General features: G+C 61.0%; 54 protein-coding genes, 5 tRNA genes and 1 pseudogene (2 of these 60 running past the window's edge). 37 read left to right on the forward strand and 23 right to left on the reverse strand.

The features are described 5' to 3' along the window. The 4 genes from ileS to ispH form a co-directional block, all read left to right on the forward strand. Positions 1–1,322: the 3' portion of an isoleucine--tRNA ligase gene (gene ileS / locus M2397_RS00555; protein ID WP_131698499.1), read on the forward strand. It extends 1,510 nt beyond the left edge of the window; 1,322 of the gene's 2,832 nt are visible here — the last part of the coding sequence; its start codon lies off the left edge, out of view; its stop codon occupies positions 1,320–1,322. Further along, positions 1,315–1,827 (forward strand): signal peptidase II, encoded by a 513-nt coding sequence (gene lspA / locus M2397_RS00560; RefSeq protein ID WP_131698498.1) that lies wholly within the window; start codon positions 1,315–1,317, stop codon positions 1,825–1,827. Before ileS ends, lspA begins: the two co-directional genes overlap by 8 nt. Before the next feature lie 7 nt (positions 1,828–1,834). Next, entirely contained in the window at positions 1,835–2,272 is a 438-nt protein-coding gene (gene fkpB, locus M2397_RS00565; protein ID WP_174244855.1) for an FKBP-type peptidyl-prolyl cis-trans isomerase, read from the forward strand. Between the two features lie 126 nt (positions 2,273–2,398). Then, positions 2,399–3,346 (forward strand): 4-hydroxy-3-methylbut-2-enyl diphosphate reductase, encoded by a 948-nt coding sequence (gene ispH / locus M2397_RS00570; protein WP_027606852.1) that lies wholly within the window; start codon positions 2,399–2,401, stop codon positions 3,344–3,346. Here ispH and M2397_RS00575 read toward each other — a convergent pair. Then, positions 3,300–3,881, reverse strand: a complete 582-nt coding sequence (locus M2397_RS00575) for a GspH/FimT family pseudopilin (RefSeq protein ID WP_145335411.1) — start codon at positions 3,879–3,881, stop codon at positions 3,300–3,302. The two genes, ispH and M2397_RS00575, sit on opposite strands and share 47 nt — an antisense overlap. 204 nt (positions 3,882–4,085) lie before the next feature. Here M2397_RS00575 and pilV point away from each other — a divergent pair, with 204 nt between their 5' ends. The 5 genes from pilV to thiO all read left to right on the forward strand — a co-directional run bounded on the left by pilV (position 4,086) and on the right by thiO (position 7,398). Continuing rightward, positions 4,086–4,571, forward strand: a complete 486-nt coding sequence (gene pilV / locus M2397_RS00580; RefSeq protein WP_259242133.1) for a type IV pilus modification protein PilV — start codon at positions 4,086–4,088, stop codon at positions 4,569–4,571. Next, positions 4,568–5,275 (forward strand): prepilin-type N-terminal cleavage/methylation domain-containing protein, encoded by a 708-nt coding sequence (locus M2397_RS00585; RefSeq protein WP_259242134.1) that lies wholly within the window; start codon positions 4,568–4,570, stop codon positions 5,273–5,275. Before pilV ends, M2397_RS00585 begins: the two co-directional genes overlap by 4 nt. A gap of 10 nt (positions 5,276–5,285) precedes the next feature. Continuing rightward, a complete protein-coding gene (locus M2397_RS00590) occupies positions 5,286–5,813 on the forward strand; it encodes a pilus assembly protein (RefSeq protein ID WP_259242450.1) in 528 nt (175 codons plus the stop codon). Between the two features lie 11 nt (positions 5,814–5,824). Next, a complete protein-coding gene (locus tag M2397_RS00595; protein ID WP_259242135.1) occupies positions 5,825–6,226 on the forward strand; it encodes a type IV pilin protein in 402 nt (133 codons plus the stop codon). Positions 6,227–6,288: 62 nt separating this feature from the next. Further along, a complete protein-coding gene (gene thiO, locus M2397_RS00600; RefSeq protein ID WP_131698491.1) occupies positions 6,289–7,398 on the forward strand; it encodes a glycine oxidase ThiO in 1,110 nt (369 codons plus the stop codon). On the opposite strand, the gene M2397_RS00605 is transcribed toward thiO, so the two are convergent. Both M2397_RS00605 and M2397_RS00610 read right to left on the reverse strand, forming a co-directional pair. After that, positions 7,385–7,618, reverse strand: coding sequence for a PP0621 family protein (locus M2397_RS00605; RefSeq protein WP_131698490.1), 234 nt, complete (start codon positions 7,616–7,618; stop codon positions 7,385–7,387). The genes thiO and M2397_RS00605 overlap by 14 nt on opposite strands. A gap of 126 nt (positions 7,619–7,744) precedes the next feature. Then, positions 7,745–8,770 carry an outer membrane protein assembly factor BamD gene (locus M2397_RS00610; protein ID WP_131698489.1) on the reverse strand — a complete coding sequence of 342 codons (1,026 nt, stop codon included), beginning with the start codon at positions 8,768–8,770 and terminating at the stop codon, positions 7,745–7,747. 149 nt (positions 8,771–8,919) lie between these two features. Here M2397_RS00610 and rluD point away from each other — a divergent pair, with 149 nt between their 5' ends. The 7 genes from rluD (at position 8,920) to M2397_RS00645 (ending at position 14,031) form a co-directional block, all read left to right on the forward strand. Next, on the forward strand, positions 8,920–9,882 hold the full coding sequence (gene rluD, locus M2397_RS00615; RefSeq protein ID WP_090409564.1) for a 23S rRNA pseudouridine(1911/1915/1917) synthase RluD: 963 nt from the start codon (positions 8,920–8,922) through the stop codon (positions 9,880–9,882). Beyond that, positions 9,879–10,604: a peptidoglycan editing factor PgeF gene (pgeF, locus tag M2397_RS00620; RefSeq protein ID WP_131698488.1), complete on the forward strand. Its 726-nt coding sequence runs from the start codon at positions 9,879–9,881 to the stop codon at positions 10,602–10,604. The genes rluD and pgeF overlap by 4 nt, the downstream gene beginning before the upstream one ends. Positions 10,605–10,750: 146 nt before the next feature. Further along, the gene (clpB, locus tag M2397_RS00625; RefSeq protein WP_131698487.1) at positions 10,751–13,315 is read left to right on the forward strand and encodes an ATP-dependent chaperone ClpB; all 2,565 of its coding nucleotides are present in this window, start codon (positions 10,751–10,753) and stop codon (positions 13,313–13,315) included. A gap of 303 nt (positions 13,316–13,618) precedes the next feature. Then, positions 13,619–13,694, forward strand: a tRNA-Asn gene (locus M2397_RS00630). 9 nt (positions 13,695–13,703) lie between these two features. Continuing rightward, positions 13,704–13,780 (forward strand) — tRNA-Pro (locus M2397_RS00635). A 5-nt stretch (positions 13,781–13,785) separates the two neighbouring features. Further along, positions 13,786–13,861 (forward strand) — tRNA-Lys (locus M2397_RS00640). A gap of 93 nt (positions 13,862–13,954) precedes the next feature. After that, positions 13,955–14,031: transfer RNA gene (locus M2397_RS00645), tRNA-Pro, on the forward strand. A 131-nt stretch (positions 14,032–14,162) separates the two neighbouring features. Here M2397_RS00645 and M2397_RS00650 read toward each other — a convergent pair. From M2397_RS00650 to M2397_RS00660, 3 genes are read right to left on the reverse strand one after another with little or no spacing between them, the layout of a single operon-like run. Further along, positions 14,163–15,461 carry an NAD(P)/FAD-dependent oxidoreductase gene (locus tag M2397_RS00650; protein WP_145335397.1) on the reverse strand — a complete coding sequence of 433 codons (1,299 nt, stop codon included), beginning with the start codon at positions 15,459–15,461 and terminating at the stop codon, positions 14,163–14,165. A 60-nt stretch (positions 15,462–15,521) separates the two neighbouring features. Then, on the reverse strand, positions 15,522–15,695 hold the full coding sequence (locus M2397_RS00655) for a DUF3094 family protein (protein ID WP_016976295.1): 174 nt from the start codon (positions 15,693–15,695) through the stop codon (positions 15,522–15,524). Positions 15,696–15,749: 54 nt separating this feature from the next. After that, positions 15,750–16,379: a DUF1780 domain-containing protein gene (locus tag M2397_RS00660; RefSeq protein WP_027604891.1), complete on the reverse strand. Its 630-nt coding sequence runs from the start codon at positions 16,377–16,379 to the stop codon at positions 15,750–15,752. A 104-nt stretch (positions 16,380–16,483) separates the two neighbouring features. Here M2397_RS00660 and M2397_RS00665 point away from each other — a divergent pair, with 104 nt between their 5' ends. The 3 genes from M2397_RS00665 to M2397_RS00675 all read left to right on the forward strand — a co-directional run bounded on the left by M2397_RS00665 (position 16,484) and on the right by M2397_RS00675 (position 17,928). After that, entirely contained in the window at positions 16,484–16,951 is a 468-nt protein-coding gene (locus tag M2397_RS00665; RefSeq protein WP_131698485.1) for an FAD/FMN-containing dehydrogenase, read from the forward strand. Beyond that, a complete protein-coding gene (locus tag M2397_RS00670; RefSeq protein WP_131698484.1) occupies positions 16,948–17,637 on the forward strand; it encodes an energy-coupling factor ABC transporter permease in 690 nt (229 codons plus the stop codon). Before M2397_RS00665 ends, M2397_RS00670 begins: the two co-directional genes overlap by 4 nt. Positions 17,638–17,712: 75 nt before the next feature. Next, positions 17,713–17,928: a hypothetical protein gene (locus M2397_RS00675; protein ID WP_003171680.1), complete on the forward strand. Its 216-nt coding sequence runs from the start codon at positions 17,713–17,715 to the stop codon at positions 17,926–17,928. Here the strand turns inward: M2397_RS00675 and yacG are convergent. The 4 genes from yacG to M2397_RS00695 are packed head-to-tail and all read right to left on the reverse strand — an operon-like array spanning position 17,925 to position 20,813. Then, positions 17,925–18,125 (reverse strand): DNA gyrase inhibitor YacG, encoded by a 201-nt coding sequence (yacG, locus tag M2397_RS00680; protein ID WP_003188437.1) that lies wholly within the window; start codon positions 18,123–18,125, stop codon positions 17,925–17,927. The two genes, M2397_RS00675 and yacG, sit on opposite strands and share 4 nt — an antisense overlap. Next, on the reverse strand, positions 18,122–18,745 hold the full coding sequence (gene coaE / locus M2397_RS00685) for a dephospho-CoA kinase (RefSeq protein ID WP_027604887.1): 624 nt from the start codon (positions 18,743–18,745) through the stop codon (positions 18,122–18,124). Before coaE ends, yacG begins: the two co-directional genes overlap by 4 nt. Further along, complete coding sequence (locus tag M2397_RS00690; RefSeq protein WP_131698483.1) at positions 18,742–19,608, reverse strand: A24 family peptidase; 867 nt, start codon at positions 19,606–19,608, stop codon at positions 18,742–18,744. Before M2397_RS00690 ends, coaE begins: the two co-directional genes overlap by 4 nt. Then, the gene (locus M2397_RS00695) at positions 19,605–20,813 is read right to left on the reverse strand and encodes a type II secretion system F family protein (RefSeq protein ID WP_259242136.1); all 1,209 of its coding nucleotides are present in this window, start codon (positions 20,811–20,813) and stop codon (positions 19,605–19,607) included. Before M2397_RS00695 ends, M2397_RS00690 begins: the two co-directional genes overlap by 4 nt. 202 nt (positions 20,814–21,015) lie before the next feature. Here M2397_RS00695 and M2397_RS00700 point away from each other — a divergent pair, with 202 nt between their 5' ends. From M2397_RS00700 to M2397_RS30255, 5 genes and pseudogenes are all read left to right on the forward strand, one after another. Beyond that, entirely contained in the window at positions 21,016–21,426 is a 411-nt protein-coding gene (locus M2397_RS00700; protein ID WP_131698538.1) for a pilin, read from the forward strand. Between the two features lie 35 nt (positions 21,427–21,461). Continuing rightward, the gene (locus tag M2397_RS00705; RefSeq protein ID WP_259242137.1) at positions 21,462–22,862 is read left to right on the forward strand and encodes an O-antigen ligase; all 1,401 of its coding nucleotides are present in this window, start codon (positions 21,462–21,464) and stop codon (positions 22,860–22,862) included. A gap of 48 nt (positions 22,863–22,910) precedes the next feature. Next, positions 22,911–22,983: transfer RNA gene (locus M2397_RS00710), tRNA-Thr, on the forward strand. Positions 22,984–23,161: 178 nt separating this feature from the next. Next, a complete protein-coding gene (locus tag M2397_RS00715; protein ID WP_027604882.1) occupies positions 23,162–23,467 on the forward strand; it encodes a DUF6388 family protein in 306 nt (101 codons plus the stop codon). Between the two features lie 21 nt (positions 23,468–23,488). Continuing rightward, positions 23,489–23,578: pseudogene (locus M2397_RS30255) on the forward strand (outer membrane lipoprotein carrier protein LolA); the annotation flags it as partial. A 7-nt stretch (positions 23,579–23,585) separates the two neighbouring features. On the opposite strand, the gene nadC reads toward M2397_RS30255, so the two are convergent. Then, a complete protein-coding gene (nadC, locus tag M2397_RS00720) occupies positions 23,586–24,434 on the reverse strand; it encodes a carboxylating nicotinate-nucleotide diphosphorylase (RefSeq protein WP_131698480.1) in 849 nt (282 codons plus the stop codon). 245 nt (positions 24,435–24,679) lie between these two features. Here nadC and M2397_RS00725 point away from each other — a divergent pair, with 245 nt between their 5' ends. The 5 genes from M2397_RS00725 (at position 24,680) to M2397_RS00745 (ending at position 31,058) form a co-directional block, all read left to right on the forward strand. Further along, positions 24,680–26,830: a DUF1631 domain-containing protein gene (locus M2397_RS00725; RefSeq protein ID WP_259242138.1), complete on the forward strand. Its 2,151-nt coding sequence runs from the start codon at positions 24,680–24,682 to the stop codon at positions 26,828–26,830. A gap of 61 nt (positions 26,831–26,891) precedes the next feature. Beyond that, on the forward strand, positions 26,892–27,455 hold the full coding sequence (ampD, locus tag M2397_RS00730) for a 1,6-anhydro-N-acetylmuramyl-L-alanine amidase AmpD (protein WP_145335383.1): 564 nt from the start codon (positions 26,892–26,894) through the stop codon (positions 27,453–27,455). Beyond that, positions 27,452–28,288, forward strand: a complete 837-nt coding sequence (gene ampE / locus M2397_RS00735; RefSeq protein ID WP_145335381.1) for a regulatory signaling modulator protein AmpE — start codon at positions 27,452–27,454, stop codon at positions 28,286–28,288. The genes ampD and ampE overlap by 4 nt, the downstream gene beginning before the upstream one ends. 181 nt (positions 28,289–28,469) lie before the next feature. After that, on the forward strand, positions 28,470–30,500 hold the full coding sequence (locus M2397_RS00740) for a methyl-accepting chemotaxis protein (RefSeq protein WP_259242139.1): 2,031 nt from the start codon (positions 28,470–28,472) through the stop codon (positions 30,498–30,500). 126 nt (positions 30,501–30,626) lie between these two features. Continuing rightward, positions 30,627–31,058 carry a hypothetical protein gene (locus M2397_RS00745; protein WP_145335377.1) on the forward strand — a complete coding sequence of 144 codons (432 nt, stop codon included), beginning with the start codon at positions 30,627–30,629 and terminating at the stop codon, positions 31,056–31,058. Here M2397_RS00745 and M2397_RS00750 read toward each other — a convergent pair. Together M2397_RS00750 and cra are read right to left on the reverse strand one after the other, a co-directional pair. Then, positions 31,005–31,781 (reverse strand): TatD family hydrolase, encoded by a 777-nt coding sequence (locus M2397_RS00750; RefSeq protein ID WP_259242140.1) that lies wholly within the window; start codon positions 31,779–31,781, stop codon positions 31,005–31,007. The two genes, M2397_RS00745 and M2397_RS00750, sit on opposite strands and share 54 nt — an antisense overlap. Before the next feature lie 2 nt (positions 31,782–31,783). After that, positions 31,784–32,779, reverse strand: coding sequence for a catabolite repressor/activator (cra, locus tag M2397_RS00755; protein WP_131698474.1), 996 nt, complete (start codon positions 32,777–32,779; stop codon positions 31,784–31,786). Positions 32,780–33,073: 294 nt separating this feature from the next. Between cra and ptsP the strand changes: the two genes are divergently transcribed. Genes ptsP through M2397_RS00775 form a run of 4 tightly spaced genes read left to right on the forward strand, consistent with a single transcriptional unit; the run spans position 33,074 to position 40,166 of the window. After that, positions 33,074–35,932, forward strand: coding sequence for a phosphoenolpyruvate--protein phosphotransferase (ptsP, locus tag M2397_RS00760; protein ID WP_259242141.1), 2,859 nt, complete (start codon positions 33,074–33,076; stop codon positions 35,930–35,932). Continuing rightward, positions 35,933–36,853, forward strand: a complete 921-nt coding sequence (gene pfkB / locus M2397_RS00765) for a 1-phosphofructokinase (RefSeq protein WP_131698472.1) — start codon at positions 35,933–35,935, stop codon at positions 36,851–36,853. A gap of 11 nt (positions 36,854–36,864) precedes the next feature. Further along, positions 36,865–38,580 (forward strand): PTS fructose-like transporter subunit IIB, encoded by a 1,716-nt coding sequence (locus tag M2397_RS00770; RefSeq protein WP_131698471.1) that lies wholly within the window; start codon positions 36,865–36,867, stop codon positions 38,578–38,580. 44 nt (positions 38,581–38,624) lie between these two features. Further along, positions 38,625–40,166, forward strand: coding sequence for an alkaline phosphatase (locus tag M2397_RS00775; RefSeq protein ID WP_131698470.1), 1,542 nt, complete (start codon positions 38,625–38,627; stop codon positions 40,164–40,166). Positions 40,167–40,222: 56 nt separating this feature from the next. On the opposite strand, the gene M2397_RS00780 is transcribed toward M2397_RS00775, so the two are convergent. Both M2397_RS00780 and M2397_RS00785 read right to left on the reverse strand, forming a co-directional pair. Then, a complete protein-coding gene (locus M2397_RS00780) occupies positions 40,223–42,748 on the reverse strand; it encodes a sulfite reductase flavoprotein subunit alpha (protein ID WP_259242142.1) in 2,526 nt (841 codons plus the stop codon). A gap of 132 nt (positions 42,749–42,880) precedes the next feature. Then, entirely contained in the window at positions 42,881–45,184 is a 2,304-nt protein-coding gene (locus M2397_RS00785) for a TonB-dependent siderophore receptor (protein ID WP_259242143.1), read from the reverse strand. A gap of 206 nt (positions 45,185–45,390) precedes the next feature. On the opposite strand from M2397_RS00785, the gene M2397_RS00790 reads away from it, so the two are divergent. Both M2397_RS00790 and M2397_RS00795 read left to right on the forward strand, forming a co-directional pair. Beyond that, complete coding sequence (locus M2397_RS00790) at positions 45,391–46,071, forward strand: Fe2+-dependent dioxygenase (protein ID WP_259242144.1); 681 nt, start codon at positions 45,391–45,393, stop codon at positions 46,069–46,071. Between the two features lies 1 nt (position 46,072). Then, positions 46,073–46,822 (forward strand): tetratricopeptide repeat protein, encoded by a 750-nt coding sequence (locus M2397_RS00795; protein ID WP_131698466.1) that lies wholly within the window; start codon positions 46,073–46,075, stop codon positions 46,820–46,822. A 49-nt stretch (positions 46,823–46,871) separates the two neighbouring features. On the opposite strand, the gene M2397_RS00800 is transcribed toward M2397_RS00795, so the two are convergent. From M2397_RS00800 to M2397_RS00820, 5 genes are all read right to left on the reverse strand, one after another. Further along, positions 46,872–48,035 (reverse strand): type III PLP-dependent enzyme, encoded by a 1,164-nt coding sequence (locus tag M2397_RS00800; RefSeq protein WP_014716890.1) that lies wholly within the window; start codon positions 48,033–48,035, stop codon positions 46,872–46,874. Between the two features lie 459 nt (positions 48,036–48,494). Beyond that, on the reverse strand, positions 48,495–49,652 hold the full coding sequence (locus tag M2397_RS00805; protein WP_053131666.1) for a betaine/proline/choline family ABC transporter ATP-binding protein: 1,158 nt from the start codon (positions 49,650–49,652) through the stop codon (positions 48,495–48,497). Next, entirely contained in the window at positions 49,649–50,302 is a 654-nt protein-coding gene (locus M2397_RS00810; protein ID WP_131698465.1) for an ABC transporter permease, read from the reverse strand. The genes M2397_RS00805 and M2397_RS00810 overlap by 4 nt, the downstream gene beginning before the upstream one ends. Positions 50,303–50,314: 12 nt before the next feature. Continuing rightward, positions 50,315–51,208 (reverse strand): glycine betaine ABC transporter substrate-binding protein, encoded by an 894-nt coding sequence (locus M2397_RS00815; RefSeq protein ID WP_131698464.1) that lies wholly within the window; start codon positions 51,206–51,208, stop codon positions 50,315–50,317. 20 nt (positions 51,209–51,228) lie between these two features. Beyond that, positions 51,229–51,945 (reverse strand): ABC transporter permease, encoded by a 717-nt coding sequence (locus tag M2397_RS00820; protein ID WP_032886220.1) that lies wholly within the window; start codon positions 51,943–51,945, stop codon positions 51,229–51,231. Positions 51,946–52,276: 331 nt separating this feature from the next. Between M2397_RS00820 and M2397_RS00825 the strand changes: the two genes are divergently transcribed. Together M2397_RS00825 and M2397_RS00830 are read left to right on the forward strand one after the other, a co-directional pair. Then, positions 52,277–53,860, forward strand: coding sequence for a peptide chain release factor 3 (locus M2397_RS00825; RefSeq protein WP_131698463.1), 1,584 nt, complete (start codon positions 52,277–52,279; stop codon positions 53,858–53,860). Between the two features lie 134 nt (positions 53,861–53,994). Continuing rightward, a complete protein-coding gene (locus tag M2397_RS00830; RefSeq protein WP_131698462.1) occupies positions 53,995–54,240 on the forward strand; it encodes a hypothetical protein in 246 nt (81 codons plus the stop codon). A 129-nt stretch (positions 54,241–54,369) separates the two neighbouring features. Here the strand turns inward: M2397_RS00830 and M2397_RS00835 are convergent, their stop codons facing one another. The 3 genes in view from M2397_RS00835 to M2397_RS00845 are tightly spaced (at most 10 nt apart) and all read right to left on the reverse strand, a layout consistent with a single transcriptional unit that may run on beyond the window. Then, positions 54,370–55,341: a peptide ABC transporter ATP-binding protein gene (locus tag M2397_RS00835; protein WP_017138288.1), complete on the reverse strand. Its 972-nt coding sequence runs from the start codon at positions 55,339–55,341 to the stop codon at positions 54,370–54,372. Beyond that, on the reverse strand, positions 55,341–56,309 hold the full coding sequence (locus M2397_RS00840) for an ABC transporter ATP-binding protein (protein WP_131698461.1): 969 nt from the start codon (positions 56,307–56,309) through the stop codon (positions 55,341–55,343). Before M2397_RS00840 ends, M2397_RS00835 begins: the two co-directional genes overlap by 1 nt. A gap of 10 nt (positions 56,310–56,319) precedes the next feature. Beyond that, positions 56,320–56,464, reverse strand: partial view of an ABC transporter permease subunit gene (locus M2397_RS00845; RefSeq protein WP_131698460.1) — the final stretch only. The gene runs 767 nt beyond the window's last position; the window shows 145 of its 912 coding nt (coding positions 768–912); the start codon falls outside the window, past its right edge; its stop codon occupies positions 56,320–56,322.

Below are 56,464 nucleotides of genomic sequence, written 5' to 3' on the forward strand. Positions count from 1 at the left end.
AACAGGAAGGCATCGAAGCCTGGTTCAAGCTGGATGCTACCGAGCTGCTGGGCGACGAGGCACCGCTGTACGACAAGATCAGCGACACCCTGGACGTATGGTTCGACTCGGGCACCACCCACTGGCACGTGCTGCGCGGCTCGCACCCGATGGGCCACGAGACCGGCCCGCGTGCCGACCTGTACCTGGAAGGCTCCGACCAACACCGTGGCTGGTTCCATTCCTCGTTGCTGACCGGTTGCGCTATCGACAACCACGCGCCGTACCGCGAGCTGCTGACCCACGGCTTCACCGTCGACGAGACGGGCCGCAAGATGTCCAAGTCGCTGAAGAACGTGATCGAACCGAAAAAGATCAATGACACGCTGGGTGCCGACATCATGCGCCTGTGGGTGGCGTCGACCGATTATTCGGGCGAGATCGCCGTATCGGACCAGATCCTGGCTCGTAGCGCCGACGCCTACCGCCGTATCCGTAATACCGCACGCTTCCTGCTGTCGAACCTGACCGGTTTCAATCCGGCCACCGACATCCTGCCGGCCGAGGACATGCTTGCCCTGGACCGTTGGGCTGTGGACCGTACCCTGTTGCTGCAACGCGAGTTGCAAGAGCACTACGGCGAATACCGCTTCTGGAACGTGTACTCGAAGATCCACAACTTCTGCGTGCAGGAGCTGGGTGGTTTCTACCTCGACATCATCAAGGATCGCCAGTACACCACTGGTGCCAACAGCAAGGCCCGCCGTTCGGCGCAGACCGCGCTGTACCACATCTCCGAAGCGCTGGTGCGCTGGATCGCACCGATCCTGGCCTTCACCGCCGACGAACTGTGGGAATACCTGCCGGGCGAGCGTAACGAGTCCGTCATGCTCAACACCTGGTACCAAGGCTTGACCGAACTGCCGGCCGACTTCGAACTGGGCCGCGAGTACTGGGAAGGCGTAATGGCCGTCAAGGTTGCGGTGAACAAGGAGCTGGAGGTTCAGCGTGCGGCCAAGGCCGTCGGTGGCAACCTCCAGGCCGAAGTCACCCTCTTTGCCGAGGAAGGCCTGACTGCCGACCTGACCAAGTTGAGCAACGAGCTGCGCTTCGTGTTGATCACTTCCACTGCGAGCCTGGCACCGTTTGCCCAGGCACCGGCGGACGCCGTGGCCACTGAAGTACCGGGCCTCAAGCTCAAAGTGGTCAAGTCGGCCTTCCCTAAGTGCGCCCGTTGCTGGCACTGCCGGGAAGATGTCGGGGTGAACCCTGAGCATCCGGAAATCTGCGGTCGTTGCGTCGACAACATCTCCGGTGAAGGCGAGGTTCGCCACTATGCCTAATGCAGCCAGTCGTTTCGGACGTCTGGGCTGGCTCGTACTGAGCGTGCTGGTCCTGGTCATTGACCAGGTCAGCAAGGCTCACTTCGAGGGCTCCCTGGAAATGTTCCAGCAAATCGTGGTGATCCCGGATTACTTCAGCTGGACCCTGGCCTACAACACCGGTGCCGCTTTCAGCTTCCTGGCTGACGGTGGCGGCTGGCAACGCTGGCTGTTCGCGCTGATCGCCGTGGTGGTCAGCGCGGTGCTCGTGGTCTGGCTCAAACGCCTGGGCCGCGATGAAACCTGGCTGGCCATCGCCTTGGCCCTGGTGTTGGGCGGCGCCCTGGGCAACCTGTACGACCGTATTGCCTTGGGCCATGTGATCGACTTCATCCTGGTGCATTGGCAGAACCGCCATTACTTCCCGGCGTTCAATTTTGCCGACAGCGCCATCACCGTCGGCGCAATCATGCTGGCGCTGGACATGTTCAAAAGTAAGAAAACCGGAGAGACCGTCAATGACTGATCAGGTATTGGCTGAGCAACGCATCGGCCAGAACACGGAAGTCACCTTGCATTTCGCACTGCGCCTGGAGAATGGCGACACGGTCGACAGCACGTTCGACAAAGCCCCGGCGACTTTCAAGGTCGGCGACGGCAACCTGTTGCCGGGTTTTGAAGCGGCACTGTTCGGTTTCAAGGCCGGCGACAAGCGCACCCTGCAGATTCTGCCGGAAAACGCCTTTGGCCAGCCCAACCCGCAAAACGTGCAGATCATCCCGCGTTCGCAGTTCCAGGACATGGACCTATCGGAAGGCCTGCTGGTGATTTTCAACGATGCGGCGAATACCGAGCTGCCTGGTGTGGTCAAAACCTTCGATGACGCGCAAGTAACCATCGACTTCAACCACCCGTTGGCCGGTAAAACCTTGACGTTCGACGTTGAAATCTTCGACGTTAAAGCACTTTGATCAACGCCCCGATCTAAAATGTGGGATCGGGCCGGGGAGGGAGGGGGCAAGCCCCCTCCCTCCTTTGATCTCCATTGTCAGTTCACTAGCATCAACTCTGACCAAGCGCCAGACACGAGGCACAGCATGCAAATCAAACTCGCCAACCCCCGTGGCTTCTGCGCCGGCGTGGACCGGGCGATCGAAATCGTCAACCGCGCCCTGGAAGTCTTCGGGCCGCCGATTTATGTGCGCCATGAGGTCGTCCATAACAAGTTCGTGGTCGAAGACCTGCGTGCACGTGGCGCCATCTTTGTCGAAGAACTGGAGCAGGTGCCGGACGACGTTATCGTTATCTTCAGCGCCCACGGTGTTTCCCAGGCCGTACGTACCGAAGCGGCTGGCCGTGGCCTGAAAGTATTCGACGCCACCTGTCCGCTGGTCACCAAGGTACATATCGAGGTCGCGCGCTACAGCCGTGATGGTCGCGAATGCATCCTGATCGGCCATGCCGGCCACCCGGAGGTCGAAGGCACTATGGGCCAATACGACGGCAGCAATGGTGGCGCCATCTACCTTGTGGAAGACGAAAAAGACGTCGCCAGCTTGCAGGTTCACAACCCTGAGCGTTTGGCATTCGTGACCCAGACCACTTTGTCCATGGATGACACCAGCCGCGTGATCGACGCGCTGCGCAGCCGCTTCCCGGCCATTGGTGGGCCACGCAAGGACGACATCTGCTATGCCACCCAAAACCGCCAGGATGCAGTCAAGCAGTTGGCCGATGAATGCGATGTAGTGCTGGTGGTAGGCAGCCCTAACAGCTCCAACTCCAACCGCCTGCGCGAATTGGCCGAACGCATGGCGACACCGGCATACCTGATCGACGGTGCTGAAGATATGCAGCGCAGTTGGTTCGATGGTGTCGAGCGTATTGGTATCACGGCGGGCGCTTCGGCCCCGGAAGTCCTGGTGCGCGGTGTCATCCAGCAGTTGCATGCCTGGGGGGCTACGGGCGCCGATGAGTTGGCCGGTCGTGAAGAGAACATCACTTTCTCCATGCCCAAGGAGCTGCGGGTTCGCTCGCTGCTCTGAATGCCAGGGTGCCGAAGTAACTTCGGCACAACGCCTGTTCGGCTCTATCGCTGCGCAGGCTGATGCGCCCACTGGGCGCCAGCACCACCTGGTGCAGGCTCTGCAGCGAGTCCGTGGCGCAGATGTGTACAGTGCCAGCACGAAAACCTCCCCCAGCAAATACCGGTTCGCCCAGCCCGCTGAAGCGTACTTGGCTTTTAACCGGTCCATTCCCGACTATCGGCACCCGACCGCTGCCCTGGCGTTCCAGTAGCACCGGGTTGTCGTCGTCCAGATGACCGCGCCCACTTACATCCAAAATGACCCGCCAACCCTGGCTCCAGTCATCGTCCAGTGCATGGATGACCACTGCCCGATTGCGCGCGATGGCTTCAGTGCGCGCGAAGCGAAGTCCGTTCGTCAGTGATTGCGCGGCGCTTTGTCGCTGCTGTGATGCCAGCAGGCCCATGAAATTGGGGGTGGCCAGATGCGCCAGGATGCCGCTCACGAGCAGTCCGAGCAGCAGTTCGATCAGGGTGAAACCTCGTTGTTCCATACGCCGTCCCTCCGTGGACGTGTGTGCATAGCGGGTTGAAATCTAGGTATAGCGTCCAGTTCGGGTTACCGAATGGTGGCCTTTGTGTCCAAAGTATTTCCCTTTGTTCCGTGGGCAGCGCTGGTCAAAAACCGACGCTAGTCTGGTGTCGCACGGCAGGGTTTTCCTGTTTTTCTTCGGCCCTCGACATGGATGACGACGGTAATGCTTACTTGCCTGAAAACCTGTTCGCCCCTGGCTTTTCCTCGTTATGAAATCGGCACGACGTTGATCGAAGTGCTGGTGGCGGTGCTGATTCTCGCCGTCGGCCTGCTAGGTGCGGTGGTGCTCCAGCTCAACGCCCTCAAGTACACCGACAATTCGAGGATGACCAGCCAGGCCAGTTTCATCGCTTACGATATGCTCGACCGAATCCGTGCCAATTCCGGCGCCGACTATTCATTGCGCCGGGACGAACGGGCGCCGACGAGTACTGCGACCACCAGCGTGCGTGATGTGGACCTACATGATTTCCAGGCCAATATCCGCGGTTTTGCCGGGGACAGTGCCAAAGGCTCCGTGGCGGTCAGTGCAGACGAAGTGACTGTCAGTATCAGTTGGGATGACAGCCGGGGTGCAAATAGGCCTGGCGCGCGGGAAACCTTCACCCTGACCAGTCGCATCGACAATGAGCCTGGTGTGATGCGATGAGACATGGAGTTAGAGTTAGAGGTTTCAGCCTGGTGGAATTGTTGCTGGCCCTGGTCGTCGGTTTAGTGCTGGTGCTGGGGGGGAGCCAAGTGCTGATCAGTTCCCGAGTGACCTACGCCAGCCATCAGGCGGCCATGTTGCTGCAGGATGATGCGCGGTTTGTACTGGGCAAGATGATCCAGGACATTCGCCAGGCGGGAATGTTTGGCTGTTTGGCCCCGGTCTTTATCGAGAACGCCCCGCCAGCCTTTGAAAGGCCTGTCAGCTGGAGTGCCGGGGACAGTTCAAAGTCGCTGACGCTGGTCACCGCCGATGTCGGCGATGGCAGGCCTGACTGGACGGTGCTCTCCGACTGCACTGCTACCGCTCAAGCCTATTCAGGCAGCTCACCTGCGCCTGCTCCCGGGCAGATTCGTTTTGCGATTCGGCAACTGACCTACACCTTCGAGGCGGGCCAGTTGAAGGTCAGCACGCCTGCCGCGCCGGCCAAGGCTGTGTTGGTGGATAACGTACGGGCTTTCGATGTCAGTTTCGGCGTGGCTGCCAGCCCGGCATCCGTTCGGGTTGTGCGTTATGACGCTATCCCAACCGAAGAATCCTTGATCCGCAGCGTACGCATCCGCATGACGCTGCAAGACCCGACGGGGCGGGTAAAAGATCAAACCTACAGCGTCGTGGCGGCGCTGCGAAACCGTGTGGGGTAGGGAGGCCATGATGCAGGCGGAAGGTGTTTTGTCGCGGCAGCGGGGAATGGTCCTGCTGATAAGCCTGGTGTTTTTGCTGCTGTTGTCGGTGATCGGCCTGTCTTCCATAGAGGGGGCGATAACCCAGCAAAAGATCGCAGGCAGCCTGTGGCACCGCAACCAGTCGCTGCAAACTGCAGAAAGTGGTTTGAGGCTTGGAGAGCAAGGTGTGAGGCGAAAGGGGGCGGCTTTGCCGCAGTGCCCGTCGATCGCTGCCTGCGGGCCACCGGATGAAGCGTTTTCGGTGGTGGGTGCCGGACCCCATCCTGTGTCATCGGTTAACTGGGTTGCCATCAAGGGTGGACTCTACGGTATTCAATCCCTGGGGCCGGCTGTAGGGCTGCCGCATGTGCCGCCGCAAACCCTGGCGACGTTGTACCGGATAACAGCGGTCGGGCTCAGTGGCCAATCGCGCACGGTATTGGAGAGCGTGTATGCGCGGGTGGAGGAGGAAAGTGGCTCGCGGTTTCGGCGGGTTTCGTGGCGGCAACTTCAATAAGGAGCATTGGAATGGGCAAGGACAGCCAGGGCTTTACCCTGATCGAGTTATTGATCGCCGTGGCGATCATCGCATTTCTGGCCGGAATCGCTTATCCCGGGTACATCGCCCATGTGAAAAAGGTATACCGCGCGGAAATTGTCGCGCTGCTGACTGAGCAAGCTCAGCATCTGGAGCGCTTTTATGTGAGGAACGGCACTTTTATTGACGCAAGCGGCGTCAGTACGGGCAATCATCGCTATAGAATCACCGCAGCGTTGAACCCTCAGGATTTCTACCTGGTCGCTACGCCGGGTGCTGACTCGGTGATGGCTGGCGACCCTTGCGGTGACTTCAGCTTGGGCAGCACTGGTGCGCGTGGCAATCCGGGTGCTGCACCTGAAATGTCGCGCCAGATATGCTGGGGGCAATGATGGGGGTGCTGGATGATTGGGCGCCGGGTGCGCGTTTTCCTATTTATCGGCTGGATCAAATGATGGCTAAGCAACAGCAAGTGGTGATTGTCGGTGGCGGAGTCATCGGCTTGTTGACGGCGTTTAATCTGGCGACCCAGGGGCAGGCTGTAACCCTGCTGGAGCGCGCCGGTGTCGGGCAGGAGTCGTCATGGGCGGGCGGGGGCATTGTGTCGCCACTCTATCCGTGGCGCTACAGCCCGGCGGTCACAGCGTTGGCCCATTGGTCCCAGGACTTTTATCCGCAACTGGCTGATCGGCTGTTTGCCGCTACCGGTGTCGACCCGGAGGTTCATACCACGGGCTTGTACTGGCTGGACCTGGACGACGAAACCGAGGCACTGGACTGGGCGGCCCGTGAAGGCCGGCCCCTGAGCAAAGTGAATGTATCTGCCGCCCATGATGCTGTCCCTGTTCTGGGCGGTGGGTATTCCCAGGCAATCTACATGGCCAACGTGGCCAACGTGCGCAATCCGCGCCTGGTCAAATCCCTGAAGGCCGCGCTATTGGCGTTGCCTGCCGTGACCGTTCACGAACAGTGTGAAGTGACCGGTTTTATTCTGGACGGCGGCAATGTCGTTGGCGTGGATACGGCAGAGGGGCCGATTCTGGGGGATCAAGTGGTGCTTGCAGCGGGGGCGTGGAGCGGTGAGTTGCTCGCCACGTTGGGACTGGCGCTGCCGGTGGAGCCGGTCAAGGGGCAGATGATTTTGTACAAGTGCGCCTCGGACTTCCTGTCGAGCATGGTCCTGGCCAAAGGGCGTTATGCGATCCCTCGGCGTGACGGACACATTCTCATCGGCAGCACGCTGGAACATGAGGGGTTCGACAAGACGCCTACCGACACCGCACTGGAAAGCCTCAAGGCCTCGGCTGTGGAACTGATTCCAGCCCTGGCCGACGCCGAAGTGGTGGGGCATTGGGCCGGCTTGCGGCCCGGCTCGCCGGAGGGCATCCCCTATATCGGCCGGGTCCCCGGTTTTAAAGGGCTGTGGCTCAACTGCGGTCATTACCGCAACGGGTTGGTCCTGGCGCCGGCATCGTGCCAGTTATTTGTCGATTTGCTACTGGAACGTGCTCCGATTATCGACCCGGCACCCTATGCCCCCGAAGGTCGGATCAACGCTGGATAGATTTCGGTCCTTGCTCCAGATGCGCCTGGGTGCAATACCACTCCTGGCGCGAACTCAGAGCGCGATCCTGTGGCAAGTGCACGCCGCAGTGTGCACAACGCACCATCAATGCTGCACCGGGCTCGCTGGTGCGTTGCTGCCTGGCGCTCGGGCTTTTGAATTTGCGCCAGAACCATACCGCGGCAGCAATAACGGCAATCCAGAACAGAAGACGAAGCATGATGGGCGGATTCTCGATAAGTAATGCGCCAGTTTAGCCAAGGACGTGGCAGGCGCACAGCGCAATAATGCTAACCCATAAAAAAGGAGCCCCTCGGGGCTCCTTTTTTGCGTTGCGTCGACAGACTCAGTCGAACACACCGAAGGTCATGTAGCTGAACCACGAGCGGTCCTGGTTGTTGCCCAGGGCCTGCGGCTCTTCTTCCTCGATCACGTCGCCGTTCTCGTCATGCGGCTTGAGGTCCGAAGGAATGGCTTCCTTGGCATCCTGGAACTGCTTGATCACGTCCTGGTTGGCGCGGGTTTCACCCGGCGGCAACGGTGGACGCGATTCGATCAGGCCCAGGGTGTACTTGCTCAGCCACGAACGGTTGTCCGCTTCGGCAACCTGAGGCACGAACTGGCCGTCTTTCAGGCTCGGGTGATCAGGGTAGTTGAGCTTCAGGGTTTCCAGGCTGGTGTTGGCCAGCTCGTCCAGGTGCAGACGCTGGTAAGCCTCGGTCATCACCGCCAGGCCGTCACCCACGGACGGCGTTTCCTGGAAGTTTTCTACGACATAACGACCACGGTTGGCGGCGGCTACATAAGCCTGACGGGTCAGGTAGTAGTGGGCCACGTGGATTTCGTAGGACGCCAGCAGGTTGCGCAGGTAGATCATGCGCTGCTTGGCATCCGGTGCGTAGCGGCTGTTTGGATAGCGGCTGGTCAGCTGGGCGAACTCGTTGTAGGAGTCGCGGGCGGCGCCCGGGTCGCGCTTGGTCATGTCCAGCGGCAGGAAGCGCGCCAGCAGGCCAACATCCTGGTCGAACGAGGTCAGGCCCTTCAAATAGTAGGCGTAGTCCACGTTCGGGTGCTGCGGGTGCAGGCGGATGAAACGCTCGGCGGCGGACTTGGCCGCTTCCGGCTCGGCGTTCTTGTAGTTGGCGTAGATCAGCTCAAGCTGGGCCTGGTCGGCGTAGCGCCCGAACGGATAACGCGACTCCAGTGCCTTCAGCTTCGCTGTGGCGCTGGTGTAGCTATTATTGTCCAAGTCTTTCTGTGCCAGTTGGTACAGCTCGACTTCGCTCAGGTTTTCGTCGACGACTTCCTTTGTTGACGAGCAAGCAGCAGTCATGGCGAGGATGGCGATCAGCAGCAGGTGTTTCACTTGCATGGCGGCTTGCGTCCCTATGACGGCCGCTGTCTTGGGCGGGGCCGTCCTGTTATGATGAGCGCCCCGTTGAAAGCCTCGGGGCAAAAGACGCCGTATTTAACCACAAGCGCGCAGCCGAAACCAAAGGCTGTGCCACGCCTAGTCTGAGCATGTCCGATAAAATTGAACTTCGCGCAGAGGTGCCGTCCGAATTGGGCGGCCAACGCCTCGATCAAGTCGCCGCACAATTATTCGCTGAGCACTCGCGCTCGCGCCTTTCCGCCTGGATCAAAGACGGCCGCCTGACTGTGGATGGAGCGGTTATCCGCCCGCGAGACACAGTCCATGGTGGTGCGATTCTTGAGCTGACTGCCGAGCAGGAAGCCCAGGGAGAATGGGTCGCCCAGGACATCGAGCTGGATATCGTCTATGAAGACGACGACATCCTGGTCATCAACAAACCCGCAGGCCTGGTGGTTCACCCGGCGGCCGGGCACGCTGATGGCACTTTGCTCAATGCCCTCCTGCACCACATCCCGGACATTATCAACGTGCCGCGTTGCGGCATCGTGCACCGTCTGGACAAAGACACCACCGGCTTGATGGTGGTGGCCAAGACCATTCAGGCGCAAACGCAACTGGTGACGCAATTGCAGAGCCGCAGCGTCAGCCGTATCTACGAGTGCATCGTGATCGGCGTGGTCGTGGCGGGTGGCAAGATCAACGCCCCGATCGGTCGCCACGGCCAGCAGCGCCAGCGTATGGCGGTGATGGAAGGCGGCAAGCAGGCGGTGAGCCACTACCGCGTGCTGGAGCGTTTTCGGTCCCACACCCATGTGCGGGTCAAGCTGGAAACCGGTCGTACCCACCAGATTCGCGTGCATATGGCCCATATCAACTTCCCGTTGGTAGGCGATCCTGCCTACGGTGGCCGCTTCCGCATTCCGCCTGCGGCGAGCCAGACCATGGTCGAATCGCTCAAGACGTTCCCGCGCCAGGCCTTGCATGCACGTTTCCTGGAGCTGGACCATCCGACGAGCGGTAAGCGCATGAGCTGGGAATCGCCACTTCCAGACGATTTTGTCTGGTTGCTGTCGCTGCTCAAGCAGGATCGCGAGGCGTTTGTCGGGTGAACAACTGGCTGATTCCTGACTGGCCCGCGCCTGTCGGGGTGAAAGCCTGTGTGACTACCCGTACGGGCGGCGTCAGCCTGGCGCCGTTCGACAGCCTTAACCTGGGCGATCACGTTGAGGACAGCCTTGAGGCCGTCCTTGAGAATCGTCGTCGCCTTACAGAAGCCTTCGATATTCAGCCGGCCTGGCTGCGCCAAGTTCATGGCGTGGATGTGGTCGAGGCCGACCCTGGCCGCACCGCCAAAGCCGATGGCAGCTGGAGCAGCACCCCTGGCATCGCCTGCACCGCGATGACCGCCGATTGCCTGCCTGCGTTGTTCTGCAATCGTGCTGGCACCCGTGTCGCGGCAGCCCATGCCGGCTGGCGTGGGCTGGCGGCTGGTGTGTTGGAAGCCGCTTTTGAACGCCTGGATGCGGAGCCTGCCGACGTACTGGTCTGGCTGGGCCCGGCGATTGGCCCGCAAGCCTTTGAAGTCGGCCCCGAAGTGCGTGAAGCCTTCATTCAGCAACTGCCGACAACGGTCGAAGCCTTTGTACCAAGCCGCAATCCCGGCAAATTCATGGCCGATATCTATCAGTTGGCCCGCCTGCGCCTTGCTGCGCGTGGCGTCACTGCTGTTTATGGTGGTGGCTTCTGCACCGTGACCGATCCACGCTTCTTTTCGTACCGGCGCAGCCCCCGCACCGGACGTTTTGCCTCCCTTATCTGGCTTGAACGCTAGACTCTGCTGATCTGGGTCAATGCTGATCCATATCAACCGCCGCTTGCTTGAATCTTCCAGAATCCACCCCATCTATAAGGGTATCTGGCAGGTTTCTTCATTCAGGATGTTTTATAGCTCCGGCCTGCTCAAAAGGAAGGTGACTAATGCGTATTGATCGTTTAACCAGCAAATTGCAGTTGGCCTTATCGGACTCCCAATCCTTGGCGGTGGGTCTCGACCACCCGGCCATCGAGCCTGCGCACTTGATGCAGGCGCTCCTGGAACAGCAAGGTGGTTCTATCAAGCCCTTGTTGATGCAGGTGGGCTTTGATGTCAGCAGCCTGCGCAAGGAATTGAGCAAAGAGCTCGACCAACTGCCGAAAATCCAAAATCCGACCGGGGACGTGAATATGTCCCAGGATTTGGCGCGCCTGCTCAACCAGGCCGATCGCCTGGCCCAGCAGAAGGGTGACCAGTTCATCTCCAGCGAACTGGTGCTGCTCGCCGCCATGGACGAGAACAGCAAGCTTGGCAAGTTGCTACTCGGCCAGGGTGTAAGCAAGAAAGCCCTGGAAAACGCCATCAACAACCTGCGTGGCGGTGATGCGGTTAACGACCCTAACCACGAGGAATCGCGCCAGGCCCTGGACAAGTACACCGTGGACCTGACCAAGCGTGCCGAAGAGGGCAAGCTTGACCCAGTGATCGGCCGTGACGATGAAATTCGTCGCACCATCCAGGTTCTGCAGCGTCGCACCAAGAACAACCCGGTGCTGATCGGTGAACCTGGCGTGGGTAAAACCGCGATTGCCGAAGGGTTGGCCCAGCGCATCATCAATGGTGAAGTGCCGGACGGTCTTAAAGGCAAGCGCCTGCTGTCCCTGGATATGGGGTCGTTGATCGCCGGTGCAAAGTTTCGCGGTGAGTTCGAAGAGCGCCTGAAATCCCTGCTTAATGAACTGTCGAAGCAGGAAGGGCAGATCATTCTGTTTATCGACGAACTGCACACCATGGTCGGCGCCGGTAAAGGCGAGGGCTCCATGGATGCTGGCAACATGCTCAAGCCCGCCTTGGCGCGAGGCGAGTTGCATTGTGTCGGTGCTACTACGCTCAACGAGTATCGCCAGTACATTGAAAAGGACGCGGCCCTTGAGCGTCGTTTCCAGAAAGTCCTGGTGGAAGAGCCGAGCGAAGAGGACACCATCGCGATCCTGCGGGGCCTGAAAGAGCGCTACGAGGTCCACCATAAAGTGGCGATCACCGACGGCGCGATCATTGCGGCGGCCAAATTGAGCCATCGCTACATCACCGACCGTCAATTGCCGGACAAGGCCATCGACTTGATCGACGAAGCGGCCAGCCGCATTCGCATGGAGATCGACTCCAAGCCGGAAGTGCTCGACCGCCTGGATCGTCGCCTGATTCAACTGAAAGTCGAATCCCAGGCACTTAAGAAAGAAGAGGACGAGGCAGCCAAGAAACGCTTGGAAAAACTCCAGGAGGAGATCCTCCGCCTGGAACGCGAGTATTCGGACCTTGAAGAAATCTGGACCTCGGAAAAAGCCGAAGTACAGGGCTCTGCGCAGATCCAGCAAAAGATCGAGCAGTCGCGCCAGGAGCTGGAAGCCGCACGCCGTAAAGGCGACCTGAACCGCATGGCCGAGTTGCAGTACGGGGTGATCCCGGACCTGGAACGCAGCCTGCAGATGGTCGACCAGCACGGTAAGGCTGAAAATCAGCTGTTGCGCAGCAAGGTGACCGAGGAAGAAATCGCTGAGGTCGTCTCCAAATGGACCGGTATCCCCGTGTCGAAAATGCTCGAAGGCGAGCGTGACAAGCTGCTGAAGATGGAGCACCTGTTGCACCAGCGCGTGATCGGCCAGGAAGAGGCCGTCGTGGCGGTGTCCAACGCGGTTCGCCGCTCCCGTGCCGGCTTGTCCGACCCGAATCGCCCGAGCGGCTCGTTCATGTTCCTCGGCCCGACCGGCGTGGGTAAGACCGAGCTGTGCAAGGCATTGGCCGAGTTCCTCTTTGATACTGAAGAGGCCATGGTGCGGATCGATATGTCCGAGTTCATGGAGAAACACTCGGTGGCTCGCCTGATCGGTGCTCCACCAGGCTACGTAGGCTATGAGGAAGGCGGTTACCTGACCGAAGCCGTGCGGCGTAAGCCTTACTCGGTGATCCTGCTGGATGAGGTCGAGAAGGCTCACCCGGACGTATTCAACATCTTGCTGCAAGTGCTGGAAGATGGTCGGCTTACGGACAGCCACGGGCGTACGGTGGACTTCCGCAACACGGTGATCGTGATGACCTCTAACCTGGGCTCGGCGCAGATCCAGGAGCTGGTAGGTGATCGTGAGGCCCAGCGCGCGGCTGTAATGGATGCGTTGACTACGCACTTTCGTCCGGAATTCATCAACCGGGTCGACGAAGTGGTGATCTTCGAGCCATTGGCGCGGGATCAGATCGCGGGCATCACCGAGATCCAGTTGGGGCGTCTGCGCGGTCGCCTGGCGGAACGCGAGTTGTCGCTGGAACTGAGCCGCGAGGCGTTGGACAAGCTGATCGCGGTCGGTTACGACCCGGTGTATGGCGCACGACCTTTGAAACGTGCGATCCAGCGCTGGATCGAGAACCCGCTGGCGCAGTTGATCCTGTCGGGCAGCTTTATGCCGGGCACCAGCGTCGAGGCGACTGTGGAGAACGACGAAATCGTCTTCCACTGAGCCCGAATTGCACTGCAATAAGAGAAGGCCCTGCATCCCAGGGCCTTTTTTTTCGATAGGGCGTTGAACTGTAAGGCAAAGGCTTGTAAAGTGCGCCCCGCAGCAACGTCAGCCCACGGGTTTCTTCTCCCCAAGAAGAAATCAGAAAGAAGCGCAAATCATTGTCTTAAAAGCAATTTAAAGGGTTGACAGGGGTTTTTAAGATTGTAGAATAGCGCGCCTCAGAGACGCTAACGTAGCGATACGGACAGGGTCGAAGAGAAGGTTACACAGCAGTAAAAGTTGTACTTTGAAATATGTAGTTCCGTGATAGCTCAGTCGGTAGAGCAAATGACTGTTAATCATTGGGTCCCAGGTTCGAGTCCTGGTCACGGAGCCAATTTCAAACCGGGGTATAGCGCAGTCCGGTAGCGCGCCTGCTTTGGGAGCAGGATGTCGGGAGTTCGAATCCCCCTACCCCGACCATATTTGGGTCGTTAGCTCAGTTGGTAGAGCAGTTGGCTTTTAACCAATTGGTCGTAGGTTCGAATCCCACACGACCCACCATTTTTGAGACCAGTTAACGCTGGAATCGAATCTTAAGATCAGAGGCCAAAAGCGCTGATCGAAGAAGGCGACTGAAAGGTCGCCTTTTTTTTCCGGGGTATAGCGCAGTCCGGTAGCGCGCCTGCTTTGGGAGCAGGATGTCAGGAGTTCGAATCCCCTTACCCCGACCATATTAAAAATCCTCGTATCGAAAGATACGGGGATTTTTTTTGCCTGAAATTATCTCAACTCCAACATAAAACTAATGTGGGAGAGGCGGTTCCCCTCCCACATTGAACGAGTCCCACCAGGGACTCTGCCGTCAGTGAAGTTTCAGGCGCGGTTCAGTCCCGCGGCCAATCTTGCTGCCCAGCATCAACATCGCCGTGCGGAAGAAGCCATACAGCGCCATCTGGTGCATGCGGTACAGAGACACATAGAACATCCGCGCCAGCCAGCCCTCCAGCATCACGCTGCCGGTCAGGTTGCCCATCAGGTTACCTACCGCCGAGAAACGCGACAGCGAGATCAGCGACCCATAGTCGGTGTACTTGTACGACGGCAGGTCCTTGCCTTCGATACGCAGTTTCAACGACTTGGCCAGCAACGAGGCTTGTTGGTGCGCGGCCTGGGCCCGTGGCGGCACATTACGATCGGTGTCCGGTTGCGGGCAGGCGGCGCAGTCGCCAAAGGCGAAGATGTTTTCATCGCGGGTGGTTTGCAGAGTGGGCAGCACTTGCAGTTGATTGATGCGGTTGGTTTCCAGGCCATCGATGTCTTTGAGGAAGCCCGGTGCACGAATCCCGGCGGCCCACACTTTGAGGCTGGCAGGAATCACCTGGCCACTGCTGGTGATCAATGCGTCTGCGGTCACTTCGCTGACCGCAGAGTTGGTCAGTACCGTCACCCCGAGCTTCTCCAGGGTTTTATGCACCGGCCCGCCGATCCGCTCCGGCAGGGCCGGCAGTACACGTGGGCCTGCTTCGATCAGGGTGATGTGCATGTTTTCCGGCTTGATGCGGTCCAGGCCATACGCCGCCAACTCATGGGCGGCGTTATGCAGTTCGGCGGCCAATTCGACCCCGGTCGCACCCGCGCCGACGATGGCAACGCTGATCTTTTCCACCACATCGGTCTGCCCGGCATGGGCGCGCAGGTAGTGGTTCAGCAACTGCTGGTGGAAGCGCTCGGCCTGCTTGCGTGTATCGAGGAACAGGCAGTGCTGTGCCGCGCCCTCGGTGCCGAAATCGTTGGTGGTGCTGCCTACCGCAATCACCAGGCTGTCATAGCCCAGCACGCGCGCAGGCACCAATTCGCGGCCTTCTTCGTCGAGGGTGGCGGCCAGCTGGATTTTCTTCTGCTCACGGTCGAGCCCGCTCATGCGCCCCAGCTGGAACTCGAAGTGGTTCCATTTGGCCTGGGCGACGTAATTGAGTTCGTCTTCCGAAGAGTTCAGTGAGCCGGCAGCGACTTCGTGCAGCAAAGGCTTCCAGATGTGGGTGAGGTTGGCGTCCACCAGCGTGATGCTGGCGGTGCCGCGCTTGCCCAGAGTCTTACCCAGGCGCGTAGCCAACTCCAGGCCGCCGGCGCCGCCGCCGACGATAATAATACGATGGGTCATGGGGATATCTCGCAAGGCTAAAAGAAATCGGAGCAGTTACCCCCGCGAGCGCCAGGCAGCTCATAGCGTCAGGTAACTCAAAAGGCGGCTCAGCAGGCCGAGCCCGATCACCACCACCAGCACCACACCAAGGAGCAGCCACGGCCGGAAAGGCTTGCGCTCGACTCGGTTCTGGGAGAGTTGCAGGTACTCTTCGACATGCTGTTGGTCGTCGGGGTTCAGGCGGCTGGTCATATAAGGCCTCGTCAGGTAGACGTTGCAAAGGGGCGCCACGTTACAGCGAGGGGATCAGAGGCTGATGCCCACGTCGAACACTATGCTGCGACCCAAGTTGTTGCGCAAGAAATCCGGCGCGTCCGGGTGGGCGAACAGCACCCGTGCAAACGTTGGCCCCACCAGCGACAGCGAGCGCCAGCCCTGGCGCAGGTATTCCGTTGGCGGTGGGAAGTGGCTGTTGAGGTCGAGCACTTCGCGCTTGAGACTGGTGAAGGCGACGATATCCAACTCGCCCAGGTCCATGCCGCGCTCCTTATAGTTGTGCGCTTTTTTGCGCAGCGTGGGTGCCAGGCGCAGCAGGAATTCATGGGCGGGGATGCGCCGAGGCTTGGCTTCGCGGCGCACCAGTTGGCTCAGGGAAAATGCACTGCGCCGGCGTAGCAACTCATCGCGCCATTCGTCGTTCAGGCGCCGGCCTTCATCGAGTACGAAAAACACCTCGAAACTGGCATCGCGAAACAGCACGTCAGGCGGCTCTTGCCCGGCGGGATGAAACTCTTCGGCGCGGTAGGGCACATTCAAGCCTTGCAGCAGGCGCTGGCAAACCCAACGCTCACGCTCCCATTTGCGGGCATTGGACAGGAACGCATTGGCTTGTTCGGCTGCTACGGTGAGCAGGCGCAAATAATCTGAGTCATCCATGCTTGCAGCTTAGCGTCCAAATGATGACCGCAGGAAGTCCTGCTGCAAAAGCCAGGGTGTAGACTGGCCTTTCAAGCGTAATTCCCCCGAATGAGGAGCGTGCAGTGAAGTTTCTGGTGGTGCTATTGCTAAGTGTTTTACCGGTATGGGCACAGGCTGTTGAAGTGGGCGAACGCCTCGCCCCCTGGACCTTGCTCGATCAATTCGACCAAGCCTATACCCTCGATAACCAGGCGCAGATTCTGTTGGTGGCGCGCAGCATGGACGCGGCCAAGCTGGTCGACGCGGCGCTGCAAGGCCAACCTAAAGGCTACCTCGAAGCGCGGCATGCAGTGTTCGTCGCTGACATCCAGCGCATGCCTCGACTGATCGCCAAATTGTTCGCGGTACCGGCCATGCAATCCTACAACTACCGCGTCATGCTGGACCGTGACGCGCGTATCGCCCCGCGTTATCCCGCGGCGGCGGATAAAGTGCTGTGGCTGCAGCTGGATAACGGTACGTTGGTTTCTCAACATGAATACGGCACCGCTGCCGAACTGCGCCAGGCCCTGGAGCAGGTGAAGCCGTGATCAGCGCCTCAGTGCTGGCGCCCACAACCCTCGGCATCGGCTGGCTGTTGTATGCGCCGGTGCTGTTATGGGCGATCCTGCGCTCGCCCTGGGTCGAGTTGTTTGCCGACCGGCGGCGTCAGCATTTGCTGTTCGGTACGGTGTTCGCACTGTTCATGTTGTGGTTGGTGCGACGGGATTTCGACACCGGAGTGTCCTACCACTTTATCGGTATGACCGCCGTAACCCTGCTGCTGGATTGGCCCCTGGCCATCGTCGGTGGTTTTGCCGCCCAGTTCGGGTTAATGCTGCTTGGGCGCCAGGACCTGACAGCCCTTGGCGTCAACGGCCTGCTGCTGGTCGTGCTGCCGGTGCTGATCACCGAAGGCTGTGCGCTTGTGGTCGAGCGAGCGCAGCCGCGCAATCCCTTCGTGTATATCTTCTGCTCCGGTTTTTTTGCTGCCGCGTTGTCGGCCTTGTTTTGCCTGCTGCTGGGGCTCGGGTTGCTGTGGTTCGACGGTCGTTTTGCTATGCCGGAATGGCTGGAGGATTTCGTCGGTTACCTGTGGCTGATCATCTTCCCCGAGGCCTTTATCAACGGGATGGTGATCAGCGCCCTGGTGGTGTTTTGTCCGGAATGGCTGGAGACATTCAACCGCACACGCTACCTCTCGGCGCCCTGGAAGGATGACGAATCGCAGCGTTGACCCAGATCAAATCCCGCGCAGCCGAGCAGGCCCATGCTCTGCGAAATTTTCCTAGGCAAGGCGGGAGCACGAATCATGAGTGTGTACGAGTGGGCACGGCAGGAGTTGCGCAGAAGCCAGGATGCGGCACAGGAAATCGGTTTCGACCCAGGCTTGACCCTGCGCGCGATGCTCAGTGCGGTGGTACAGCAGAGCAAGGGCGTACGCAGTTTCGAAGACCTGGCCGACGAGCTGCAATACCTCGCAGAAAACCTCGACGACCAGCAGGAATACGCCTTTATGCGGCCTTAGTGGCGTGGCGGCAAGTCTTCGGAAAACAGCTCGTCTTCGGCATCCGGAGCCACGGGAATCTTGTGTTCCTCGGCGGCCCACGCGCCCAGGTCGATGAGTTTGCAACGGTCCGAGCAGAACGGCCGGTTGAGGTTGGTCGCTTTCCATTCCACGGGTGCGCCGCAGGTTGGGCAGTCGACGGTCAAGGGTTGGCTCATGATCGGCCTCCACGCAAAGTAAGGTAAAAGTGGTGCAGTCGCTCGACCTCGCTGTGCAGCCAGGCGAGGTCCTGGTCATTGACCAGCACGTCATCGGCATGGTTCAGGCGGTCTTCACGGCTGGACTGGGCCTTGAGGATTGCCTGAACCTGTTGTTCGCTGATGCCGTCGCGCTGCAGGGTACGCTGAATCTGCAGCGATTGCGGCACATCGATCACCAGGATGCGCTGGGTCATGCTGTACTGGCCCGATTCGATCAGCAGCGGTGACACCAGGATCGCGTAAGGCGAGCGGGCGCGAGCCAGGTGACTGCGAATCTCCTCGCCAATCAACGGGTGCAGCAGGGCTTCCAGCCAGCGGCGCTCTTCGGGCACCTCAAAGATCAGCTTGCGCAGAGCTGCGCGGTCCAGCTGGCCGTCAGGCTGCAATACGCCAGCACCAAAATGCTCGGCGATGCGTGCCAATGCCGGGCGGCCGGGTTCGACCACCCAGCGCGCGGCGTGATCGGCGTCCACGAGGTCAATGCCCAGGTCGATAAAGTGCTGGGCTGCCGCACTTTTACCGCTGCCGATGCCGCCAGTGAGGCCAAGAATCCAGGGTGTTGCAACAGGAGTGGTCATCTGAAACCGACAGACTGCAAATAGAAGTCGGTTATTTGACCACCCCAGAGCACTGCAATCCAGCCGGCAATTGCCAGATACGGGCCAAATGGCATCGGCGTGGACGTCTGGGTCTTGTGCAGGCGCATCATGATCAACCCGACAACCACCCCCACCAGCGAGGACATCAACAGTGTCATCGGCAATAGCTGCCAGCCACCCCAGGCGCCGAGCAGGGCCAGCAACTTGAAATCACCGTGGCCCATGCCGTCTTTGCCGGTGACCAGCTTGAACAGCCAGAACACGCTCCACAGGCTCATGTAGCCGATCACGGTACCCCATAGCGCGTCGGCTAATGTCGTCAGTAATCCAAAGCTGTTGACGATCAGCCCCAGCCACAGCAATGGCAGCACCAGCACATCCGGCAGCAACTGGTGGTCTGCATCGATCAGGCTCATCGCCAGTAATCCCCAACTCAACACCAGCAGCGCTGCGGCTTCCCAGCCAAAGCCGAAATGCCAGGCGACCCCTGCCGAGATCAACCCGCAGGCGAGTTCGGTGAAAGGGTAGCGGGGGCTGATGGCCCCCCGGCAATGGGCGCAGCGGCCCCTGAGTATCAGGTAGCTGAGCAGTGGGATATTTTCCCAGGGCCGAATGGGATGATCACAGTGTGGGCAGCATGAGTTGGGGTGCATCAGGTTGTAGGTCGGCCCGTCAGGTTCGGCAGGTAGACCGAGCACCTCATGGGCCTGGGCACGCCATTCCCGTTCGAGCATTTTAGGCAGGCGCCAGACCAGCACGTTGAGGAAGCTGCCGACGATGAGCCCCAGTACCAACGCTATGGCGACAAAAGCCCATGGGTGCTCGTTCAGCAGCACGCTCAAAATGCGCTCCCTAATTGGAAGACCGGCAGGTACATGGCGATGACCAGCGCGCCGACAATCCCCCCCAGGACCACCATGATCGACGGCTCCATCAGGCTGGTGAGGTTGTCGACCTGGTTGTCCACCTCCGCTTCATAGTGGCTGGCGACCTTTTCCAGCATGTATTCCAGGGTGCCCGACTCTTCGCCGATCGCCGTCATCTGGATCGCCATGCCGGGAAACAGGCCACTGTTGACCATGGATTGATTCAGTTGCATACCAGTGGATACATCGTGACGCATATGTTCGATTGCCTGTTTGAACGGGCCATTTCCCACGGCGCCGGCGACTGAATCCAATGCCTGTACCAGTGGGACACCGGCGGCAAAGGTCGTGGAGAGCGTGCGGGCGTAACGGGCCACAGCGGATTTTGTCAGCAGTTTGCCTGCCAGGGGCGCTTTCAACAAACCGGCGTCCAGCCAGTAGCGAAAACCCGACGAGCTCCGATAGGCCTGGCGAAGTCCAATGGCGCCCGCGGCTATGCCCAACACCAGCATCCACCATGCGTGCTGCATGAACGCCGACAAGGCAATCACACGTAAGGTAAATGCCGGCAGTTTGCCGTCGACCCCGGCGAACAGGCTCTGGAACTGCGGCACCACGTGGACCAGCAGTATGCCGGTGACCAGGCTGGCAACCACCAGGACTGCAATGGGGTACGTCATGGCCTTTTTGATCCTGGCCTTGAGCTGCTCACTTTTTTCCCGGTGGATCGCCACCCTTTCCAGCAGTGTCTCAAGCGCCCCGGCCTGTTCGCCGGCGGCCACCAGGTTGCAGTACAGCGCATCGAAATAACGCGGTTGTTTGCGCAATGCATCAGCCAGGCTGCTGCCGGCCGCGATCGCCTGTTTAAGTCCTTGCACCTGTTCGCGCACTGCTCGGTTGTCGACGCCTTCGCTGATGATGTCGAAGGCTTGCAGAAGTGGAACCCCTGCCTTCAGCAGCGTAGCCAGTTGGCGAGTGAGCAGGGTGATGTCAGCCGCTTTGACTGATGGTGCGAGGCTTGGCAGCAGCGGAGATTGCTTGCGCACACGGCCGGGGCTGATCCCTTGCTGGCGCAGTTGTGCCTTGACCAGGGCAGGGTTGTGCCCCTTGGTTTGCCCGGACACCCTGCGCCCTTTGCGGTTGATGCCTTCCCAGGCGTAAATCGTCGAAGCATTGTTCATGTCGCGGTTCCGCATACAGACTGTCGAAGATTTATAGCTTAGTCAGGTGACGGATTCGGGCATGCCGATGGCGCAGGATAAAAATGTCAGAATGTGCGTCTTGAACGCGATTGACCGCTTGCGGGTGAGTACACTGGCGCCGTTGCAAAAACGGGGTGCAGGACGCGCCTTGTCATGAGTTCTATTCTGGAGAGTGAATGTGATACGTCAGAAAGGCTTTACCCTGATCGAGTTGTTGATCGTCGTGGCAATCATCGGCATTTTGGCCACCATCGGCTTGCCCATGTACACCACGCACCAGGCCAAGGCCAAGTTCACTGCCGGCCTGGCTGAAATTGCCGCGTTGAAGGCCGGCTACGAAGACACCATCAACCAGGGCACCGTACCTACCTTGGCCTTGATCGGCGGCACCAGTCCCACCGCCAACTGCAAGATCGATGTGGCAGGCGACGTGGCCACGGGCGCGGGCTCCATCAGCTGCGAAATACTCGACGCGCCGGCGCCGGTGCTGGGCAAGACCATCAGCCTGGTGCGCAGCGCCACCGGCTGGAAGTGCACGACTACCGCTGAAGCGAAATATGTCGGCAAGGGCTGCGGCACCGACGGGGCATAACTGCTAAACCATCCACAGGGAGGTCGAGGTGGCCGATGGCGTTATCCGTACAGCAGCGAGGCGGAGTTTTCCTGATAGCAACTGCGTGCCTGATGACTGTCGGGATTTGCGCACCGTTCGGTGGGCATGATCTACAGCGTGGAATGCAAATTGCCATCGGGTTTTGCGCGGTGCTGTATGGGTTGTCGGTTACCTCGACTGAACCTTGGGTGGACAGGCCCACGGCCTGGGGAGTAGCGCTGGTTGTCGGGCTGGGCCTGCTGTCTTCGGCGCTTGCCCATCAGCCGCTGTGGGCGCTCACCGAAGTGGCGCTGTTTATCAGCTGCGCGGCGATTGCCGTCGCCTTTTCCCTGCTTCGTCGTCACGGCGGCGAGTCTTTGGATCGCGTGCTGATCCTGGTTGTGGTGGTGTTGTGCCTGATCAAGTCGGCCGAGTATCTCTATGCCGGTACGCTCGCGTTCACCAGTGGCGAGCGCGCGCTGGACCCTGACCGGCTGTTGTCCGGCTTTTCCAACAAGCGTTTCTACGGCCAGTTTCAGACATTTACCCTGCCATTGCTGGCGCTGCCTTTACTGATCCCGAATATCTCCCGTGCCTTGCGAGGTGCGATGTTTGCGTTGCTGTGTGTCTGGTGGCTGATCGCAATCAGCGGCGGCACGCGGGGTACCTGGCTCGGTATGGGCGTGGCAGGCCTGGTGTTGGCGGTGCTTGGGCCTTGGGGGCGTCGCTGGCTGGGCTGGCAGTTGGCCGCGGTGTTGGTTGGGCTGTTGCTGTATTGGCTGATATTCACGGTGCTGGCGGATTACCTGGGGATTGAGCTCTCCAGTGGTGCCGGAGATCGCCTCACCACCTCGCTGTCGGGACGTGGCCCGATCTGGTGGCAGGCGTGGTACATGCTCGTCGAGCGGCCGTGGCTTGGTTTCGGGCCGATGCATTTTGCCGATATCGCCAACAGGATTGCCGCTCATCCCCATCAGGCGATTCTGCAATGGGCCAGCGAATGGGGGGTGCCCTCGGCGCTGTGCGTGGCGGTGCTGGCAGGGCGAGGCGGCTGGGCCATGTTGGCTGTGCTACGCGAGCGAGCGCTGTCCGCCGAGCGTGTTGACCTGCTGCGTTTGTGCCTGTCTGCGGCGTTGGTGGGGGCGCTGGTGCAGTCCATGGTCGATGGCGTGATCGTGATGCCCAACTCCCAGGTCTGGTTGGCGCTGGTGGTGGGCTGGCTGATGGCGCTGCATGTGTCGCACATGCCAGCAAGCGCTGCGCTGCCGTTGGCCCGGAACCTATGGAAAGCCTTGAGTGTGTTGGCCGTTGGTCTGTTGGTGTTTATCGCGATGCGCGATGTGCCTCACCTTCAGCAAGCCCAGCATCAGTACCAGGACGGCGAAGGTCGTCACCTGCAACCACGCTTCTGGGCTCAGGGGGTCATTGCCCGTTGAAGGGCGCAAGTTGCCGGACGCCCGATGCGGTGCTAGCTTTAGCCCACCGCCCGTGTAGCTCAGTTGGTAGAGCAGCGCACTCGTAACGCGAAGGTCGCAGGTTCGATTCCTGTCTCGGGCAAAAAGGCGCTACTGTTTTAGCTGCGGTGTTTTAACGGCAGTGTTTCAAAGGCAATGTTTTCAGATGATCCCAGAATGGTTCTGAAGGCCAGACGAGTTGGCACGTGTGCCCGCTCTTTTGTATCTGCGCAACCTTGATGACCCAGATGCATCCCCATTCCTCGATCTAAGAGAACAACATGACCACGACTGAAATGACCCAGGAAGTTCGGCATCAAGCAGCCCTCGAAAAATACCTTGAGGAATCGCCGCAGCTTAAAGAAGAGATCAAGGACCTGAGCGCCGATGATCAGCGCGACCAGATCCAGTGGGCCTTCGAGGACGAAGCCGAGAGCCAGGGCTTCCAGCCTTGGGAACTGACCCTCAAGTACACCTCGACACCGGAAGAATTCGAAGCGGCACGGCTGGCCTTGCACAAAGAGGCGGCCGAGGTGCTGGGTGTCGAATGGGAAGAGTATTGCGAGATGAACGATTTGGTCGTTTAAAAGCAGCTTGTAGGAGCGAGCTTGCTCGCGAAAATCGCTAACGATGACGCGGGCTGCCTGGTTCCCTGCGGCATTCTCAGGTTTTTCGCGAGCAAGCTCGCTCCTACCGTTAAGGTGCTCAAATACTGAGACGCATCGACAAATCCACTGCTTTCACATCCTTGGTCATCGCACCAATGGAGATGTAGTCCACCCCCGTCTCGGCGATAGGCAGCAGGGTGGTTTCATTGATCCCGCCGCTGGCTTCCAGCTTGGCCTTGCCGCCGTTCAGGCGCACGGCTTCACGCATATCTTCCAGGCTCAATTCATCGAGCATGATGATGTCGGCGCCCGCCGCCAGCGCTTCGCGCAGTTCGTCCAGGCTCTCCACTTCGATTTCCACCGGCTTGCCGGGTGCGATCTTGTGGGCGGCGCTGATGGCTTGGGCAATCCCGCCACAGGCCGCGATATGGTTTTCCTTGATCAGGAACGCGTCATACAAACCGATGCGGTGGTTGTGGCAGCCGCCGCAGGTCACCGCGTATTTCTGCGCCAGGCGCAGGCCGGGCAGGGTTTTTCGGGTGTCCAGCAGCTTCACCTGGGTGCTGGCGACAAAATCCGCCAGGAACCGGGCACGTGTGGCGACCCCGGAGAGCAATTGCAGGAAGTTCAGGGCAGAGCGTTCGCCACTGAGCAGCGAACGCGCCGGACCTTCCAGACGGAACAGGACTTGGTTGGGGCTGACGCGCTCGCCGTCGGCCACCTGCCAGTGCACGGCAACCCGCGGGTCCAGTTGGCGGAATACCGCGTCCACCCATGCTGTGCCGGCGATGACGGCGTCGTCGCGGGTAATGATGGTGGCCGTGGCCAGCCGTTCGGCCGGGATCAACTGTGCGGTGATGTCGCCGCTGCCGATGTCTTCCAGGAGCGCGCGGCGCACGTTGGCTTCGATTTCGGCGGTGAGGTCGGCAAGACGGAGGTTCGGCATAACAGGCTCCACAAACAAAGTGTCCCGATTATAGGGGCAGCGTGCGTTTGAACCCAGGCTCACCACTCATTTACAGCGCAATGTCAGAGTTTGCTGGCACAACCGCACTCATTTGCAAGATAATCTTGCGCCTTGCAATTGGCGTCATAGCTTTGACGCCCTGGTGGTAACCGGTTATCCACAGCGCTTATTGGGCCTGTACACGATCTTTCCCCAACGCTTTACCGCCGTTTCAGGAGGCCAGGATGCACAATGACGGAAAGGTGGTGCCGATCAACAAGGCACAAGCCACGCCATCGCCGCTCGCGCGCCTGCCGGTGGTGTTGCTGCAGGTTCGCGACAAGGCGGCGCAGCAGTTGCAGCAGGGTTTGCAGGAACTGTTCGATAACGCCGACGACACCTTGTTCGAAATGGCCGACAAGGCTCGCAGCAACGTGGACCACCATATTTTCTTTGAAGCCATGCGCGACCTGCGCCTCAAGCGCAAGAATTTCGAGCGCGTGTTCATGGAGCGGCTGTTCGAGGCCTTTGGAAACCTGGGGCAGGCGGGGCATGGTGAGCTTCAGTTGGTGCCGGTGGTGTCCTATGACGCGGCCTCAGGCACGTCCAGGGACGACCTGGAAAAAGCCGTCGCGCTTGAGGCCATGCTAGGCCGGGTGCGTCACCGCGACGGCCTGGCGCTGTCGCAACTCACTGCACGCTTGAGTGTATTGCTCGGTAATCGCCTGGACGACCGTGAGAACCCCCTGGGCCCGGCGCTGCTGTGCGAGTTTTTCCTGCGTGCCGGGCGCAGTCTGGGCGTGGAGATCCGCGTCAAGCTGATCATGCTCAAGCTGTTTGAAAAGTACGTCCTCAGTGATGCTGACCAACTGTACGGTGAAGCCAATCAACTGCTGGTCGCGACCGGCGTGTTGCCGGAACTCAAGGCCGTGCCATCCCGTCGTCCTGGCGGTCGTGCCACCCGCGATCATCATCGCGAGGAGGCATTGCCGAGCGCCGACCAACCGGTCGACGAAAATGGCCAGCAAGCCTTCACCGCCTTGCAGGCATTGTTGACCGTCGTGCGCGGTAGCGTGTCGCCTACCCTTGAAGCCAGTGCCGAACCCCAGCCCATCGCCACCCGCGATCTGCTGCGCCTGTTATCCCATTTGCAGCAGTACGTCCCGGAGCCGGACGCCGAAGATGATTTTGACTTGTGTAACCAGCTCGAGCAGTTGCTCACCCGTGTCAGCGTCAAGAGTGGCAAGTCGCGGGTGGTGGAGGATGCGGATGAAGATGTGATCAACCTGATCGCCCTGCTGTTCGAATTTATCCTTAATGACCGCGCGGTGCCGGACGCCTTCAAGGCCTTGATTGGCCGCCTGCAGATCCCGATGCTGAAAGTGGCGGTGCTGGACAAGAGCTTTTTCAGTCGCCCCGGCCACCCGGCTCGGCGCCTGTTGAATGAAATCGCGACCACTGCCATGGGCTGGAGCCCCGTCGATGACTTCCAGCGCGACAGCCTGTACCTGCGCATAGAGCAGGTGGTTCAGCGTTTACTCAATGAGTTTGTTGAAGATCCGGCGATTTTTTCCCAATTGCTGACTGAATTCACAGCGTTCACCGCCGATGAGCGTCGTCGTAGCGAATTGCTTGAACAACACACCCGCAATGCTGAAGAAGGGCGCGTGCGCACTGAAGCGGCGCGTGCGCGGGTGGCTGAGGTACTCAATCGACGGATGCTGGGCAAGGTTTTGCCGCAGGCGGTGGTGCAGTTCCTGCAACAGGCCTGGAGCCAGGTGCTGTTGCTGGCCAGCCTCAAGCACGGCGAGCAGTCAGTGCAATGGCAGGCAGGGCTGCGCACCATGGATGAGCTGATCTGGAGTGTCAGCCTGCCGGCAGACACTGAAGCCGGGGTGCACTTGCTGGAGCAGTTGCCGGGGTTGCTCAAGGCACTGCGCGACGGCTTGACCAGCGCTGCATTCGACCCCTTCAGCACCCGTGATTTTTTTGTGCGCTTGCAGACCCTGCATGTCCGGCCGCCCGAGGGGGGCGATGGATGGCTCGAAGTGTGTGAGCCCTTTGTGTTCAGCGCACTGCCGCTCGATCCAGTCGAGGGCCTGCCGGACGATGATCCGGACCTGGCCAAGGTGCACCAATTGCGAATCGGTGACTGGTTCGTGTTCCAGCAGGGCCAGGCAGGCACCCTGCGGTGCAAGCTGACGGCGATCATGGCGCCGGCCAGCACCTATGTTTTCGTCGGCCGTACCGGGCTCAAGGTCCTGGAGAAGAGTGCGGGCCAACTGGCGATGGCGTTCAAACGGGGCGCGCTGCATAACCTGGACGATGAGCCGCTGTTCGAGCGGGCGCTGGCGGCGGTGGTGGGGCAGTTGCGTCAACTCAATCGCGGCAAGTGATCGCAACCACGGGGTCGAACGCGGCATACTGGTCACACTTAGTCACGTTCAAGGATCCTGTATGCAGTTGGACCCCGCCAGCGGCTGGTGCCAGGGCATTCGCCATTGCCCCTCACCCAACTTCAACGAGCGCCCGACAGGCGAAATCTCGCTGTTGGTGGTGCATAACATCAGCCTGCCACCCGCGCAGTTCGCCACCGGCAAAGTGCAGGAATTTTTCCAGAATCGCCTGGATGTCACGGAACATCCCTACTTTGAAGGGATTGCCGACCTACGGGTGTCTGCGCATTTTCTGATTGAGCGCGATGGCACGGTGACGCAGTTTGTGTCCTGTATCGACCGGGCCTGGCATGCCGGGGTCTCGTGCTTCGAAGGGCGTGAGACGTGCAATGACTTTTCCTTGGGGATAGAGCTTGAGGGCACGGATGATTTGCCGTTCACCAACCCTCAGTATGTATCGCTGATCGACCTGACCCGTCAGTTGCTGGCAGCCTACCCAGGTATTACGCCGCAGCGTATTTGCGGCCATAGCGATATTGCTCCGGGGCGCAAGACCGATCCCGGCCCCGCTTTTGATTGGGCGCGCTTTCGCAGCGCCCTGCAGGATGGAGGACACGCACGATGAGTTTTCTGGTGTTGGTGTTGGCAGTGTGGATCGAGAAGTTCTCGGCCATGCGCCAGCGGTTGCAGCGTGACGGCGGCTGGTTGCGCGAATTGGCCAAGTTGGAGTCGAGCCCGCGCACGGGCAAGCAGCCTTGGCTGATTCTGGTCCTGCTGGTGTTGCTGCCGGTGGCGTTGCTGGCGTTGTTGTTGCTGGTGCTGGAACCGGTGGCCTATGGTTTGTTGGCGCTGCCGGTGCACTTGCTGGTGGTGATCTACAGCCTGGGCCGTGGCGATCTATTGGCTGGGCTGGGGCCATTTCGTGATGCCTGGCGCCGTGGTGACCTGCAGGCGGCCGAACATGTGGCCGAGCGCGACCTGAAGCTGGGAGCCGACAGCGGCGAGCAACTGCTGGAGCGCGTCCAGGGCTATCTGTTGTGGCAGGTCTACCAGAGCTTCTTCGCCGTGATTTTCTGGTACTTCCTGTTAGGGCCGGTCGCCGCGCTGGCCTATCGACTGCTGGCGCTCGCCAGTGAGCATAGCCACAACCCTCTGGTGGCTGAGCGCGCCGGGCAGCTGCGTCACGCGTTTGACTGGTTGCCGGTGCGCTTGCTGGCGGCCAGTTTTGCGCTGGTGGGCAATTTCGTCGCGGTCAGCCGTGTCATGCTTCACGAGTTGCTGAGCTGGGACATCAGCGCGGCGCAACTGGTGGAAAAAGTCGGTCTGGTCGCCGCTGAAATCCCCCCTCCGGCCGTGGGTGCCGACGGCATCAACAGCCTGGATCGCCTGTGGGAACTGCTGCTGCGTGCGGCGGTGCTGTGGTATGCCGGCTTCGCCATCTGGACGGTGTTGCCCTGATTCCTGTGATAAGCGGGCTTGCCCCGCGCCGGGCTGCGCAGCAGCCCCCCGCAATCCTGGTTCGTTAACTTTACGTTACAAAACTCCCTTTCAAATTGAGCTATACAGACAGAGCGCCAAATAGTGGCTTTCTGCCGCCGCCCTGCGCCTCAATAAAAATAAAAGAAAGGGGAGGTCACCTGTGAAGAGCTTGCTCTATCCCGCCATCGCGCTGATGAACCGTCTTAGCTTCGGCCTGAAGTTCAGCCTGATCAGCGTGCTGTTCCTGCTGCCGATGCTGGCGACCAACTATTACCTGGTGCGCGATTCCTGGCGCGAATTCCAGGGCACTCGTGTCGAGCTGCAAAGCCTGGATTTGCTCGGCAGCAGCCTGGTCCTGCGCCGTGACCTGGAAACCCTGAATAACCAGGTGCAGATCAACGTAACGCTCGGTCAGTCCGGCAAGGCCGCTGACCTTGAGGACAAGATCAGCGCGTTGGAGCAGAGCGTGCTCGCCCGTCTGCAAGGCCTCAACCCGATGGCTGCCGAACCTGAGCAAATCGCCGCCTTTGAAGGTAAGCGTGACGAACTGATCGCGGCCTTCCAGGCCCAGCAGCAGGAAAGCTCGCTGCAGAGCAAAAGTGCGTTGATCGGCAAGTTGCTCAATAAGGCACAGATGCTCAGCCAGATCATTGCCAGCCAGTCCGGCTTGAGCCGCGACCCCCAGAGTGATTTGCGCCAACTCAGCGAACTGATCACCAGCGTCACCCCGCAGGTCACCCAGACCTTGGGAGAAGGCCGGGCGATGGGCGCCTACTCCCTGGGCCAGGGTTTTCTCAACTCATCTTCCAGTACCCGCTTCGACGAACTGCTGCAACAGTTGGAAAAGCTCCAGGCCGAATACGCCTTGAAATTGCAGGACGTCCTGGGCTCCAGCAACGCCGCGCACGCGGCACTCGACAGCCTGGCCAAGGCCAGTAACGCCAGCCTCAAGCACGGCAGTGAGTTATTTGAAGAACAGGTGGTGATGGCCGAAACCCTTGATGCCCCCTGGCAGGGTTTCTATGACAGCGTCAGCCAATTGATGGACCACACCTATCAGCTCGATGACGCCACCCTGATGTTCCTCGGGCAGCAACTGGAGCAGCGCCTGGCGCAGAACCGTACGCACATGGTAATGCTGGTCTCGGCGCTGACGGCGGTGTTTTTGCTGATTTTCTACCTGTATGCGGGGTTCTACGCGTCTACGCGTACTACGTTGCGGCGTCTGGGGGCGATGATGGACAAGGTGGCCGCCGGCGACATGACCGTTACCTTTGTTGCCCAAAGCCGCGATGAGTTGGGCGATCTGGGCCAAGTGTTCAACGGTACCGTAGCGAAAATCCATGACTTGATCGAGCGCGTCGGGCACACCGTCAGCCAGGTCGAATTACAGGCCGGTCAAGTGGAAACGGTCTCGGCCCGGAGCAATCAGGCGGTCTCTGGCCAGCGCATGCAGATTGAGCAGGTGGCGACGGCCATGAACCAAATGTCTTCCACCGCCCAGGAGGTGGCGCGCAGTGCGGCGGCGGCGGTCAGCAGTGCCCACAGCGTCAACGATGAAACCGTCAATGGCCGTGGCCTGGTGCAATCCCAGCAGGGCAGCATTGCGCGGCTGGCCTCGGAGATCGACCAGTCGGTAAGGGTGATCAACCAATTGGCCACTGACAGCCAATCCATCAGCAGCGTCCTGGAGGTGATCAAAAGCATCGCCGAGCAGACCAACCTGCTGGCACTCAATGCTGCCATCGAGGCCGCGCGGGCCGGTGAGCAGGGACGCGGCTTTGCCGTGGTGGCCGACGAGGTGCGAACCCTGGCCCGGCGGACCCAGCATTCCACCGAAGAAATCGAACAAATGATCAGCCGCCTGCACAGCGGCGTGGCAGCGGCCGTGAAGGCCATGGGCAGCAGCCATGAAATGGCCAGCGGCACCGTGAAACAGTCGGATAAGGTCCAGCAAGCCCTGGAAAATATCCTCGGTGCCGTGGGCATGATCGTCGATCAGAATCAGCAGATCGCCGCGGCTGTGGAGCAGCAGACCGCCGTTGCTCATGACATCGACCAGAATATCGTCGAAATCAATCGTGCCGGCGAGCACGCTGCCGAAGGCGCACATCAGACTGAAGCGGCGAGCCGGCAGCTGTCGATACAGGTGATCGAATTGAAGCAACTGATCGGGGCCTTTCGTGTGTAAGGCGATGTCGTAGGATTGGTCTTGGTTTGGTGTAGTGCCTGTCCTGATTTCCCGGAGTGCCTTTTTTGCGCGGGTGAATGAGTGAAAATTTGTGTCACTCAATCAAGGTCCAAGGGAGGCACGACGATGACCCCTGCAATCGGCATCAAGGGGCACTGCGCCCATTGCGACATCACGTTTGAACTCAAGCCTTGGCAGTTGAATGCCATCGCCATTGAAGAGCCCTTTGATTGCCCGTATTGCCAGCGCATCCTGGCGTTGAACTGCCCCCGGCAGTTGCGCCATTTCAAGGCGCTGGACCACTGGGCGCTGGTACGCCCGAGCATGGCCGTGCTGACCTGCGTGGTGCTGATCGTGGCGCTGGTGATGGAGTGGGTGGGGCTGATCAGCCTGATCGGGCAACTCAATGTGTCGTTAGTGGTGCTGCTGGTGCATTTCCTGGTGTTGCGATATGCCCGTCATCGGCAGCGCATGACCTTGAACCTGCAAGCGGTGACCCCGGTACTACCAATTGAACAGCTCGCACGCATTGCGTGTGCTCGCCTCGGCCAGCGCTAGGGGGCTGGTGCCCATGCGCTCGGCCAGGGCGGTGCAGATCGCCGGCAGGTGCTCCGGGCTGTTGCGCTGGCCCGGGTACATGGCCGGCGCCATGTCGGGGGCGTCGGTTTCCAGTACGACCGCGTTCAGCGGCAGGTGTGCCAGCACCTTGTGCATGCGCAGGGCCTGGGGCCATGTGGCTGCGCCGCCCAGGCCGAGCTTGAACCCCAGCTTGATGTATTCGTGGGCTTCTTCCCGGCTGCCGGCAAACGCGTGGATGATGCCGCCCCGTGGCAGGCGGATGCGCTTGAGTGTGGCAATCACGGCCGCGTGGCTGCGGCGTACGTGGAGCAGCGCCGGCAGTTGGAAGTCCACCGCCAGTTTGAGTTGGGCTTCGAACAGGCCTTGCTGGCCTTCGCGATCCAGCTGTTCAAGGAAGTAATCCAGGCCGATCTCACCTACCGCGCAGAGCTGTCGATGGCCGTGGAGGCGGGTCAACCAGTCACCCAACTCCGTCAGGTCGGCGGGCTTGTGCTCATCGAGGTACACCGGATGCAGGCCAAAGGCCGCGAACAAACCTGCATCCGCCTGCACCAGATCCCACAGCCGCTGCCAGTTCTGCTGATACACCCCCAACACCACCATGCGCTGTACGCCCAATGTGCGGCTGTGGGCGAGGACTTCCCGGCGATCACTGTCGAAGTCCGGGAAATCCAGGTGGGTGTGGGTGTCGATCAGCTCCACGCTCAGGCCTCGTGGATACGCTGCTTGAAGGTCCGGCCGATGGCGTGCACGCCCGGTTGGTACTGTTCTTCTTCAATGGCGGCCAGGGCCAGGCGCAGGGCGGTGTCGGCAATCAGCTGATGTTGCTGGGCCATGGCGTTGACCGGCAGCGGCAGGAAGTCCAGCAACTGGGTGTCACCAAACGTGCCCAGGCGCAGCGGGCGCGACTTGAGCGGGAAGTCATGCAGTGCGTCGAACACGCCTTGCAACAGCACGTAGGACGTGGTCACCAAGGCGTCAGGCAAGTGCCCCAGTTGATGCAGAAGTTGCTCCATCAGCTGTCGGCCACAGTCGCGGCTGAAGGCTTCGCCGTGTTCGACGATGACCTCGCCGGTGAAACCGTCAAGCGCTTCACGGAAGCCAGCCGCACGCTCCTGGCTGATGCTCAGCTCGGGCCGCGCGCCAATCAGCACGATCTGCTTGGGCAACGGTTGCAGCAAGCTGCTGGTCAGTTGCTGGCAGGCCTGGCGGTCGTCGCTGACCACCGAGCAGAACTGGTCCGCCCCCATCACTCGGTCGATGGCAATCACCGGCAGACCCTTGGCTTGCAGCTCGCGGTAACTGTCATCGCTGGCCGGCAGGCAACTGGCGACGAACAGCGCGTCGCAACGGCGGGCGCGGAACAGTTGCAGCAGTTGGCGCTCGCTGTCGGCTTCATCGTCTGAGCTGGCGATCAGCAACTGATAGCCGCGTGCCCGCGCACCTTGCTCCAGCAGTTTGGCGATGCGTGCGTAACTGGGGTTTTCCAGATCCGGGAGGATGAATCCCAGGGTACGGGTATGCCGACTGCGCAGCCCGGCGGCCTGGGGGTTGGGCGTAAAGCCATGGGCTTCGACCACCGCACGCACCCGGTCGACGGTCGCGCTGCTGATGCGTTGCTGTGCGGCTTTGCCATTGATGACATAGCTGGCGGTGGTCACGGACACACCGGCCAGACGTGCGATATCACTGAGTTTCAAACCGGGATTTCCTTGTTTTTTGGAGCTCGCCCCGACATTTTGTCCAATCGTAACCGATTCCTGCACACGACCAATGTCTCAGCTCAAGTGCCGAGTGGTTCTTCAAGGATGCGCAATTAACGCGTAACCTGCCATAAATTCTAGATTAAACGTTTCAGCCAGCGTATTTTTACGACGTTAGCCACTGAGTGCCTACTGCCAATTGACTGCTCAGTCAGTTATCCCGGAACACCATTACACTGTTTTATTCAAAACAATACCTAGTGCGTCCATCGCACTAACTAGGAGAACGGCATGCTTGAGCTCACTGTAGAGCAGATTTCCATGGGCCAGGTGGCTGTGGATAAATCTGCTGCCTTGCACCTGCTCGCAGACAAACTGGTGGCTGATGGCCTGGTTGCCGAGGGTTATCTCAGCGGCTTGCAAGCCCGTGAAGCCCAAGGCTCGACCTTTCTTGGCCAAGGTATTGCCATCCCCCATGGCACCCCCGAAACCCGCGATCAGGTGTTTTCCACCGGCGTGCGCCTGTTGCAGTTCCCCGAAGGGGTGGACTGGGGCGATGGGCAGATTGTGTACCTGGCCATTGGTATTGCCGCCAAATCCGACGAACACCTGCGCCTGCTGCAACTGCTCACCCGCGCCCTCGGTGAAACCGACCTGGGCCAGGCGCTGCGCCGCGCCGGCACGGCTGAAGCCTTGCTGAAACTGCTGCAAGGCGCACCGCAGGAGCTGGCGCTGGACGCGCAGATGATCAGCCTGGGCGTGTCGGCCGATGACTTCGAAGAACTTGTCTGGAGAGGCGCACGCTTGCTGCGCCAGGCCGATTGCGTCAGCAATGGGTTTGCCGCCGTGTTGCAGCAGGTCGACGCGCTGCCCCTGGGTGATGGCTTGTGGTGGCTGCACAGCGAGCAGACGGTCAAGCGCCCGGGCCTGGCGTTTGTCACCCCGGATAAACCCATGCGCTACCTGGGCCAGCCGCTCAATGGGCTGTTCTGCCTGGCCAGCCTGGGTGAGGCGCACCAGGCCCTGCTTGAGCGCCTGTGCGCCTTGCTGATCGAAGGTCGCGGCCAGGAATTGGGCAGCGCCACCAGCAGTCGCGCGGTGCTCGAAGTGCTCGGCGGTGAACTGCCGCCTGACTGGCCGAGCGCCCGCATCACCCTGGCCAACGCCCACGGCCTGCATGCCCGGCCGGCAAAGATCCTCGCGCAGTTGGCGAAAAGTTTTGAAGGCGACATCCGTGTGCGCATCGTCGATGGCCCGGTGGGCGCCGTGTCGGTGAAGAGCCTGAGCAAGCTGCTGAGCCTTGGCGCCCGGCGTGGCCAGGTGCTGGAGTTTGTTGCTGAACCCACGATTGCCGGCGATGCATTGCCCGCGCTGCTGGCCGCCGTCGAAGAGGGCCTGGGCGAAGAGGTCGAGCCACTGCCGACCGTGAGCGCACAGCCCGAAGCCCTTGATATCGCGCCAGTGATCAGCGCGCCACAGGCTGGCAGCCAGCTCCAGGCCATCGCCGCAGCGCCGGGCATCGCCATTGGCCCTGCACATATCCAGATTCAACAGGTGTTCGATTACCCCTTGCGCGGCGAGTCCTCGGCCATTGAGCGCCAGCGCCTGCAAGACGCCCTGGGCGATGTGCGCCGGGATATCCAGGGCCTGATCGAACGCAGCCAAGCCAAAGCCATCCGCGAGATTTTCATCACCCACCAGGAAATGCTCGACGATCCGGAACTCACCGACGAAGTCGACACCCGTCTCAAGCAAGGTGAAAGCGCACAAGCGGCGTGGATGAGCGTGATCGAAGCCGCCGCCAAACAGCAGGAATCGTTGCAGGATGCCTTGCTCGCCGAGCGCGCTGCCGACCTGCGTGACATCGGTCGCCGGGTGCTGGCGCAACTGTGCGGCGTCGAAACCGCCCAGGAGCCGAGCGAACCCTACATCCTGGTAATGGACGAAGTCGGCCCTTCCGACGTCGCGCGCCTGGACCCGGCCCGCGTCGCCGGCATCCTCACCGCCCGTGGCGGCGCAACAGCCCACAGCGCCATTGTCGCGCGTGCCCTCGGTATTCCGGCGTTGGTCGGCGCAGGCCCGGCGGTGCTGCTGCTGGCCGCCGGCACGCCGTTGTTGCTGGATGGCCAACGTGGCCGCCTGCATGTAGATCCTGACGCGGCCACCCTGCAACGCGCCACCGTCGAGCGCGATACCCGTGAGCAACGCTTGCAGGCCGCCTCGGCCCAGCGCCACGAACCGGCGCTGACCCGTGATGGTCACGCCGTGGAAGTGTTCGCCAATATCGGCGAAAACGCCGGTGTGGCCAGCGCCGTGGAGCAGGGCGCCGAAGGCATTGGTTTGCTGCGCACCGAACTGATTTTCATGGCCCACCCGCAAGCCCCGGACGAAGCCACCCAGGAAGCCGAGTACCGCCGTGTGCTCGACGGCCTCGGGGGCCGCCCGCTGGTGGTGCGCACTCTCGATGTGGGCGGCGACAAACCGCTGCCTTATTGGCCGATTGCCGAGGAAGAAAACCCCTTCCTCGGCGTACGCGGTATTCGCCTGACCCTGCAACGCCCGCAGATCATGGAGGCGCAATTACGCGCGCTGCTGCGCTCGGCGGATAACCGCCCGTTGCGCATCATGTTCCCGATGGTCGGCAGCGTGGATGAGTGGCGTGCGGCACGGGATATGACCGAGCGCCTGCGCCTGGAAATTCCGGTGGCCGACCTGCAACTGGGCATCATGATCGAAATCCCGTCGGCAGCCTTGCTCGCGCCGGTGCTGGCCAAGGAAGTGGACTTCTTCAGTGTCGGCACCAACGACCTGACCCAGTACACCCTGGCTATCGACCGTGGCCACCCGACCTTGTCGGCCCAGGCCGACGGCCTGCACCCGGCGGTACTGCAACTGATCGACATCACCGTGCGCGCGGCCCATGCCCATGGCAAATGGGTCGGTGTGTGTGGCGAACTGGCGGCGGACCCGCTGGCGGTGCCGGTGCTGATCGGCCTGGGTGTGGATGAGTTGAGCGTGTCGGCCCGCAGCATTCCCGAAGTGAAGGCGCGGGTGCGTGAATTCAGTCTGAGCGAGGCCCAGGGCCTGGCGCAAAAAGCACTGGTGGTGGGCACGCCCGCCGAAGTGCGTGCCCTTGTGGAGGCCGTGTAGATGGCAAGGATTCTGACCCTGACGCTGAACCCGGCGTTGGACCTGACGGTACGCCTGGCGCACCTGGAACCGGGTGAAGTCAACCGCAGCGAAACCCTGCTCAGCCATGCCGCCGGCAAAGGCGTGAATGTGGCGCAAGTCTTGGCCGACCTGGGCCATCAAGTGACCGTGGGCGGTTTTCTCGGTGAGGACAATCCCCACGCCTTCGAGGCGCTGATTGCACAGCGTGGTTTTGCCGACGCGTTTATCCGCGTGCCCGGCGAAACCCGCAGCAATATCAAGATTGCCGAGCAGGACGGCCGGGTCACCGACATCAATGCGCCGGGGCCGTTGGTCAGTGAGCAGGCGCAGCAAGCGTTGCTCGACCAATTGACGCGCATTGCGCCGGGCCATGATGCGGTGGTCGTCGCCGGCAGCTTGCCGTGTGGCGTCAGCCCGCAGTGGTTGCAGGGGCTGTTGGAACACTTGAAGCGTCTCGGCTTGAAAGTCGCCCTGGACACCAGCGGCGAGGCGCTGCGTGCCGGTCTTAAGGCGGCCCCGTGGTTGATCAAACCCAATACCGAAGAGTTGGCCGATGCCCTGGGCAATTCCACTGAGGTGATCAGCCAACTGCATCAGCAGGGTGTTGAACATGTGGTCGTCTCCGACGGTGCCGCGGGCGTGAGCTGGTACAGCCGGGCTCCCACCCTGCATGCCACGCCGCCCAAGGTCACGGTGGCCAGTACTGTAGGCGCCGGCGACTCGCTGCTGGCCGGGATGCTCCATGGTTTGCTTGAATCTGAAGCGCCCGAACGAACCCTGCGCCGCGCCACGGCAATTGCCGCCATGGCGGTGAGTCAGATCGGTTTTGGCATCAGCGACGCCGAGCAGTTGGCGCGTCTTGAAAGCGGCGTCGCTGTACGCCCGCTGACAGAACAATAAGAGGGTTTGTCATGAAGTTAGCCATTGTTACTGCCTGCCCGAACGGCATGGTCACCAGTGTGCTGTGCGCCCGCTTGCTGGACGCCGCCGCGCAACGCCAGGGCTGGAGCACCAGCGTCGAGGTGGTGGATGTGCAGCGCCCGGAGCGCCAGTTGTCCCAGGCCACGATCGACGACGCCGAATGGGTGTTGCTGGTCAGCAGCACCGCGGTGGATATGCAGCGGTTTGTCGGCAAGCGTGTGTTCCAGAGCACACCGGCCCAGGCGCTGGCGGATGTCGAAGCGGTGTTGCGCCGAGGCGCTGAAGAAGCCCAGGAGTATGTCGTCAGCCAAGCAGCGGCTGCGTCGAAGCATGCCCCGCGTATCGTCGCGATTACCGCCTGCCCGACCGGCGTGGCCCATACCTTCATGGCCGCCGAAGCCTTGCAGCAGACGGCCAAGCGCCTCGGCTATGACTTGCAGGTCGAGACCCAAGGCTCGGTCGGTGCGCGTACGCCGTTGAGCCCCGAGGCCATCGCCAATGCCGATGTGGTACTGCTGGCGGCCGACATCGAAGTCGCCACCGAGCGTTTCGCCGGCAAGAAGATCTACCGTTGCGGCACCGGTATTGCGCTCAAGCAATCCGAGGCGACCCTCAACAAGGCCCTGGCCGAAGGCGCGGTGGAAAGTGCCGCCAGCGGTACCGTGGCCAAGCAAGAAAAAACCGGCGTCTACAAACACCTGCTGACCGGTGTGTCGTTCATGTTGCCGATGGTGGTGGCGGGCGGTTTGCTGATCGCCTTGTCGTTCGTGTTCGGCATTCATGCGTTTGAACAGGAAGGCACCCTCGCGGCTGCGCTGAAAACCGTCGGCGACCGTGCCTTTATGCTGATGGTGCCGTTGCTGGCGGGTTATATCGCTTACTCGATTGCCGACCGCCCGGGCATTGCCCCCGGCATGATCGGTGGCCTGTTGGCGGGTACGTTGGGGGCCGGTTTTATCGGCGGGATCTTCGCCGGTTTTCTCGCCGGTTATTGCGTCAAGCTGATCACCCGTGCGGTGAAGTTGCCGCAGAGCCTGGAAGCACTCAAGCCGATCCTGATCATCCCGTTGCTGGCGAGCCTGTTTACGGGCTTGGCAATGATCTACCTGGTGGGGCCGCCGGTGGCGCGCATGCTCACAGGCCTGACCGATTTTCTCGCGACCATGGGCACCACCAATGCGGTGCTGCTGGGCATCTTGTTGGGCGGCATGATGTGTGTCGATCTGGGCGGGCCGATCAACAAGGCGGCGTATGCGTTTTCCGTCGGCCTGCTGGCGGCACAGAGCGGCGCACCGATGGCCGCGACCATGGCGGCCGGCATGGTGCCGCCAATCGGCATGGGCATCGCCACGTTCCTGGCGCGACGCAAGTTTGCCCAGACTGAACGCGAGGCCGGCAAGGCCGCGATGATTCTGGGCATGTGCTTTATCTCCGAAGGCGCGATCCCGTTTGCCGCCAAGGACCCGTTGCGCGTGATCCCGGCCAGCATCGCCGGTGGCGCGTTGACCGGTGCTCTGTCGATGTACTTCGGCTGCAAACTGGCCGCCCCCCATGGCGGCCTGTTTGTGTTGATCATTCCGAATGCGATGAACCATGCGCTGCTGTACTTGCTGGCGATTGTCGCCGGTAGCCTGCTGACCGGCCTGGTGTATGCGCTGATCAAGCGTCCGGAAGCGGCCGAGCTGGCTGTCGCACCGGTGTCATAACCGCATGCTTTAGTGGCCCTTTTGATACTCAAGAGGGCACCTGCATGAGCCACTTCGATCTCGGCCGTCGCCGTGTGATGCAAGCCGTCGGCGCCGGCCTGTTGCTGCCGGGCCTGGCCCCGGCGGTGATCGCGTCGGTCAAGGACCGGCCGCAACTCACCGACGGTGTGCAGTCCGGCGATGTGCTGGGTGACCGCGCGATGATCTGGAGCCGCAGCGACCGCCCGGCGAAGATGGTGGTGGAGTGGGACACCCGCAGCGTGTTCAGCAACCCGCGCAAATTTGTCTCGCCCCTGGCCGACAGCCGCACCGATTTTACCGCTCGCGTCGAACTCACCGGGCTGCCCGCCGACCAGGCGATTTTCTACCGCGTGCATTTTGAAGACGCCCAGACTGGCGTCGCCAGCGAGCCGTGGTTCGGCCACCTGCGCAGCGTGCCGCAACAGCGTCGCGACATCCGGTTTGTGTGGAGTGGCGACACCGTCGGCCAGGGCTTCGGCATCAACCCAGACATCGGCGGCATGCGTATCTACGAAGCCATGCGCCTGCGCCTGCCGGACTTCTTTATCCACAGCGGCGACACCATCTACGCCGACGGCCCGGTACCCGCGCAATTGCCCACCGAGGGCGGGCGTATCTGGCGCAATATCACCACCGAAGCCAAGAGCAAAGTCGCCGAAACCCTCGACGAATATCGCGGCAACTACCGCTACAACCTGCTGGATGAAAACGTGCGTCGCTTCAATGCCGAAGTGCCGCAGATCTGGCAGTGGGACGACCACGAAGTGGTGAATAACTGGTCCCCTGGCAAGCAGCTCGATGAGCGCTACCAGACCAAGGACATCCATGCCTTGGTCGGCCGTGCACGCCAGGCCTGGCTGGAATATTCACCCATGCGCCGGCAGAGCGCAGACGGCGGCGGGCGGATTTACCGCAAGCTCAGCTATGGCCCGCTGCTGGATGTATTCGTGCTCGACATGCGCAGCTATCGCGGCCCCAACGATGACAACCTGGGCGGCGAAAAACCCTTCCTCGGCCGCGAGCAGTTGGACTGGCTCAAGCGCGAACTCAAGGCGTCCCAGGCGCAGTGGAAGGTGATCGCCGCCGACATGCCCATCGGCCTCGGCGTGCCCGACGGCGAAGTCAGCCCCGGCGTGCCGCGCTGGGAAGCCATCGCCAACAATGACCCAGGCCCGGCGCAAGGTCGCGAGCTGGAAATCGCCGAATTACTGGGCTTTCTGCGCGCGCAGAAGGTGCGCAACCATGTGTGGCTGACGGCCGATGTGCATTACTGCGCGGCCCATCACTACCACCCGGATCGTGCGGCGTTCCAGGATTTCGAACCGTTCTGGGAGTTTGTCGCCGGGCCTCTGAATGCGGGCAGCTTCGGCCCCAATCCACTGGATAAAACCTTTGGCCCTGAGGTGGTGTTCGAGAAGGCCCCGCCCGCGCAGAACACCTCGCCGTTTGCCGGGTTTCAGTTTTTTGGCGAAGTGCAGATTGATGGGCAGACAGCGGAGTTGACCGTGATTTTGCGCGACCTGGATGGGGTCTCGGTATTCCAGCAAAAACTGCAACCGGTCTGACTTGAAATGCGATCCAAATGTGGGAGGGGGCTTGCCCCCTCCCACATTGGATCACATCAATAGACGTCGCGGCGGTAGCGACCTTGTTCGATCAAGCGCTCCACCGCTTCACTCCCCAGTATGTCGACCAGCGCCTGGTCCACGCCCGTCGCCATCCCCTGCAAGCTCCCGCACACATAAATCGCCGCGCCGTCCGCGAGCCATTTCCGCAGGACATCGGCGGATTCGCGCAGGCGATCCTGCACGTAGATTTTCTCCTCCTGATCCCGGGAAAATGCCAGGTCCAGCAGCGCCAGATCACCACTGGCCAGCCAGCCTTGCAGCTCGTCCTGGCAGAGGAAGTCGTGGGCGATGGTGCGTTCGCCGAACAGCAGCCAGTTGCGCTGCTGGCCTTCGGCAATGCGTGCCTTGAGCAAGCTGCGCAGGCCGGCCAGGCCAGTGCCGTTGCCGAGCAGAATCAGCGGTATGGGCGCGTCCGGCAGGTGGAAGCCACTGTTGCGGCGCAGGCGCAGGCTGATCGTCGAGCCAATGGCGGCATGTTCGGTGAGCCAACCGGAGCCCACACCCAGGCTGCCGTCGGGGTGGCGTTCCTGACGCACGATCAATTCCAGCACGCCGTCGCTGGCAATCGAGGCGATGGAGTATTCGCGCATGCCCAGGGGCGCGAGCGCATTCACCAGCGCTTGGGCATGCAAGCCCACCAGATGTGCGCGGTTGTCCGGCAGTTGGCGGGTCGCCAGGGCTTGGTTGAGGGTGTGTGCGAGGCCGTCGACCAGCACGCCGTCGGCGCCGGTCAGGCCCAGGCCTTGGAGGAAGTGCTCGATGGCCCCCGGGCAATTGCGCGGCAGGATTTCCACCAGGTCGCCGGCCAGCCAGTTTTGTTTCGATGGCGATGTGAGGCCCAGCAGGTAGACGCCCGAGCTGGCGCTCCCAGGGTTCAGCAGGGTGCGCTGGCTCAGTGTCCAGTTTTCATACTGGGCGGTCGGCCAGGCCGCCGCCGGTGCGTGGCCGGTCAGTTGGCCAAGCTGTTGTTGCCAGTGCAGCAGGGCGGCCGTGTCGCCGCTGTCGACTTCCACTGGGGCGAACAACGGGTTGCCGCCTTGGTTGGTCAGCCAGAAGTGCAGGCGACGGGCGAAGCCGCAGAAGTGTTCGTATTGGCGATCACCCAGGGCCAGTACCGAGTAGTTCAGGCCCTTGAGCGACAGATCCTGGCCGAGCACGCTGCGCTCGAAACCGCGGGCGCTGTCGGGGGCTTCGCCGTCGCCGAAGGTGCTGACTACGAACAACGCATTTTCCGACTGACGCAAGTCGTCCTGGCTGACACTGCCCAATGGCTGCACCTTCACCGGCAAGCCGGCCGCCTGCAATTGTCCGGCGGTCTGCCAGGCCAGTTGCTCGGCAAACCCGCTCTGGCTGGCAAAGCCGATCAGCCAGGCCGGGGCATCACTGCGGTTGGCACTGAGGCCTTTGCGCGCGTCGCGCACCTGGCGTTTTTTACGCCGACGGTCCAGGTACAGCAGCCAGCCGGTGATGAAGAACAACGGCATGAGTAGCGAGCTGACGGTGAGGATAATGCGCCCCGCCAGGCCGAAATAACTGCCGGTGTGCAGCGCGTAGAGGCTGGTCAGTAACTGCGACTTAAAGGTTTTGTCGGCGTACGCGTCATGGGATTTGACCTCGCCGGTAGCCGGGTCCAGGTTGATCTGGTTCAGTGCGCGGTTGTGGGGTGAGTCTTTGAGCAGGTAATAGACGATGGCGGGTTGCCCGGCGACGGCTGGCATGCGGATGTTATAGGTACTCAAGCCTGGGCCGGCAGTGCTGTAGATGCTGCTCCAGATTGTGTCGTAGTTGGCTACGGGGGACGGGCTTTCGGGCGGCGGACCGCGCTTGCGCATCCGTTCATTTTGCGGCGCGTCGGACAGCAGTTTGGTCAGGCCCTGGCTGTACCAATCGTAGGACCAGGACAGACCGGTCAGTGCCGCCAGCAGGTAGGCCAGCAGGCACCAGGTGCCGAACACCGAATGCAAATCCCAGTTGAAGCTGCGGCCCTTTTTGCGCCAGTCCAGCGTCAGCCAGGCACGCCAGTTGGCGACCTGGCGCGGCCAGCGCAGGTACAGGCCGGACAGGCAGAAGAACACCAGGATCAGCGTGCAGGCGCCGGTGATCTGCCGGCCGGTTTCGCCCATGGCCAAAAAGCGGTGCAGTTGCAGGATAAAGCCGAGCACATCCTGGCCGACCGCGTCGCCCATGTAGTCGCCGGTGTAGGGGTCGAAATAGCGCATCTGGCCACGGCGTTCGCCCGGCGGCGGGGTGAAGAACACGCGGGCGGCGTTGCCGCTTTCGCTTTCCACCCACAGCATGGACACGGTCTTGCCTTCGGTGGCTTCCAGCTTGCGCACCAGCTCGGCGGGCGGCAGCACGCCGGCTTCGCGCTTCTCCACGCTCAACACGCTCGGGTTGAGCGCGCGCAGAATCTCATCCTGAAACGAGACCGCAGCCCCGGTGATCCCCATCAAGGCCAGCACCAGCCCGGCAGTGATGCCGAAGAACCAGTGCAACTGGAACAGGGTTTTCTTCAACACGTCGGACCGCCTCGTCTATCTGAATATGTAGGGCACGGCGCGCATTATGCCGTGGGTTGTCGAGAAACATTCTGTTTGACACGCAAAAGCCCCACGCATCCGATGCGTGGGGCTTTGTGGGCTGCTGACCGTTTAGAAGTGGAAGCTTGTGGACAGCAGCGCCGTGCGGCCCGCCGCCTGGTTGGCGAAGTGCGAGGCGTAGGCCTTGTCGTAGTAGGTCTTGTCTGTCAGGTTCTGCACGTTCAGTTGCAGGTCGACGTTCTTGGTCAGCTTATAGCTGGCCATGGCGTCGTAGCGTGTGTAGGACGGCACATACACGGTGTTGGCCGCATCGCCGTAAACCTGATCGACGTAGAACGCGCCACCGCCGATGGTCAGCTTCGGGGTCACGTTATAGGTGGTCCACAGGCTGAACGAGTTCTCCGGCGTGTTGGGCATTTGGTTGCCTTTGTTGGAACCTGCCTGGACGACGCCCTGGCGGTTGCCGTTTTTGCCTGGGTCAACCAGTTCGGCTTTCAGGTAGCTGTAGCCGGCGAATACTTGCCAAAGCTCTGTGATCTTGCCGCTGGCGGACAGTTCCAGGCCATCGACCCGCGATTCGCCCGCCGTTTCGTAGGTGTTGGAGTCCACCAGGATGCGGGTGTTTTTCTTCTCGGTACGGAACACTGCGGCAGACAGGGACAGGCGGTTGTGGAACAGGTCCCACTTGGTGCCCAGCTCGTAGTTGACGGTTTCTTCGGGCTTGAGGTCGCTGGTGTTGATGCCGGTAGGAATCGCATTGCTGTCGACCCCTTCGCCCACCAGTCCACCTGCCGGTGAGGCCGAGGTCGCGTAGGAGGTGTAGATGCTGCCGTTCTCCAAAGGCTTCCAGACCAGGCCGGCCTGCCAGTTGAAGAACTGGCTGTCGTCCTTGACCTTGCTGCGTGCCTTCACGGTCGCGCTGGGCACTGCGTTGATGTTTGCTTCGGTGTCGAAGGTGTCGTAGCGCAGGCCGACGTTCAGCAGCCATTTCGGGTCCAGCTCAATGGTGTCGAACACATAGGCGGCACGGCTGGTGGCCTTGGTGTTGGTGCCGTTGTAGTTGCGCGCGATGCTGCCGGTCCAGGCGTCGTCCGGATTCGGGTTGCTCAGCGAGGTGCATTGGCCACCCCGGCCGCCGCCGGCCACGGTGCACGTCGGGTTGGTGTTCGGTGTGACGGTGTAACCACTGACGCGGGTTTCTTCGCCGGTGAACTCCAGGCCGGTGGAGTAGCTGTGCTTGAAGCCAAGCGCCTGGAAGTTGCCGAACAGATCTGTCTGGTTGGTGGTGGTCGTGGTGGTGGAGACGCGAGTGTTCGCGCGACGCCACACCGTGCCGAAACGGTTGACGTTGCGTTGGCTATCGTCCGGCTGGGTAAGTACGTAGTCCTGGCCGGTGCTGCCATGGCGCAGGGTGTTTTTCAGCGTCATGTCATCGTTCAGGTCGTGCTCGATGGAGAACGTGCTGATGTCCGCGCGGGTCTTGCGGAAGTCGCGGTCCTTGAGACCGTAGAAGTTATTGCTGTCGCCGCCGTCGGTGGGTTTGTCGTGCGCGTGGGTGGTGGCGGTCGCAGAGCTGTAGCCATACGGAATGCCCGAATCCGGCAGGTCATTGCTTTCCATATGGTAGTAGCTGAGGTTGACGCGGGTCGGGGTGCCCAACCCAAAGGTCAGCGATGGGGCCACGCCCCAGCGGTCGTAATTTACAGCGTCACGGCCAGCCACGTTCTGCTCGTGGCTCATCAGGTTCAGGCGGAACGCGGCGCTGTCGTCGAGGAATTGACGGTTCACATCGAGTACATAACGGCGGGTCTGGTCGGAGCCGTAAGTGAAGCCGCCGTTGGTGAAGTCCCGGGCTTGCGGGGTCTTGCTCACCAGGTTGAGGCTGCCACCGGCCGAGCCACGACCGCCGAAGGAGGAGTTCGGGCCTTTGCTGACTTCGATGGACTCGATGTCGAAAATCTCACGGCTCTGGCCGCCGGTGTCGCGCACGCCGTCCAGGTAGGTGTCGCCCTGGGCGTCGAAACCACGGATGAATGGACGGTCGCCCTGCGGGTTGCCGCCTTCGCCGGCGCCGAAGGTAATCCCCGGTACGGTGCGCAGGGCATCCTGCAACGAGGTGGCGGCGGTGTCCTTGAGGACTTGCTGTGGCACCACGGTCACCGAGCGCGGCGTATCCACCAGCGGCGCGGTGTATTTTTGCGACGAGGCTTTTTCGACCTGGTAAGCGGTGTTGTCCTGTTCTTCGCCGGTGATGCTGGTGGCGCCGAGGGAGATGCTGTTGCGCTGGCCTTTTTGTTCAGTGTCTTCGGCCGCCTGCGCCAGATGGGCGACAGAGCTGGCGCTGAGCGCAACGCCGATGGCCGAAGCTAGCATACGGGGTGAAGCAACAGGTGTTTTTGTGGTGGTGCGCGACATGACGTGTCCTTTCCCCAAGGATGTGAGGCGGCGGAATATAGGGTGAACAAGACTTTCTATCAATTGAGATACATTACTATTCGCGCTGAATTTACATTCTTTACACTTTTGGCTTACGGTTTTTACGATCTCGTTCGTCTTTGGCATTTTACAGGGCGGATAAGAATCAATACCATTAGCGCCTCTTTGCCTACAGGTATTGCCCCATGTTGCTGCACATTCCCGGCCTGTTCTCTCGCGAGGAAGTGCAGCGCATCCGCCACGCCCTGGAAACCGCCGATTGGGCCGATGGCAAAATCACCGCCGGGCACCAGTCCACCAAAGCCAAGCACAACCTGCAATTGCCCGAAGGCCACCCACTGGCCAAGGAAATCGGCGCGGCGATGCTCGAAAGGTTGTGGAAAAACCCTCTCTTTATGTCAGCAGCGTTACCGCACAAGGTCTTCCCGCCGCTGCTCAATTGCTACACGGCCGGTGGCAGCTTCGACTTCCATATCGACAATGCCGTGCGCCAGGCCAGGGGCAGCCATGAGCGGGTGCGTACGGACCTGTCGTCCACGCTGTTCTTCAGCGACCCGGACGACTACGACGGCGGCGAACTGGAGATCCAGGACACCTTCGGCCTGCAGCGCGTGAAGTTGCCGGCCGGCGACATGGTGCTATACCCCGGCTCCAGCCTGCACAAAGTCAACGCCGTGACCCGTGGTGCGCGCTATGCCTCGTTTTTCTGGACCCAAAGCCTGGTGCGTGAAGACAGCCAGCGTACGCTGCTGTTCGAGATGGACGGCGCCATCCAGCAACTGACCCGCGATGTACCTGATCACCCGGCCCTGATCCAACTCACCGGCACCTATCACAACCTGTTGCGTCGTTGGGTCGAGGTCTGACATGGGCTTTTTATTGCGCCGCGAAGAAGTGCTCAACGTTGAGCAATTGCAGGGCATGCTCGACGACTCGCCGGTGCGCGCGGCCCAGGCGATTTTGATCGCGGCCAAGGAGGGCGTGGTGGATGCCCAGGCCTTGCTCGGGCAAATCCTGCTGGAAGGCCGCGGTATAGCGCGCGATGAAGCGCTGGCGCTGCGTTGGTTCCAGATTGCGGCGCAGGGTGGGCATTTAATGGCGCGCAATATGGCCGGGCGTTGCCGGGAGCATGGCTGGGGGTGTGCCATCGACGAAACGGCGGCTGCACGGGAATATCGGTTGGCGGCAGACGCGGGATTGGATTGGGGCCAGTACAACTATGCCAATCTGCTGGCGACTGGGCGGGGTGTTGCCGAGAACCCACAGCAAGCGCTGGCCCTGTATCGGCAAGCCGCAGAACAGGGCCATGCCAAGTCGATGAACCTGCTGGGGCGCTATCTGGAAGACGCTCAGGTTTGCCCGAGGGACCTGGAGGCGGCTGTCGAGTGGTATCGACGTTCAGCCGAGGCCGGGGATTTTCGCGGGCAGTTCAGCTATGCGGCGGTGTTGGCCGACAGGGGCCAGGTCGAGGCGGCGTTGGCGTGGTTGCGCAAGGCACTGGCGGGCGGAAATCTCAAGTTCCTGCGAACAGCCCACAAGGCCTTGGCTGCGGCGAGTGATCCGCAGGTTAGAGCGCTGGCGGAGGCCTACCGCCAACGGGCCGTGAGCCTTTCCTGAGGCATAAAAAAACCCATGACATGTCATGGGTTTTTTGTGCGCAGCCGTCTTACACGTAGAACGACTTCAGCGGCGGAAAGCCATTGAACTCAACCGCGCTGTAGCTGGTGGTGTAGGCACCGGTCGAGAGCCAGTACAAACGATCACCGATCGCCAGGTTCAGCGGCAGGCCGTACTTGTAGTTTTCGTACATGATGTCGGCGCTGTCGCAGGTCGGGCCGGCGATGACCACTTCTTCCATCTCGCCTTTCTTCTCGGTCCAGATCGGGAACTTGATGGCTTCGTCCATGGTTTCGATCAGGCCGGAGAACTTGCCCACATCCGTGTACACCCAACGCTCGACGGCAGTACGGGATTTACGTGCAACCAATACCACTTCACTGACCAGGATACCGGCGTTGGCGATCAAGGAGCGGCCTGGCTCGAGGATGATTTCCGGCAGGTCATCGCCGAAGTCTTCCTTGAGGAAACGGATGATCTCTTCGGCGTAGGTTTCCAGGCTGTTGGTGCGGGTGATGTAGTTAGCCGGGAAGCCACCGCCCATGTTGATCAGCTTGAGGTGGATGCCGTCTTCTTCCTTCAGGCGTTCGAAGATCACTTTGACCTTGGCGATTGCCGCGTCCCACACGCTGATGTCGCGTTGCTGCGAGCCAACGTGGAACGAAATGCCGTACGGCACCAGGCCCAGGTCGCGAGCGAGGATCAGCAGGTCCATGGCCATGTCGGTCTGGCAGCCGAACTTGCGCGACAGAGGCCAGTCAGCGGTGGTCGAGCCTTCGGTGAGGATACGTACATACACTTTCGAGCCCGGTGCGGCCTTGGCGATGTTGCGCAGGTCGGCTTCGGAGTCGGTGGAGAACAGGCGCACGCCTTTCTCGTAGAAGTAGCGGATGTCCTTGGATTTCTTGATGGTGTTGCCGTAGCTGATACGGTCGGCGCTGACGCCACGGTCCATGACCTTGTCCAGCTCGTAGATCGAGGCGATGTCGAAGCTCGAACCCTTGTCTTTCAACAGGTCGATGATCTCGACGGCAGGGTTGGCCTTGACCGCGTAATACACCTTGGCGAATTCGAAACCGGCGCGCAGGTCATCGTAGGCCTGGCTGATCATCGCGGTGTCGATCACCACGAACGGGGTTTCTTGCTTGTCGGCGAACGCCTTCATTTTGTCAAAAGTGGCGCGCGCGAAATAATCTTCGACGTTGATCGACATGCTGGGAACTCCTAAGGGCAAACTAAATTGATCAATGGGTGCAAATGAACGTCCTCCGTATCCCCACTTTGGTTCGCCTACTTCCCAAGGCATGTCGCCGAAAGCAAAAAGGCCATGGGAACAACCGCTTCCCTTGGCCTTGCTGTCTCGTCGTCAGTACTTGAGCCGGATGGATCGTTTCCAGCATGGACGTTCGGCGCGAACTTTAGGACGTGAGGGGCCATAGATCAACTAAAAATGTCGCGTTTTTGCACGCGTTCGTCGCGGGACCGCGTGCAGCTACTTATGTAACCGACACGTGTGACGGAATGATGTTCCCCGGATGGGGATAATTGAAGGTATTTCCCTGACAGATCGCGGACCAAATGTGGGAGGGGCTTGCTCCCGATAGCGGTGGATCAGTGACAGATGAAGTGACTGACACGCCGCCATCGGGAGCAAGCCCCCTCCCACATAAGATCAGGCCAGGGCGGTCTCGGCAGGGGAGACAATACTGGTCTTGCCCCCACGGGACTTACCGGAGCTCAGGTACTCGGCGATCGATTCCTGGGTCACCTCACCCAGGAACACCCGCTCCGCATCCATTACCGGCAGCCACGAGCGGTTGAACTCGTACATACGCGACAACAGGATGCGCAAATGCTCGTCGTACGCCGCCGTGGCGTTGAACTCACGCAGGTACTGGCCGCAGGTGCCGGTCTGACGGTGCAGGTCGCGACGGCGGACATAGCCGAGTGCCTTGTTCTCGGCGCACGTGACTACCACATAGCGGCGGTCGGTTTCGTCCATCAGCTCCAGGGCCTCGGCCACCGGGGTTTCCGGGCTCACCGACGGGGCGTTGTCGGCCGCATCTTCAGCTTTCACCAGCAGCAGGCGCTTGAGGGTGCTGTCCTGGCCCACAAAGTTGCTGACGAACTCATCGGCCGGATGTGCCAGCAGCGTATCCGGGTGGTCGATCTGCAGCAGCTTGCCGGCGCGGAAGATGGCGATCTTGTCACCCAGCTTGATGGCTTCGTCGATGTCGTGGCTGACCATGATCACGGTCTTGTTCAGCGCGCGTTGCATCTCGAAGAACTCGTTCTGGATCATTTCGCGGTTGATCGGGTCGACCGCGCCGAACGGCTCATCCATCAGCAGCAACGGGGCATCGGCCGCCAGTGCGCGAATCACGCCGATGCGCTGTTGCTGGCCGCCCGACAGTTCACGCGGGTAGCGATGCAGGTACTGCTTGGGTTCCAGCTTGATCATGCTCATCAACTCGCGGGCGCGGTCGTGGCATTTCTGCTTGTCCCAACCCAGCAGCTTGGGCACGACCACGATGTTTTCCTCGATGGTCATGTTCGGGAACAGGCCGATCTGCTGGATCACATAGCCGATGTTGCGACGCAGGGTCACTTCATCGAGGTCGGTGGTGTCTTCGCCGTTGATCAGGATCTTGCCCGAGGTCGGCTTGATCAGGCGGTTGATCATTTTCAGCGTGGTGCTCTTGCCGCAGCCCGAAGGGCCGAGGAATACGCAAATCTCGCCTTCGTTGACGGTCAGGCTTACGTCGTTCACGGCCGAAACAGTCTTGCCGTTGCTTTGAAAAGTCTTGGTCAGGTTTTGAAGTTCGATCATTTGAGCAGTCCTTTTGGAGTCAGCGAGCGTTGCAGCCATTGCAGAAGCAGGTCGGCGAAGATGGCCAGGAGACTGACCAGCACGGCGCCAACGATCAGCATCGACATGTCGCTGCGGCTGATGGAAGCCAGAATAAGTACACCCAGGCCACCGGCGCCGATGGTGGCGGCGATGGTCATGACGCCAATGTTCATCACCACGGCGGTACGCACACCGGCGAGGATCACCGGCACGGCGATGGGCAGCTCAACCATGCGCAGGCGCTGGCCGAAGGTCATGCCGATGCCTTTGGCGGCCTCGCGAATGCCCGGTTCAACGCCGGTGAGGGCCAGGTAGGTGTTACGCATGATCGGCAGCAGGGAGTAGAGGAACACGGCGGTGATCGCCGGCATCGGCCCCAGGCCCTGGCCAAACTTGGAGTAGAACGGCAGCAGCAGGCCGAACAGCGCGATGGACGGTACGGTCAGCAGCACCGTGGCGCTGGCTTGCAGGGGGGCGGCGAGGGTTGGGAAGCGGGTCATCAGCACGCCGAGGGGCACGCCGACGACAATCGCGAGGATCACCGCGATACCGACCAGGGTGATGTGCTGCCAGGTCAGGTGCAGGACCTGGGCCCAATCAAGATGGGAAAAGGCGTTCAGGAATTCCATGTCTTCTCCTTCTTAGTTGATCGGATGTTGGCGCAGGAAATCGGCGGCAACAGCGGATGGGCTTTCATGCTCGACGTCGACCCGTGCATTCAACTCGCGCATGGTTGCGTCGTTGAACAGTTCGGCCAATGGCTTGAGCTCGGCGGCCAGTTGAGGGTGCTGGTCGAGGTATTGCTGGCGAATCACCGGGGCGGCGGTGTAGTCCGGGAAGTAGTGCTTGTCGTCTTCCAGCAGCTTCAACTTGAACGCGTTCAGGCGACCGTCGGTGGTGTAGACCAGACCGGCAAACACCTGGCCGTTACGCAACGCGGTGTAGACCAGGCCGGCGTCCATCTGCCGGGTGTTTTTACGCGTCAGGTTCATGTCGTACAGCTTGACCATGCCGCCCATGCCGTCGGAACGGTTGGCGAACTCGGTGTCCAGGGCCACCAGGCGCGTGCCTTTGGTTTTCTCGGCAAGGGCTTGGGTCAGGTCGCTGATGGTGTTGATCTGCGGGAATTCCTTGGCCACGTTTTCCGGCAATGCCAGGGCGTAGGTGTTGCTGAATTTCGACGGCGACAGCCAGGCCAGGCCTTTTTTCGCGTCGAGTTCTTTGACCCGGGCGTAGGACTGTTCGCTGTCGAGCTTCTCGTCCACATGGTTGTAGGCCACCAGCGACACGCCGGTGTATTCCCAGATCAGGTCCAGTTGCCCGCTTTCCTGGGCACTGCGCGCCAGGTTGCTGCCCAGGCCGCCGGTCACGCGGGCGTCGTAGCCCTTGGTGCGCAGGTACTGGGAGGTGATTTCGGCCAGCAGGGTCTGTTCGGTGAACACCCGTGCGCCGATGCGAATTACCGGTTTTTCAGCCGCTTGCGCAAAACCTGCAAACAGCAGGACGCAGCTCAATATCAAGGTCAGTCTTTTCATGTGATTTCCTTTGCCAAGCCTTAAGACGGACGCAACCCGCGTTCCAGCCAGAGGCGGCTGGCCATGGTCACCAGACCGTCGAGCAGCAATGCCAGCAGTGCGGTGCATGCGGCACCAAGCAGCAGTTGCGGCTGATTGTTCAGGGCGATGCCGGGGAAAATCAGGCTGCCCAGGCTGTTGGCACCAATCAGGAACGCCAGCGGTGCGGTACCGACGTTGATCGCCAGTGCCACGCGAACGCCACCGATGATGATCGGCACGGCATTCGGCAGTTCGACACGAAACAGCACCTGGCGCGGGGTCATGCCGATGCCGGTGGCGGCTTCTTTCAGCGAGCCCTGAACGTTTTTGAGGCCTTCGTAGGTGTTGCGCACGATGGGCAACAGGGAGGCGAGGAACAGCGCGAAGATGGCCGGGCCGCTGCCGATGCCGAGGACGCCGAGGGCGATGGCCAGTACGGCCAGAGGGGGGACGGTGTTGCCGATGTTGAAGATCTGCATGAAGCGTTCTGCGCGCCCGACCATGTTCGGTCGGCTGAGCAGGATACCGGCGGGGATGCCCACAATCAGGGCCGCCAGCATGGAGACTAGAACAAGGATCAAATGAGCTTGCAGGTAAAACAACAAATCGTCGCGGTACAGTTCGATCGTGTTGATGCCGATCCAGTGGACCAGCAGGGCCAGGAGAGCGACGACAACCACTCCTCCTATCAGCCCTTTGCCATAGCGAATAGCCACAGGCGGACTCCTTTTTTCTTTTGTCGGCGAACACATTTCCGAGCGGCAATGCCATTCCTGGCTGCCTCTGAATGAGTTCGCGAAAAGCAGCTCGCCAATACCGGCAACGCGGTATCAAATCGAGCCATAAGCGCAGCCTCGTCAGGCTAACTTGCTGATTTTTCAGCCCCTGTTCCGAGTGCGATAGCAGGGGAGTGGACGTCTCTACCTTTTAAAAGGTTCCACAGTTGGCAGTATTTAGCCACCCCCAAAGGGGTGAACGGTGGTCCGTCACTCGCGGTTTGCGCTATACTCGCCGCCCTTTTTTGACTCACCTGCCAGGCGATTTCCCATGACCCACCAGGCCGCCGAAGTCGCGAAACGCCGCACTTTCGCCATTATTTCCCACCCCGATGCCGGTAAAACCACCATCACCGAGAAGCTCCTGCTGATGGGCAAGGCGATCGCAGTGGCCGGCACGGTGAAATCGCGCAAATCCGACCGCCATGCCACCTCCGACTGGATGGAAATGGAAAAACAACGGGGTATTTCCATTACCACGTCGGTCATGCAGTTCCCGTATCGCGACCACATGGTCAACCTGCTCGACACCCCGGGCCACGAAGACTTCTCCGAAGACACCTACCGCACCCTGACTGCGGTGGACTCGGCACTGATGGTCCTCGACGGCGGTAAGGGCGTCGAGCCACGTACCATCGCGCTGATGGACGTTTGCCGCCTGCGTGACACGCCCATTGTCAGCTTCATCAACAAACTCGACCGCGACATCCGCGACCCGATCGAATTGTTGGATGAAATCGAAGCCGTCCTGAAGATCAAGGCCGCGCCGATCACCTGGCCGATCGGTTGCTACCGCGACTTCAAGGGTGTGTACCACCTGGCCGACGACTACATCATTGTCTACACCGCCGGCCACGGTCACGAACGCACCGATGTGAAAATCATCGAGAAGCTCGACTCCGACGAAGCCCGCGCCCACCTGGGTGACGAGTACGACCGCTTTGTCGACCAGTTGGAACTGGTGCAGGGCGCCTGCCATGAGTTCAACCAGCAGGAATTCCTCGACGGCCAACTGACCCCGGTGTTCTTCGGGACCGCCCTGGGCAACTTCGGCGTCGACCACGTGCTCGACGCCGTCGTGAACTGGGCGCCGAAGCCTCTGGCCCGCGTTGCCAACGAGCGCACCGTGGAACCGGTGGAAGAGAAATTCACCGGCTTCGTGTTCAAGATCCAGGCGAACATGGACCCCAAGCACCGCGACCGTATTGCCTTCATGCGCATCTGCTCGGGCAAATACGAAAAAGGCATGAAGATGCGCCACGTGCGCACCGGCAAGGACGTGCGCATCGGCGACGCCCTGACGTTCTTCTCCTCCGAGCGTGAACAGCTCGAAGAGGCCTACGCCGGCGACATCATCGGCCTGCACAACCACGGCACCATCCAGATCGGCGACACCTTCACCGAAGGCGAAGCGCTGGGCTTCACCGGTATCCCGCACTTCGCTCCGGAACTGTTCCGCCGCGTGCGCCTGCGTGACCCGCTCAAATCCAAGCAACTGCGCCAAGGCCTGCAGCAACTGGCAGAGGAGGGCGCGACCCAGGTGTTCTTCCCCGAGCGCAGCAACGACATCATCCTCGGCGCCGTCGGCGTGCTGCAGTTCGATGTGGTCGCCAGTCGCTTGAAAGAGGAATACAAGGTCGAGTGCTCCTACGAGCCGATCACCGTGTACTCCGCGCGCTGGATCGAATGCGCCGATAAGAAGAAGCTGGAAGAGTTCTCCAACAAGGCCGTGGAAAACCTCGCGGTCGATGGCGGTGGTCATCTGACCTACCTGGCCCCGACCCGGGTGAACCTGGCGTTGATGGAAGAGCGCTGGCCGGATGTGAAATTCCGCGCGACCCGCGAGCACCACTAAGGTCCGAGCGCCGCAAAACAAAATGTGGGAGGGGGCAAGCCCCCTCCCACATTTTTGGTCTCCACCAGGCATGGGATTGGCGAGAGTCCGGCATCGGGTCTAGCGTTTACCCACCGACTGTAAAGGAGACCACCGTGCGAAATGCTCAACGCGCCATTCCCCTGGTGTTGCTGGCCGTCCTGGGGCTGACGACGCTTCCGGCGCTGGCGGGCGCAGGAGCGCCGCAGTGGAAAGACACCGGTCCGGTCACCAAGAAAAAGCAGAACGAGGTCAACTCCGGCAGTTGGCAACCCCAGGCCCAGCCCGCGCCAAAAGAGGACGCAGAAAACCCCTACAACGAAGGGGAAGACAGCGAAACCTACGACGACGGCGACAGTTAATTGCATCCAAAAGAAAGCCCCTCCCGCCAGGCTGATGCGCAACCTGACGGGAAGGGCTGTAGAACGCTGTATCCACTGCTTACACATTGATCATTCCCACGCTCCGCGTGGGAATGCCGTCACAGGGTTTCAGGCCACGAATTGCTCCGCGTAGTGGCAAGCCACCTGGCGGTTATCCAGCGCCCGCAACTGCGGCTCCTCGCTGCTGCAACGCGCCGTCGCATACGGGCAGCGCTTGTGAAAAGCGCAGCCTGGCGGCGGGTTCAGTGGGTTAGGCAACTCACCAACGATTTTGATCTTCGGTTTGTTCGGATCCGGATGAATGGTCGGGGTGGCCGACAGCAGCGCCTGGGTGTACGGGTGCAGGGGGCGGGCGTAGATATCTTCCTTGGGGCCAACTTCCACCGGGCGGCCGAGGTACATCACCATCACGTCATCGGCGACGTGTTGCACCACCGCGAGGTTGTGGGAGATGAACACGTAGGCGGTGTTGAACTCCTGCTGCAGGTCCATGAACAGGTTGAGCACCTGGGCCTGGATCGATACGTCGAGGGCCGAGGTCGGTTCATCCGCCACCAGCACTTTCGGTTGCAGCATCATGGCGCGGGCCAGGGCGATCCGCTGGCGCTGGCCACCGGAGAACATATGCGGGTAGCGCTGATAATGCTCAGGGCGCAGGCCCACTTGCTTCATCATCGCCTGCACTTTCTCGCGACGTTCGGCTGCGGACAGGTTGGTGTTGATCAACAGCGGTTCGCCCAGTTGATCACCGACCTTCTGGCGTGGGTTCAACGAGGCGTAGGGGCTCTGGAACACCATCTGCACGTCTTTTCGCAGTTGCTTGCGCTGGGCCTTGTCGGCGCCGGCGACTTCCTGGCCGGCGATTTTCAGCGAGCCTGAAGACGGCTCTTCAATCAGCGTCAGCGCACGGGCCAAAGTGGATTTGCCGCAACCCGACTCGCCTACAACCGCGAGGGTCTTGCCGGCTTCCAGTTCAAACGACACACCATTAAGCGCGCGTACCAGCGCATGGCCCTTGAACAGGCCACGGGACACTTCGTAGTGACGGGTGAGGTCGCGGGCGGTAAGAACGACGGCCATTACGCCACCTCCTGGTTCAAGGGGTAGAAGCATCGCGCAAGGCTGTTGCTTTTCGGATCAAGGCTGGGTCGCTGGGCACGGCAGGATTCCTGCACATACGGGCAGCGTGGCGACAGCAGGCAACCCTGCGGGCGGTCATAGCGGCCAGGCACGATACCCGGCAGCGTGGCCAGGCGCGTGGCGCCGAGGCTGTGCTCGGGAATCGCCTTGAGCAGCGCTTCGCTGTACGGATGCGCCGGGATGTCGAACAATTGCGGCACCTGGCCGACTTCCACCGCTTGGCCGGCGTACATCACGCACACACGCTGGGCGGTTTCAGCCACGACCGCGAGGTCGTGGGTGATCAGCACCAGGCCCATGTTCTGCTCTTTCTGAAGGGCCAGCAGCAGTTCCATGATCTGCGCCTGGATGGTCACGTCCAACGCGGTGGTTGGTTCGTCGGCGATCAGCAATTTCGGTTCGCCGGCAATCGCCATGGCGATGGCTACTCGCTGGCTCATACCGCCGGACAGTTGGTGCGGGTAGGCGTCCATACGGCTGGCAGCGCCGGGGATCTCAACCTTTTCCAGCAGCTCGATGGCCCGTTTACGCGCTTGCTTGCCGGACATCTTCAGGTGCAGGCGCAGCACTTCTTCAATCTGGAAACCCACGGTGTAGCTGGGGTTCAGCGCGGTCATCGGGTCCTGGAACACCATCGCCAGGTCTTTGCCGACGATCTGGCGGCGCTGGCGATTGCTCAGCTTGAGCATATCCTTGCCGTCGAAGTTCAGGGCGTCGGCGGTGACGATGCCGGGGTGCTCGATCAGGCCCATCAGCGCCATCATGGTCACGGATTTACCCGAGCCCGACTCGCCAACGATGGCCAGGACTTCGCCTTTGTCGACGGAAATATCGAGGCCATCGACCACCGGCACGGCGGTCTTGTCGCCGAAGCGGACGTTGAGATTCTTGATTTCTAACAGTGACATGGGAATCTCCTCAGGCGGCGTTCTTGAGTTTCGGGTCCAGCGCGTCGCGCAGGCCGTCACCCATCAAGTTGATTGCCAGCACGCTGAGCAAAATGGTCAAGCCCGGCAGGCTGACGACCCACCATGCGCGTTCGATGTAGTCGCGAGCCGAAGCC

The sequence above is a fragment of the Pseudomonas sp. BIGb0381 genome (genome assembly GCF_024809815.1).
In the GTDB taxonomy this organism is placed as follows: domain Bacteria; phylum Pseudomonadota; class Gammaproteobacteria; order Pseudomonadales; family Pseudomonadaceae; genus Aquipseudomonas.

Coding starts and splice junctions, on each gene's coding strand:
- lspA (WP_131698498.1), top strand. CDS start 1,315: ATGCCTAATGCAGCCAGTCGTTTCGGACGTCTGGGCTGGCTCGTACTG.
- ispH (WP_027606852.1), top strand. CDS start 2,399: ATGCAAATCAAACTCGCCAACCCCCGTGGCTTCTGCGCCGGCGTGGAC.
- M2397_RS00575 (WP_145335411.1), bottom strand. CDS start 3,881: ATGGAACAACGAGGTTTCACCCTGATCGAACTGCTGCTCGGACTGCTC.
- pilV (WP_259242133.1), top strand. CDS start 4,086: ATGCTTACTTGCCTGAAAACCTGTTCGCCCCTGGCTTTTCCTCGTTAT.
- M2397_RS00585 (WP_259242134.1), top strand. CDS start 4,568: ATGAGACATGGAGTTAGAGTTAGAGGTTTCAGCCTGGTGGAATTGTTG.
- M2397_RS00590 (WP_259242450.1), top strand. CDS start 5,286: ATGCAGGCGGAAGGTGTTTTGTCGCGGCAGCGGGGAATGGTCCTGCTG.
- M2397_RS00595 (WP_259242135.1), top strand. CDS start 5,825: ATGGGCAAGGACAGCCAGGGCTTTACCCTGATCGAGTTATTGATCGCC.
- thiO (WP_131698491.1), top strand. CDS start 6,289: ATGGCTAAGCAACAGCAAGTGGTGATTGTCGGTGGCGGAGTCATCGGC.
- M2397_RS00605 (WP_131698490.1), bottom strand. CDS start 7,618: ATGCTTCGTCTTCTGTTCTGGATTGCCGTTATTGCTGCCGCGGTATGG.
- M2397_RS00610 (WP_131698489.1), bottom strand. CDS start 8,770: ATGCAAGTGAAACACCTGCTGCTGATCGCCATCCTCGCCATGACTGCT.
- rluD (WP_090409564.1), top strand. CDS start 8,920: ATGTCCGATAAAATTGAACTTCGCGCAGAGGTGCCGTCCGAATTGGGC.
- clpB (WP_131698487.1), top strand. CDS start 10,751: ATGCGTATTGATCGTTTAACCAGCAAATTGCAGTTGGCCTTATCGGAC.
- M2397_RS00650 (WP_145335397.1), bottom strand. CDS start 15,461: ATGACCCATCGTATTATTATCGTCGGCGGCGGCGCCGGCGGCCTGGAG.
- M2397_RS00655 (WP_016976295.1), bottom strand. CDS start 15,695: ATGACCAGCCGCCTGAACCCCGACGACCAACAGCATGTCGAAGAGTAC.
- M2397_RS00660 (WP_027604891.1), bottom strand. CDS start 16,379: ATGGATGACTCAGATTATTTGCGCCTGCTCACCGTAGCAGCCGAACAA.
- M2397_RS00675 (WP_003171680.1), top strand. CDS start 17,713: ATGAGTGTGTACGAGTGGGCACGGCAGGAGTTGCGCAGAAGCCAGGAT.
- yacG (WP_003188437.1), bottom strand. CDS start 18,125: ATGAGCCAACCCTTGACCGTCGACTGCCCAACCTGCGGCGCACCCGTG.
- coaE (WP_027604887.1), bottom strand. CDS start 18,745: ATGACCACTCCTGTTGCAACACCCTGGATTCTTGGCCTCACTGGCGGC.
- M2397_RS00695 (WP_259242136.1), bottom strand. CDS start 20,813: ATGAACAATGCTTCGACGATTTACGCCTGGGAAGGCATCAACCGCAAA.
- M2397_RS00705 (WP_259242137.1), top strand. CDS start 21,462: ATGGCGTTATCCGTACAGCAGCGAGGCGGAGTTTTCCTGATAGCAACT.
- M2397_RS00715 (WP_027604882.1), top strand. CDS start 23,162: ATGACCACGACTGAAATGACCCAGGAAGTTCGGCATCAAGCAGCCCTC.
- nadC (WP_131698480.1), bottom strand. CDS start 24,434: ATGCCGAACCTCCGTCTTGCCGACCTCACCGCCGAAATCGAAGCCAAC.
- M2397_RS00725 (WP_259242138.1), top strand. CDS start 24,680: ATGCACAATGACGGAAAGGTGGTGCCGATCAACAAGGCACAAGCCACG.
- ampD (WP_145335383.1), top strand. CDS start 26,892: ATGCAGTTGGACCCCGCCAGCGGCTGGTGCCAGGGCATTCGCCATTGC.
- ampE (WP_145335381.1), top strand. CDS start 27,452: ATGAGTTTTCTGGTGTTGGTGTTGGCAGTGTGGATCGAGAAGTTCTCG.
- M2397_RS00745 (WP_145335377.1), top strand. CDS start 30,627: ATGACCCCTGCAATCGGCATCAAGGGGCACTGCGCCCATTGCGACATC.
- ptsP (WP_259242141.1), top strand. CDS start 33,074: ATGCTTGAGCTCACTGTAGAGCAGATTTCCATGGGCCAGGTGGCTGTG.
- pfkB (WP_131698472.1), top strand. CDS start 35,933: ATGGCAAGGATTCTGACCCTGACGCTGAACCCGGCGTTGGACCTGACG.
- M2397_RS00770 (WP_131698471.1), top strand. CDS start 36,865: ATGAAGTTAGCCATTGTTACTGCCTGCCCGAACGGCATGGTCACCAGT.
- M2397_RS00775 (WP_131698470.1), top strand. CDS start 38,625: ATGAGCCACTTCGATCTCGGCCGTCGCCGTGTGATGCAAGCCGTCGGC.
- M2397_RS00785 (WP_259242143.1), bottom strand. CDS start 45,184: ATGTCGCGCACCACCACAAAAACACCTGTTGCTTCACCCCGTATGCTA.
- M2397_RS00790 (WP_259242144.1), top strand. CDS start 45,391: ATGTTGCTGCACATTCCCGGCCTGTTCTCTCGCGAGGAAGTGCAGCGC.
- M2397_RS00795 (WP_131698466.1), top strand. CDS start 46,073: ATGGGCTTTTTATTGCGCCGCGAAGAAGTGCTCAACGTTGAGCAATTG.
- M2397_RS00800 (WP_014716890.1), bottom strand. CDS start 48,035: ATGTCGATCAACGTCGAAGATTATTTCGCGCGCGCCACTTTTGACAAA.
- M2397_RS00805 (WP_053131666.1), bottom strand. CDS start 49,652: ATGATCGAACTTCAAAACCTGACCAAGACTTTTCAAAGCAACGGCAAG.
- M2397_RS00810 (WP_131698465.1), bottom strand. CDS start 50,302: ATGGAATTCCTGAACGCCTTTTCCCATCTTGATTGGGCCCAGGTCCTG.
- M2397_RS00815 (WP_131698464.1), bottom strand. CDS start 51,208: ATGAAAAGACTGACCTTGATATTGAGCTGCGTCCTGCTGTTTGCAGGT.
- M2397_RS00825 (WP_131698463.1), top strand. CDS start 52,277: ATGACCCACCAGGCCGCCGAAGTCGCGAAACGCCGCACTTTCGCCATT.
- M2397_RS00835 (WP_017138288.1), bottom strand. CDS start 55,341: ATGGCCGTCGTTCTTACCGCCCGCGACCTCACCCGTCACTACGAAGTG.
- M2397_RS00840 (WP_131698461.1), bottom strand. CDS start 56,309: ATGTCACTGTTAGAAATCAAGAATCTCAACGTCCGCTTCGGCGACAAG.